Raw genomic sequence first — 56,598 nt, 5'->3', positions numbered from 1 at the left:
GCGCGACGTACGCTCGCGTCGTCCCCCACCCGAACGCGCTCACTCGAAGAGGAGGCCCCGCATGGCCATCGCGACGATCAATCCCTTCACAGGGCAGACCGAGCAGGAGTTCGAGGCGCACAGCGAGGAGGAGGTCGACCGCCGCATCGCCTCGGCGCATGAGGCCTTCCACACCCTGCGCGCGACATCGTTCGCGCAGCGTGCCGAGTGGATGCGCGCGGCTGCCCAGCTCCTCGAGGACGACGTCGAGGAGCTCGCCCGCCTCATCACGATCGAGATGGGCCGGCCGATCAAGGGGGCGCGCGCCGAGGTGCTCAAGTGCGCGAAGGGTCTGCGCTACTACGCCGACAACGCCGAGAGCCTGCTCGCCCCGGAGCAGCTCGCGGATCCGTCGGTCGTCGGCGCGAGCGCCGCGGGCACCCGCTACGCCCCGATCGGCGTCGTGCTCGCCGTCATGCCGTGGAACTACCCGCTCTGGCAGGTGCTGCGCTTCGCGGGCCCCGCCCTCATGGCCGGCAACACGGGCCTGCTCAAGCACGCCTCCAACGTGCCCCAGGCCGCGCTCTACCTCGACACGCTGTTCGAGCGCGCGGGCTTCCCCGAGGGCGCGTTCCACACCCTGCTGATCCCGGCATCCCGTGTCGAGGCCGTCCTGCGCGACCCGCGCGTCAAAGCCGCGACCCTCACGGGCTCCGAGCCCGCGGGCCGCTCGCTCGCGGCGATCGCGGGCTCCGAGGTCAAGCACGTCGTGCTCGAACTCGGCGGCTCCGACCCGTTCGTCGTGATGTCCAGCGCCGACGTCGACAAGGCTGCGACGGTCGCCGTGACGGCGCGCAACCAGAACAACGGTCAGTCGTGCATCGCCGCCAAGCGCTTCATCGTGCACACCGACGTCTACGACGAGTTCACGCGCCTGTTCGCGGAGCGCGTCGCGGCGCTCAAGGTCGGCGACCCGCTCGACGAGTCGACCGATGTCGGGCCGCTCGCCACGGAGTCCGGTCGCGACGAGCTCGAGGGGCAGGTGGCGGATGCCGTCGCCAAGGGCGCGCACGCGCTGACGGGCGGCTACGTGCCCGACCGCGAGGGCTGGTTCTATGAGCCCACCGTCCTCGGCGGTGTGACCCCCGAGATGCGGCTGCACCTCGAGGAGGCGTTCGGTCCCGTCGCGACCGTGTACCGCGTCGCCGACCGCGAGGAGGCCGTGCGCGTCGCCAACGGCACGACGTTCGGCCTCAGCTCGGCGGTGTGGACGACCGACCCCGAGGAGGAGGACTGGTTCGTCCGCAACCTCGACGCGGGTGCGGTCTTCATCAACGGCATGACGGCGTCCTACCCGGAGCTGCCTTTCGGCGGCGTGAAGGACTCGGGCGTGGGCCGCGAGCTGGCGGCAGCCGGCATCCGCGAGTTCTGCAACCTGCAGACGGTCTGGAAGGGCTGACCGGCCCGGGCCATCGCCGAACCAGGGGATTCTCGGCGAACCGCAGGGCGATGCCGTCGGGTTCGACGAGAATCCCCTGGTTCGCCGAAAGGTGACGGCGCGTCAGGGGGACGGCGCGTCAGGGGGACGGCGCGTCAGGGGGACGGCGCGTCAGGGGGACGGCGCGTCAGGGCAGGACGACGATCTTGCCGGGAGGGTGCGGGGACTCGAGGGCGGTGAACGCCGCGACGACGTCGTCGAGCGGGAAGGTCGCCGCGACGGGCAGCACGAGGGAGCCCGCCGCGATGCGGTCGGCGAGCCCCGCGAGGTTCTCGGCCGTGCGGGCCTCGCGCTCGACGTTGTGCACGCCCAGCTCGGCGAGCGCCGCGTAGGCGGCGATCGCGACCATCCGGTCCACGGGCACGCCGAGCTCCACACCGGCGTCGAGCGCGTCGCGGCCGTGGCAGTCCATGACGGCCGTGACGGCACCGAGCGCGCGCACGCGGTCGGCGAGGCCGGGCCCGTAGGCGACCGGCTCGATGCCGAGCGACCGCAGCAGCTCGTGGTTGCGCTCGCCGGCCGTGCCGATCACCCGGGCGCCCGCCTCGGCTGCGAGCTGGGCCGCGACGATCCCGACGCCTCCCGCCGCGCCTCCGACCAGGACGGTGTCGTCCTCGCCGACGGGCACCGTCGCGAGGCACGACACCGCCGTGAGGCCGGCGACCCACAGGCCGCCCGCCACCTCGACGGGCACCGCCTCGGGCCGCCGGGCCAGCTCGGCGTCGGACGCGAGGACGCGCTCCGCGACCGCGCCGGCGGCTCGCCCGAGCACTTCGTCGCCGACGACGACGGGAGTGCCGTCCCAGTACGCGGCGCCCTCGCCGACCGCTTCGACGGTGCCGGCGAGATCGGCGCCGACGCTGCGCGGGAACGGCGGCCCCGACGGGATGAAGCCCGAGCGGAGCTTGCCGTCGAAGGGGTTCAGCGCCGCAGCATGCACGCGCACGGCGACCTGACCCCGCCCGGGCGCCACGTCCTCGACGTCGGCGACGTAGAGGACGTCCGGCGCTCCTGTGCGGTCGTACCGGACTGCGCGGCTCATGCGCTCTCCTCGATCAGGGTCACTCGTGGGTGCGGAGGATCTGCTCGGGCTCGAGCTGCACGGCCCAGCCCTCGATCGTGCCGGCGTTCTCGTACTCCTCGATCTGGAGGATCTGCCGGCCGCGTTCGACCGTCGCCTCCATGGGCGAGGTCACGAAGGCGCTCACCTTGAGCCACGCCGATTCCTCGTACGAGATGCCGTCGATGACGAGGACGTTCGCGTCGACGACGGCGCGTGCGTGTGCCGCGCCGCGCGGCGAATCGCTCGTGATGGCCCGCGCACCGTTGACCTTGTTGGCCGCGACGGCGCCCGCCTGGGCCTCGTCGACGACGAGCACTCCGAAGGCGTCGATCGCGGCATCCTGGTCCTCGACGACCGACCTGGCGACCCGGATCGCGAAGACGGGATAGTCGTCGCCCGGATCGAGCTCGTCGGCGCCGTGCCAGACGACGTCGAAGCCTGCGGCGGTCGCACGGGTCTGCAGTGCCCGGCCCAGCTCGTAGCCGCCGTGGTCGGCGGCGAAGTGGATGCGTGTCATGCTCCTGACCTCTCTGTCGCGGATCCTGGTTCTCGTGGTCCGGTCACACCGGGGGCGCGACGAACAGGCCCTTGTCGATGTCGTTGAACGACTCGCGGGCGACGAGCTCGCTCATCTCCTGCGCGGTGCCCCACTGATCCTGCGTCGACAGCTGGCTGATGTCGTGCTTGTGGGCGACCCACGTGTCGTCGTCGACCATCGACAGCTCGGTCGTGTACTCGATCGTGTTGCCGGCCGGGTCGAGGAAGTAGGCGAACGTGTTGTCGCCGGCGTTGTGCCGCCCGGGGCCCCAGATCATGCGGGCGCCCGAGCGCAGGATCTTGCCGGCGCCGCGCATCCACTCCTCGATGCCCCGCATCTCGAACGAGAGGTGGTGCAGCGAATGGTGCGGGCCCATCGCGACCGCGATCGAGTGGTGGTTCGGGTTGCACCGCAGGAAGTGCATCATGTCGGTGCCGTCGGGGCGCACGAGCGAGTCCGAGATCGTGAAGTCGAGGTGGTCGACGTACCACTTCGCGGTCTGGTTGAGGTTCTGCGAGTTGAAGACCATGTGCGAGAGCTTCGCCGGGATCGGCTCGCGCTCGCGGATCTTGCGCGCCTCGCGCGTGGAGTAGCCCGTCGAGAACTCGAGCGCTCGGCCGTCGCCGTCGAACACGCGGAAGCCGTAGCCGCCGCTGAAGCCCGTGAGCTCCTGCGGCTCGTGGATGAACTGCACGCCCTCGGCGTGCAGCTTGGCGGCGAGCGCGTCGACGTCGGCGCGGCTGCGGACCGCGAAGCCGGCGAGGTCGATGCGCTTGTCGTCCTTGCGCAGGCGGAGGATGAAGGGCTCGGTCGACCCCTCGGCCGCGAGGTAGCTGACGCCGTCCTCGGCGTGGACCTCCGTGAGTCCCCAGTGCTTGACGAAGAAGTCCCGCTCCTGCTCGAAGTTCGGTACCGCGAGCGCGGCGTAGCGCAGGTGGGAGACGAGCCGCTCAGTCATCGTCGACCTTTCGTGAGGATCAAGAGGGCGCACACGGGTGACGCCATCCCGAGGGTAGGGCGATCATCCACGCAGTCGCCATGGCCTGGACGGATACCATGCATCTGTGGCGAGCGGCGACACCGATCTGAATCTGCTCGTCGCGCTGCGGGCGCTCCTCGAGGAGGCCAACGTGACCCGCGCCGGCGAGCGGATCGGCGTCGGCCAGTCGACGATGTCGGCGTCGTTCGCGCGGCTGCGCGCGGTCTTCCAGGACGAGCTCCTCGTGCGCGTCGGCCGGGACTACGAGCTGACGCCGCTCGCACGGCAGATCCTGCCCCAGGTGCAGCGGACGCTGCCGCTGGTCGCGCAGGCGCTCGGCCAGGAGGAGCCCTTCGACCCCGCGACGACGCGCCGTACCTTCGGCATCCAGCTCTCGGACTACGCCGCCATCGAGCTGCGACCTCTCTTCGCGCAGGCCGAGTCCCTCGCCCCGGGCCTCCGGATCGACTTCCTCCGCCTTCCCGTCGCGCCGACGGATGCCGAGCACGACCTGCTCGCGCACGATTTCGTCGTCACGGCGCCGGGGATCGGCATCCAGGTCGAGAGCATGGAGCTGTTCCGCGACGAATACGTGGTCATCGCCGATCGCGCCAACCCCGTCGTCGCGGGCGGCACGATCTCGATCGACGACTTCCTCGAGAGCCCCTTCATCCGGTGCGACTTCGGGCGCGCTCATCTGACGCCCGTGGAGCGGCGGCTGCACGAGCTCGACCTGCGGCCGCGCGTGCGGGTGACGACCTCGACGCTCCTGTCGATCCCCCTCATCGTCGGCGGCACGCGGCTGATCGGCCTCGTCCCGCGGCGTCTCGTCGAGCGCAATGCCGAGGTGACCGGGACGGTCGCGGTGCCGACGCCGTTCCCCGTCGTCGAGCTGATCCAGCGCCTCTGGTGGCATCCCGCGCATGAGCACGATGCGGGGCACGCGTGGCTGCGCGATCTGGCCGCCGGATGGGTCGCGGGCGGCGCTCTTCCCGCCTGATGTCGCGATAGCAGGCATCGCCGAGGGCGACTGGTGAGGGATCCCGCGCCCGCCTAACGTCGGACGAGGACGACGACGCGTCCCCACCTCCGACGCGTCCGGGAAGCAGGAGACAACGATGTCCGTTCGGAATGCACTCATCGTCGGCGGTGGGTTCACCGGCCTGACGACGGCGATCGCGCTCGCGCAGCGTGGCGTCGAGGTCACCCTCGTCGACAAGGCGCCCGCATGGGCCCGTGTCGGCCACGGCCTCACGATCCAGGGCAATGCCCTGCGCGTGTTCAAGGAGATCGGCGTCATCGACGACGTGCTCGCGGTCGGCCAGGCCGAGAACGCCGTCACCCTGTACTTCGCCGACGGCCGCGTCATGGCGGAGATGCCGACGCCTCGCACGGGCGGCGACGACCTGCCCGCCACGATCGGCGCGCTGCGTCCCGACCTGCACGAGATCCTCGTGAAGAAGGCGGAGGATCTCGGGGTGGAGATCCGGCTCGGCCTGGAGCTCACGTCGTTCGAGAACAACGGCGACACGGCGACGTCGGTGCTTTCGGACGGCACGACCGAGAGCTGGGACGTCATCGTCGTGGCGGAGGGCATCAAGTCGCAGACGCGCCCCAAGCTCGGCATCACGGAGGACCGCGCTCCGAGCGGCCTCGGCATCTGGCGTGCCGTCACCTCGCGCCTGCCGGAGATGACGGGCGGCATCGCCTACCCGTTCGAAGACGATGGCGGCGCATACAAGGTCGGCTACACCCCCGTGAGCGACACCCAGTGCTACATCTTCGTGCTGTGCCGCCCGCAGCGCCCCGACAACGGGCTCGAGGGCTGGCAGGAGGCCAAGCGGCTGATGGAGAACTTCCACGGCCCCTTCGACTACCTGCGCGACTCGATCGACGAGAACACGTTCCTGAACTTCCAGGAGATCGAGTGGATCTTCGTCGAGGGCCCGTGGCATCATGGTCGCGTCGTGGCGCTCGGCGAGGCGGTGCACGCCGTGCCGCCGCTCATCGCGCAGGGTGCGGCGCAGTGCGTCGAGGACGCGCTGCTCTTCGCCGAGCACGTGACGCAGGACGGCGACCTCGAGGCCCAGCTCGCCGAGTTCTACGCCCGCCGCCTCCCCCGCATCAAGGGAGTGGTGGATGCCTCCCTCCTGCTGGCGAAGTGGGAGCAGAACCCGGGATCTCCGGATGCCGATCCCGGCCGCGTCATGGGCGGTGCGCTCATGGCGCTGGTGCCCGCAGCATGACGGTCCCCGAGCCTGTCGAGGGGTTCCGCGTCCCGCGCCGCATCGTCACCGGCCACGACGCCGTCGGGACGTCGGTCGTCGTGAGCGACGGACCCGTGCCCGTCACCCGCGAACTGCCCGACGACGGCGTCGCGTTCCACGAGGTCTGGGTCACGTCCTCCGCCCCCGCCGTGATCGGCGCGGGCGTCGAGGATCCCACGGCGGGCTCGATCACCGTCCCGCCGCCGACGCGCGGCACGCGCATCCGCATCAACGAGTTCCTCCCCGGCCACCTCGACGGCCGCGGCCTGCAGTCTCCCGTCCACCGCACGGAGTCCATCGACTACGGCATCGTGCTCGAGGGCGAGATCACGCTCATCCTCGACGACAGCGAAGTGACCGCCCGCGCGGGCGACATCGTGGTCCAGCGCGGCACCGACCACGCGTGGGCGAACCGCGGCGACGCGATCGCCCGGGTCGCCTTCGTGCTGGTCGGGGGCGAGTTCGGCGCCGACGTGCTCGACGTGCTCCCCGAGGACGTGCGCGACGGGCTCATGACGCACGGGCCGCGCGACGGCGCAGCCGCCCGCGAGGCATCATGACCGCCCTCGACCACGTCGGGCTCTCGGTCGCCGACCTCGACGCGCAGGCCGAGTGGTACGGGGCCGCGCTGGGGCTCGAACAGCTCGAGCCCGGCGGCATCCCGGCGGTCGGCCTGCGGGTCGTGTTCCTCGTCGACCCCGAGCACAAGTGGGCGCTCGAGCTGCTGAACCGCCCCGGCTCGCAGCATGGACCGCTCGCGACGAGCGCGCCCGCGCACGTGCTGACGCAGGGCTACGGGCACATCTGCCTGCGCGTCGACGACGTCGACGCCCTCTACGAGCGGCTCCTCGCAGCGGGTGCGTCGTCGATCATGCCGCCCGGCGAATCGCCGGTCTCGGGCGTCCGGATGGCGTTCGTCGCCGACCCCGAGGGCAACTTCATCGAGATGCTCGACCGCCCGGGTCCGCCCGGAACCCCGGTGACGCCGTGAACATCCCGGGCGGCGAGCTGACCCTTCCGGGCGTCGCGGGGAATCTCTTCGTCGTGACGGGTGCCGCGGGCGGGCAGGGCGCGCAGGAGGCGCTGCTGCTCGCGCGGCAGGGCGCCGACGTCGTCGCCGCCGACGTGCACGAGGACGCGCCGGAGCTGCGGGATGCCGCCGCCGGCCTCGCGGGATCTGTGACCTACCGCCGCCTCGACGTGACCCAGGAGGCCGACTGGGAGTCGCTCGTCGCGTCGCTCGCCAGCCGCGCCGTGAAGGGCCTCGTCAACAACGCCGGCGTCACGCACCGCGTGCGGATCGGCGCCGTCGACCGCGCCGAGTGGGACCGCGTCCTCGCGATCAACGTGACGGGTGCGATGCTCGGCATCCAGGCGCTCCTCCCCCTCATGGGCGCGGGGTCGTCGATCGTCAACATCGGCTCGGCGGCCGGGCTGACCGGTCACTACACGGCCGCGTACACCACGAGCAAGTGGGCGCTGCGCGGACTCACCCACACGTGCGTCACCGAACTCGGGCCCCGCGGCATCCGGGTCAACATCGTCCACCCCGGCTACATCCGCACCGAGATGACCGCGAGTGCGCCCGCCGCCTTCCAGGGCGCCAACCTCGCCGTCGCGCCCCTGCATCGCGGGGGCGAGCCCGAGGAGGTCGCGAACCTCGTCGCGTTCCTGCTCTCCGACGCCGCCTCCTACATCACCGGCGCCGAGGTCGGCGTCGACGGCGGCCAGTTCCTCTCCGGCGTCGCGACGTTCCTGTCCGACGCCGTCCGTCCTCAGACCTCCTAGGAGATCCCCGTGTACATGTACTTCCCCACCAACTACGTCTGGAGCATGGCGGTCGTCGCCTCGCTCAACAACGGCGGCTACATCGACGACGTCGACAAGGCCTCGCGGCCCGTGCTCGAGGCATCCCGCAACGGAGACGACGTCGGAACCGAGCTGCTCTACGGCTCGTGGCAGGCCGTCGCCGACCGCATCCTCGCGGAGGCGGAGGCCGACGAGGCGCGCGGGTGGCGACGCGGCGCCGCGGAGAAGTACTACCGCGCGGCGCTGTACACATCGCAGGCCGAGCGCCTGCAGTCGCCCAAGTGGGAGGGCCGCAAGGCCGCGTACCAGAAGTCGATCGACCTGCTCCTCACGCACGTCGAGCTGGCCGGTGTGCCGCTCACGACCGTCGACGTGCCGTATGCCGGCGACGACGCGCCTGCGGGCTCGGCTCTCCCGGGCTACTTCTTCCGCGCCGAGGGCGACGGGCCGCGTCCGCTCGTCGTGATGTGGAACGGCCTCGACTCGACGAAGGAGATGATGTACACCTCCGGGTTCCCCCAGCTTCTGGCCGAGTACGGCATCTCGGCGCTCATGATCGACAACCCCGGGTCGGGCGAGGCGCTGCGCATGCGCGACCTGCGCGCCCGCCACGACACCGAGGTGTGGGCCGCGTCGATCATCGACTGGGTCGAGGCGAACGCCGCCGACCTGAACGTCGATGTGAACAAGATCGGCCTCGTCGGCTGGTCGCTCGGCGGCTACTACGTTCCACGCGCGACGGCGTACGAGAAGCGCATCGCCCTGGCCGTCGCGTGGGGCGCGAACTACGACTGGGCCGCCGTGCAGGAGGCCCGCCGCCGCCGCGAGGGCGAGAACCCCGTCCCGCATTACTGGGACCACGTGCACTGGGTGTTCGGCGCGAGCGACATGGACGACTTCATCGAGAAGACCAAGGACATGCGCCTCGAGGGCGTCGTCGAGAACATCACGGTGCCGTTCCTCGTGACGCACGGCATCGGCGACCGGCAGATCCCGGTCGAGTACGCGCACAAGGAGTACGAGGCCGCCACGGCCTCGCCCAAGCGCGAGCTGCGCATCTTCACGCAGGAGGAGGGCGGCGCCGAGCACATCGGCATCGACAACATGCCGTACGTCGCGCAGTGGACGGCCGACTGGGTCGCGGAGACGTTCGCCGAGCTCGGCTGATCGGGCCCGGCATCCCGGATCCGGATGACCGGATCCGGGATGCCGCGGCTCAGCCCGCGTCCGAGAACACCACGACGCGTTCCCCGTCGAGCACGAACTGCAGCGCGGTTCCGGCGGGGAACCGATCGCGGATGCCCTCGGGCTGATCGTGTGTGACGAGCAGCTCGACCGTCGCGGGGAAGGCACCGGCGCTGCAGCCGACGAAGATCGGGCCGTTGTAGATGTCGGCCTCGGTGTCGATGCTGGCCGTGGGAACCACGACGAGGCAGGTGTCATCGGCGCCGGCGCCCATGACCCCGCCCTCGGCCGTCATGGCGGTCAGGCCGTCGAAGTCCTGGAAGCCCACGCGGTCCGCAACCGGGCTCCCGAACACCGCCGGGGCGTCGAAGGCCTCGTCCACGGTGAGCACGGCCACCTGAGCGATCGCGGCGTCGCGCTGCAGAGGCGCGAACCACACGATCGCCGTCGCGAACGTCCAGGCCGCCGCGAGCACGCCGACGGTGACGAGCGAGGCGAGCCAGAGCCACGGCATCCACCTGCGGAATCCTCGCGACGGCTCTGCGGGCTCCGCGTGCTCCTCGAGCGCCGGCCCGGGCTCCGGCTCGGACGGCGGCGCGTCGGACACCGGAGCCTCGTCGGCCGGCACCGACGCGACCTGCCGGTTGCGGGCCTCGAGCTCCTCGAGTCGGCGAAGCGCCGCGGGGTCGCCGTGGATGTCGGGCGCGGGCCCGTACGCCCGTGCCCGCAGGCGGCGGAGCTCGGCGAGAGCGTCTTCGTTCATCCAGAGCATCGTGACACGCGGAGACGCCTTGCGGGATCGATCCATCCATAGCCCGTGCTCTGATCGAGCGCCCGTGTTTCGTGCAGGTCAGAACGTGGGCGTTCGGCGAGAGCACGGGCTATGGACAGCAGCGACGCGGGCGCGGGCGCGGGGTCGGGTCGGGCGGGGGTCGGGCTCGGGCGCGGAGTCGCGTGTCAGCGTAGGGCGACGGTCAGCGCACGGCCTCCCCGACCGGTGCGGACGAGAGCTCCTCGACGACTCGGCGCGCACCGCGCACGGCGATCGCGACGCTCATGAGCGTCGGGTTCATCGTGTTCGCCGTGGGGATGAGTGCATTGCCTCCGACGAGGAGGTTGTCGAAGCCCCACACGTGCGACCACGGGTCGGCGACCGACGTGCCGTCGTCGGCGGCGCCCATCCGCATTGTGCCCATGTAGTGCAGGCTCGACCCGTTCGGCATGAGCCGCGGCTCGGCCACGAACGTGCCGAGGGCCTCGCCCGCGCGGCGCACGCGCACGTGGGCCTCGTCGAGCTCGGGCTGCTCGGCATCCGTCAGCGCGTAGTCGATCGTCATGTTCGGGAAGCCGCGGTAGTCGAGCTCGTCGTCGTCGAACGCGACGCCGTCTTCGACGCGCGGGTGCTTGCGCACGCCGTAGCCCATGTTGACGTATCCCCAGCGGTTGCCGGCGGCGGGGTGCGACGGGTCGAGCGCGAACGGGGGGTTCTCGGCGTACATGACCTGGAGCGAGAACGGGTGGTCGGGCTCCGAGAAGGGGATGCGGTTGACCGCCGCGACAGGGTCGGCGGCGTTCTGCGCGCGCCGCGCGAGCTCGCCCTCGAACTCGTCGTCGGAGACGAGCGGGCGCATGCGCTGCTCGTCGAGGGCGACCGTCGTGATGACGACGTGGTGCTCCGTGAGGTAGCGACCGAGGGCGCGGGGACGGATGCCGGAGGCCCAGAGCAGCTGCGGAGAGCGGAAGGCGTCGGCGGCCACGACGACCGCGTCGGCGGGGAAGAACGAGAGCTCCTTCGTGCGCAGGTCTTCGATCGTGACACCGGTCGCGTGACCGTCCTCGGTCTCGACGCGTCGGACGAGGGTGAGGTCGCGCAGCTCGAACCGCGCCGACTCGGGCGTGCCCGCCTCGATGAGCGGCCCCAGGACGGTGTTCGCGCCGGCCCACACCATCGAGCCGTCGGGCTGCGGGTCGCCCGCGACGGGCAGGGTGCCCACGCCGTAGCCGGCGGGCAGCTCGGCGCCGAACTCGTCGTTCAGCAGCGAGCGGATCGCGGTGCCGATCGGCGAGTCGGAGAACGCCGCGCTCTGCTGGTGCAGGAGTCCCTCCGCCGTCGAGACGAGGTCCTCCCACTCGGCGTCGTCGATGAAGTCGACCTTCTCGCTGAAGGCCGGGCGCGGGATCGCGCACGTCCAGTGCGCGCCCTGCCCGCCGACGTTCGTCGCGGCCGCCGCGGCGGGGAAGGTCGGCGCGTGCGCCGAGCCCTCACCGCCGAAGTCGAGGAGGTGCGTGCCCTGCCGCGCCGTGAACATGCCCTCGACGACGACACTGGAGGGGATGCCGAGGCTCTCGCGGAAGGCGCCGGCCTGCGGGCCCTGCGACATCTCTCGCGCGCGGGCCTTCTCGCCGGGGTCGGCGATGTTGCGCACGCTCTCGCCGGGGATGGCGGTGAGCTGCGGACCGGCCTCGAACATGACGACGCGGACGTCCGGGTCGGACTGCAGGATGACCCGGGCGTAGGCGGAGCCGATCGGCCCGGAGCCGACGATGGCGACGGTGGGGGTGTGCGACATGGAAGTACCTCTTCTGGTCACGCGGTGACGGGTTGGGAGCTGGGGACGGGCTCGTGCTCGTCTGAGAGGCGTCCCGCGGGGAGCAGGACGGCCGCGACGATGCCGAGGGCGTAGACGACGGCGAGCGCCAGGAAGACGGGTGCGAAGACCTGCGAGTAGATGGCCGCGACCTGGGACTGCACCTCGGGGGATGCCGCGTGCACGAGCTGCGGCGTGAGGGTCGAGGCATCCAGCGATCCGGGCAGCAGCGCCGCGACCCCGAAGCCGATGACTCCGCCGATCACGGCTGTCGCGACGGTCGAGCCGATCTGGCGGACGAGGTTGACTCCCGCCGTCATCGATCCCATGTCGCGGCGAGGCACGGCGCTCTGCACGACGGCGACGACGAGGCTCATGAAGCCTCCCGTGCCGATGCCGACGACGGCCATGAGGATCATCGGCACCCACAGCGGCGCGCCGACGGGCAGGAGCGACATCGCGAGGAGCCCCGCGGCGCCGAGCGCCGTGCCGGCGATCGGGTACACGCGGTAGTGGCCGGTGCGGCTCACGAGCCACCCGGAGAGGAGGTTCGACACCAGCATCCCGAACACCGTCGCGATGGGGATGAGGCCCGACACCGTCGCGCTCGTGCGGTAGGCCATCTGCACATACGTCGGCAGGTACGCCGTGATCGCGAAGAGGCCGATGCCGATGATCGCCGACAGGGCGGTGCCGGCCGCGACGGTGCGGTTCGCGAAGAGGCGCAACGGCACGAGGGGCTCGGTCGCCCGCAGCTCGACGAGGAAGAACGCGGTGAACGCGATCGCCGCGATGGCGAACAGGACGATGGATGCCACGGCCAGATCAGCGTCGCCCACCCACGTCACGGCGAGCACGAGCGCGACCATCGCGATCGTGAAGAGGATCGTGCCCGCCACATCGAACCGCTGGCGCCCGAAGCCGGGCAGGGCGGGGATCGCGACCATCGCGAGCGCGAGGGCGACGACGCCGAAGGGCAGGTTGATCCAGAACACCCACTGCCAGCCCCAGTAATCGGTGATGAGGCCGCCGAGGACCGGCCCGACGAGGATCGCGATCGGGAAGGCGGCGCCGATGATCGCCATGAATCGCGGGCGCTCGCGCGGCGTCGTGACCTCGGCGACGATGGTCTGCGACATCAGCTGGATGCCCGCCGAGCTCATGCCCTGCACGACGCGGCCCGCGATGAGCTGCGGCATGTCCTGTGCGAACCCGCACGCGAGCGACGCGACGAGGAACAGGACGAGCGAGGCGAGGAAGACGCGGCGCGGACCGATGGCGTCCCCGAGCTTGCCGATGACGGGGAGGAGCACGGTGCTCGCCAGCGTGTAGCCGACGACGACCCAGCTCATGTGCTCGAGGGCACCGAGCTCGCCCGCGACCGTCGCGAGCGACGTCGAGACGATCGTGTGGTCGAGCGCTCCGAGGATCGAGACCGTCAGCAGCGAGATGATGAGAAGACGGAGTCTCCAGGGCGACATGCTCATACGTGGAATGACCCGTACGACCGGGTGATCGACGCGACGGGGTGTGCCCCTGGGCGGCCGCGCCGCAGGGAACGGGTGCCTTCACGGCACCCCGACATCACCGTCGATTCTACGCCATCTTTGGTCATAAATCAACCAAAGCGTGCCGGGGTCCTCAGATGTCGAGCGCGATCCCCGTCTCGCGCTCCGAGAACTCCCAGAGCCTCGCGATGGCGCGCCGTCGCCCCGGCCGGAGGACGGCCAGGGCCACCGGACGCCCGTTGTTGACGAAGCGGGGCCCGTAGAGCTCGCCGCCCTTCGCGGCGGGATCGGTCGCGGCGCGTATCTGCGGCATGGCGCCGTCCGCGGGCGGCATGCCCGTCGACGAGGCGGCGCGCGCGAAGAACGGTGCGAGCGGGCCGCCCCCGCCCTCGCGCACGGTGCGCAGCTGGAGGTCGCTGTGCGAGAGGCCGGGATGGGCGATGAGGCTTTGAGCCCGCGAGCCCGCCGTGCGGAGCCGATCGTGCAGACCGAGCCCGAAGTGGTAGTTCGCGAGTTTCGCCGTGCCGTAGGCGATCCACGCCTGGTACCGGCCGGGCGGGTAGGGCTTGCGCGGGTCGATCGAGCGTCCGAAGTGGTGCGCCGTGGAGGTCACGGTGACGACACGAGCCGCGGGCGCGGAGAGCAGGGACGGGAGAAGGAGTGCCGTGAACGTCCAGTGCCCCAGGTGGTCGATTCCCATCTGCGTCTCGAAGCCGTCGATCGTGCGCCCCTCCGGCGAGGCCATGACGCCCGCATTGTTCACGAGGATGTCGATCGATGGATGCCGCGCCGCGATGTCGCGCGCCGCGCGTTTCGTGGATGCCTGCGAGCCGAGGTCGAGCTCGACGAGCTCGAGGGACGCATCCGGCGCTGTCGCGCGGATGCGCCCGACCGCCGCTGCGGCTTTGTCCTGGTCGCGGACGGCCATCACGACGTGTGCGCCCTTCGCCGCAAGCGCCTCGGCCGTCTCGAGACCGAGTCCGCCGTTGGCTCCGGTCACCACGGCGACGCGGCCGCTCAGGTCGGGGATCGAATCCCGCGTGTAGGCCATGTTCCTCCTCCGTCGGGAGAAAGCCTCCCGCACGGAGGCGCCTGCGGGAAGTCAGCGCTGCCGGGCGCGGGTGCGCGGTCGCGCGGGAGGGATGGGCGGCGCCTCGACGCTGGGGCCGACTGTGCCGACGAGCTCGCCGATGCCCTCGACCGTCATGCGAACCTCGTCGCCTTCGCGCAGGGCGGGGATCGTCGACCCTCGTCCCCACAGCTCGCCGAGGCATCCCCCGTTGCCGACCGTGCCGCTGCCGAGCACGTCACCGGGCACGACCTTGGCATTGCGCGAGGCGTACGCGACGAGTTCGGGGAACGGCCAGCCCATGTTCGACACGAGGTCCTCACCCACGAGCTCCCCGTTGACGAGCACCTCGGCCCGGATCGCGAGGAATCCGTCGGCGTCGAGGTACTGTTCGAGCTCGTCGGCCGTGACGATCCACGGGCCGAGGCTCGTGCCGAAGTCCTTGCCCTTGGCGGGCCCCAGGCGCACCTTCATCTCGCGGGCCTGCAGATCGCGCGCCGACCAGTCGTTCATGATCGTGTAGCCGAAGATCCGGGATGCCGCCTCCTCGGCGGTCAGGCTGGTGCCGGGGTCGCCGCCCAGGACGACCGCGATCTCGAGCTCGAAGTCGAGCCGCTGCGTGACGGGCGGGCTCACCGCGTCGCCCGGACCGAGGATCGTGTGCGGGTTCGTGAAGTAGAAGGTCGGCGCCTGGTACCACTCGGCTGCGACATGGCTCTTGCCCTCGACGCCCGCGCTGACGCCCTCGACGTGCTCTTCGAACGCCACGAAGTCGCGGACGGTCGCCGGCACGACGGGCGCGAGCAGGCGCACCTCGGCGAGCGGAGTGCCTTCGTCATCCCGCACGCGGGCGAAAGCCGCGTGCGCGGCATCCAGGCCCCCCGCGAGGATGTCGGCGACGGTCTTGCCGTCGGGGAACGGGACGACCCGGTCATCGACGAGGAACCCCTCGACAGGCTCGGGGACCGCCACCTCGACAGGCTCGGGGACCGCCACCTCGACAGGCTCGGGGACCGCCACCTCGGCAAGCTTGCTCCCCGCGCTCCAGCGTGCGAGCCTCACGGCTTGTGCGCCATCTGCTGGGCGATGCCGAAGATGAGGCCTCCGGCGTCGGCATCCCGATCACCGTCGATCTGCCACTGCCCGAGCTGGACGGACGCCTCGACGACGGCCTTGGCGCGGGGGATGCGGCGCGCGTGGAAGATGTCCCAGAGATCCTTGTCGAGCGACTCGAACTCGACCAGCAGCTCGGTGAGCACGAGGGCGTCCTCGAGGCCCTGTGCTGCGCCCTGCGCGATCGTGGGAGGGCAGCTGTGCGCGGCGTCGCCGATGATCACGACGCGGCCCCGGTTCCACGGCGCCTCCACGAGGTGCTTCGTGAACCACGTGTAGTTGGCGTGCGCTCCCCCCTCGAGGTCGGCACGGATCGCGTTCCACGGCCCGTCATAGGCGCGCGACTCCTCGAGCATGATGCGCGTGGCCTCCTCGTCGGAGATGCCGACGCGGTCCTGCGCCTTCTCCACGAGGAACGCGTACATCGTGTCGTCGCCCGTCGGGGTGTAGCCGGCGATGTAGACGGGGCCGCCGTAGTAGAGCTCGCTGCGCACGACCTCCACCGGACGTGACACGAACGAGCGCCAGATGCCCATGCCGGTCGGCTCGGGCCTGGTCTCGATGCCGATCAGCTCGCGCACCGTCGAGTTGAGCCCGTCGGCGCCGATGAGGAGGTCGTAGACGCCTTCGGACTTCCCATCGATGAACACCTCGACGGTGTCGCCGCTGTCGACGAGCGCCGTCAGCTTCGTGCCGAAGCGCACGTTCGCCCCGGCACTCTGCGCGTGCGCGAGCAGGATGCGGGCGAGCTCGGGACGCGGCATTCCCATCGCGGCGGGGTAGTCGGGTCCGCCGGTCTTGACGTCGGGGAGCTCGGCGACGACGGGGGCGCCCGGTCCGGGCGCGCGCAGGTTGAGCCCCTCGAACGGGTAGCCGGCGGCGCGGATGTCGTCCCACGCGCCGAGGGCGTCGAACACGCGCAGGGCGTTGCCCTGCAGCGAGATGCCCGAGCCGAGGGCGCTGAGCTCGGGCTTGGCCTCGAACACGTCGACGGCGACGCCGGCCTTCGCGAGCTGGATGGCGGCGGCCAGTCCCGCGACGCCGCTTCCGGCGATCGCGACCTTGCTCACTGCGGTCATGTCAGAACCTCTCCGTTCTGGGTTCGGGTGTCGGGGAACGCGGTGCGAAGGCGAGGCGCTCGCACAGGGCCCCGCCTTCGGTCTATCAGCCCTGGCCGTGCTTCGCGTAGGGGTTGAGCAAGGCGGCCTTGATCTCGTCGGGAACGCCCTCCTCCGTCGCCGACGGTCCGTCGGCGGGCGGGAACGACTCCGTCATCGACATCGGCATCGCCCCGTTGCGGTAGAAGTTGTTCGACCCGAGCGACGGCTTCCACGTGTTCGGCTCCCAGTCCGGAACGTAGTTGCGGTAGCCGCCGGTGTTCAGCTCGATGCGCAGCGTCGAGGGCTCGCGGTAGTAGAGGAAGTTCTGCTCGCCGATGCCGTGGATCGAGGGGCCGTACTCGATCGGGATGCCGTTCTCCATGAGAACGTCGGCCGCGATGAGCAGCTCCTCGCGGGTGTCGACCCAGAAGGCGTAGTGATTGATGCGACCGGCGCGGGTCGAGCCGTCGAGGACGACGCCGAGGTCGTGGGACTTCTCGTTGGTCGTGAGGACCGAGAAGACCGAGATGGGCGCCTCGTCGAGGAGCGTCTTGGCCATGATGCGGAATCCGAGGACCTCGTTGTACCAGGCGGCGAACGCGTCGACGTCGCTCGTGGCGATCGTGACGTGGTCGAGCTGACGCGGAGCGCCGGCGATCTTCGACCGCTTCTCCGGACGGTCGGGGTAGATCGACGCCGTGTGGCCGGGGGCGTCGTGACGCGTCACGTCCCAGTGCAGGGTCAGCGTGTGGCCCCACGGGCCCGTGAAGCGGTACGCGCGGCCGATCTTGTGCACGTCGACCCACTCGCCCTGGATGCCGGCGGCCTCGACGCGCTTCGCGGCCTCTTCGAGTGCCTCGGGGCTCGACGTGCGCCAGGCCGCGGTGTCCAGCGACGGCTCGTCGCCGGGCACGACGACGACGCTGTACGCGTAGTAGTCGCCCCAGCAGCGCAGGTACACGGCGCCGTCGACCCGATCGACGACCGTCAGGCCGACCTGCTCCTCGTAGAACTTCACGGACCCCTCGACGTCGGGCGACGTGATCGCCACGTAGGAGAGGTGGGAGAGCAGCTTGATCATCTTCGATCCCTTCGGTGGAGGAAGTCGGCGGGAGTGTCCCCGCACCTACTTTCGCTGGAGTCGGGCATATCAGGGAACGGCACATCGCCTATCCCGCGGATAGTCGATGTTTATGCGCCTCGACTCGCCGCCAGGGCACGCGCGAGGGTCGCGTCGTGGATGAGATCGGCCAGATCGGCGGGCTCGCCGCCGTCGTCGAGCGCGGCGATGGCGCGGCGCAGAGCCAGCCGCGACGCGCTCTCGAACCGCGACGGCTGGATCAGCACGCCGGCGCCGTCGGCGAGCGAGACGACGATCCGCGTACGGCTCGCCTCCACCTCGACGCGCCTCTCGGCGACCGCCGTGACCCGCATCAGATCGGGCATCCCGGGACCCTCGACGCTCGTCAGCGCCGCGAGCGGGCCGTCGCCGTCCGCCGGCTCGAGGAGCGCCGGATCGCCTGGCCGTCGCGACCCCCCGACGCGCAGCGGGCCGCCCGCGAGCACCCGCAGCCATCCGACCGCATCGCGCAGGGCGTGCGTGCATGCGGGCGCCTGCGACAGGGCCGACAGCACGCGCGGAACCACCGCCGCACGCCGCACGTCGGCGACGACGTCTTCCCTCAGCCGAGCGCGATCCACGATGACGGGGACCCTCCGGAGGGCTTCGAGCACCTCGACGGGCGGCGCGACGGGTTCGGTCGCGACGATCGCGACCGCCCCGTCCTCGATGGCGGCGGTCGCGGCATCCCACCATCCGGCACGGCCCTCGAGGACGACGACGGCTCCGGCGGCACGGTCTGCGGTGCGCGTCGCGAGGGGCAGCTCGGCGACGGCGACGCGGTAGGCGGGCGATGACGCGAAGACGGGGATGGTCATGACGCGTCCTTCACGAGCTCGGCGGCGGCATCGGCGAGCGCGAGGCCGTAACGGGCGTCGGCGAGCACCTCGTCGTACTCGACGACGGCGCGCCCGTCGAGCAGCGCCGCGAAGGCGCGCCACTCGGCGAGGTAGCCGTCCTCCGCGACGAGCGGATACGTCGTGGTTCGGCCGTCGCCGCGACGGACCGTGACCATCGCGCTCCCGGCGTGCACGAAGGCGGGCGGGAAGGCCACGTCGAGCCGGGCGTCGTCGGTCGCGATCTCGATGCGCCAGAGCGCGTCGGCGCCGTCGGGCAGCATGACCGTCGTGAGGTGGATCGGGATGCCACTGGCCACGTAGCCGACCGCGTAGCCGATCGGCGCGACGGGCCGCGCGAACACTGCACGTTCGAAGTCGGGCGCGAGGTCGCGCAGGATCGGCAGGTCGTGCACCGCGAGCCCCACGACCAGCTGACGGACGACGGACGCCGCGACCTCGGGATCGGCGAGGTCGGGTCTGGCCCGTCCCGGCATCGTGGCAGCCTCTGCGAGCTGCGTCACGACGTCGTGATAGCGGCCGTTGGGCGGAAGGGCGAGGGTCACGGTCGCCGCCCGCACGACCGCGCCGTGCGCGATCACGTGGTGCGTCGCCCTCCCCCACGCGGGGTCGAAGTGGTGATTCGTGCCGACGAGCAGCGCGACACCGTGCGCGCGGCAGAGCTCGACGACCTCTTCGGCCTCCTCGACCGTCGTGGCAAGCGGCTTCTCGCAGAAGATCGCACCGACGCCGGCCGCGACGGCGGCATGCATGTGCGCCGCGTGGGTCGCCGGCGGCCCGCACAGCGCGACCACCTCGACGGCGGGGTCGGCCAGGAGCGCGTCGATGCCGGACGACGACGCCGCCCCCGAGCGCGCCGCGAGCTCGGCGGCGCGGCCGCTGCCCGCATCGGAGACGTGCACGACGCGGAAGTGCTCGGGCAGCCGCGCCAGGGTGGGCAGATGCAGGGCGGCCACGCCCGGTCCCGCCCCCACGATGCCGACTCCTCGGGTCATGGCATCCCCCCTTCTCTTATGTGGAAATATAACCTAAGTAGGCACTCGAGAAACGATAGGTGGTGCAAAGAGGGCGATCTGTGCACCGAGTTGTGCAAGAATCGACCATGGCCAGGGAGTCCACACTGCGCTTCGGCGCACAGACCGACGAGATGACGAGCCTGCTGCGCATCGTCAACATGGTCCGCACGGGAGAGGCGATGACGCGTCCCGAGATCGGACGCGTGACCGGCCTCGGCCGCGGCGTCGTGACGCAGCGCATCGACCACGCGATCGAGATGGGCTACCTCGCCGACGGCGAGTTCGGACCTTCCTCGGGCGGTCGCGCGCCGCGCACGCTGCGGTTCCGCGGCGACGCGGGACGCATCGTCGTGTGCGCCCTCGGGGCTCTGCACATCCACGTCGGGGTCGCACTGCTCGACGGCGACGTGATCGACCAGGAGCACACGGCGTGGGACATCTCGCGCGGTCCCGCCGAGACCCTCGACAAGGCGCTGTCGATGATCGACGACGTGCTCGCCCGTACACCGGACCACCCCGTCTGGGGCATCGGCGTCGGCGTCCCGGGACCCGTCGACTTCGAGTCGGGGCGCCCCGTCGCGCCCCCCATCATGCCGGGCTGGAACGGGTTCGACGTGCGCCGCCCGTTCGAGCGTCGGTACGCGGCGCCGGTCTGGGTCGACAACGACGTGAACCTGCTCACCTTCGGCGAACGCGCCCGCCGCGGCGAAGACCACCTCGATCTCATCTACTGCAAGATGGGCTCCGGCATCGGAGCCGGACTGCTCTCGAACGGCCGCATCCATCGGGGCGCGAACGGCGCCGCGGGCGACATCGGGCACGTGCGGGTGCGCGACTCCGAGCTGCCGTGCCGCTGCGGCAAGGTGGGATGCCTCGAAGCCGTCGCCGGCGGCTGGGCGCTGATCCGCGATGCCGAGGCGGAGATCGCCGCCGGCGCGACCGGGTCGCTCGCCGACGCCATCGCCGAGGGGAAGGAGCTCACCCCCGAACGCATCGCTGTCGCCTCCGAGAACGGCGACGCGCTCGCCATCCGGCTCGTCCAGCGGTCTGCGCGGATCGTCGGCGAGTCGATCGCGGCGCTCGTCAACATGTTCAACCCCTCGGTCATCGTGATCGGGGGTGCGATGGCCGGAGCGGGCGAACTGCTCCTCGCCGAGGTGCGCCAGCGCGTCTACGAGCTCTCGCTTCCGCTCGCGACCCGCGACCTGAAGATCGCGCAGTCGGTCAACGACATCCGCGAGCCGCTGCGCGGCGGCATCGAGATGGTGCGCGAGCAGCTGTTCGAAGTGACCTTCCCGCGGTGGTTCGCCGACGGGCGCCCCACCGTGGAGCGTGCGCTGATCGAGGCATCCTGATACTTCTTACGAAAAGCTACATAAGTGTGTATCTTGTGATCTGAAGTCCGGATCACAAGGAAGCAGGTCGCGATGGCGCTGCCCGTATTGCTCGATGACGCCCTCCGTTCGACGGAGTCAGGATTCTCGCTCGCGCTGAGCCTGCCGTGGATCCGGTCTCTGCCGGTCGCGAGCCTCGTCGACGTCTCGGTCGCGATCGACGGCGAGCCTGCGCCGGTGCGCCCCGCGCGCGACAGCGGCTGGTGGTTCCTGCAGGACCGCCTCGAGGTTCTGGGCGAGGGGATGCTCCGCCCCGGCGTGCACGATGTCTCGGTCTCGTTCCGGCTCGTCGTGCCGTACCTGCAGGCGGGGCCCGACGCGCCGCTGACGCTGCCGTTCCGGGCCGATGCCGCCCTCACGCTCGATGCCTCCCCTTCTCGGGCGATTCCGCCGGATTCGGATTCCACAGCCGCCACGGTCCGAACTCGCGAGAACGATCCGATTCCGGTCATGTCAGGGGATGGCTGGGATCTCGGCGCGAGCGCCTTCAACTGGACGCCCGACATCATCCGGGCCGAGCGGGCGGCGGACGACATCGTCGTCGGCATCGTCGCGGACGGGGTCTCCTCGATCGAGATCGAGCCGGGTCAGCTCTGGCGCTCCTTCCCCACCCTCGCGGATGACGAGGTGGACGCGTTCCGCTCGCGGCTGGCCGCCGCCGGTGGTGCCGTCACGGTCGTCGGCGGAAGCCTCGACGACTGGGAGCTGCCCGCGCGCCGCCGCACGACCGAGGAGCGCGTCGCCTTCCTCCAGCCGCAGCTGCGGGCCGCGGCTCGCGTCGGCGCCCGCGGCGTGCGCGTGCCGTTCGGCCAGGCCGGCCCTGAGCTGCTGCGCCGGCTGCAGCCTCTGCTCGACGACCTCGACGTCGTGCTCTACGAGGAGATCCAGGGTCAGCAGACCCTCGATGTGCCCGCCGTCGCCGAGAACCTCGCGCTGCTCGAGGAGCTCGACGATCCGCACGTCCGCGTGCTCATCGACATCAGCATGCTCATGCCATCGCTGCCGCCGAGCTATCTCGACGAGCTTCGGCGCGGGGGCGTCGACGCCGCGCTGCTCGAACGGCTCGAGCACGACTGGCGCTCCCCCGAGACGCACGCCGCCGTCATCGCAGCACTGCGCGGCGGCACCGTGCCGCCCGCCGTGCACACGCTCTTCATGAACCTGCTCATCCGGTTCGGACGCTCCTCGGTGGACGATCTGGAGCCGCTCCTCGCGGTGACGGGCGGAGTGCATCTCAAGTTCTGGGACCTCGACGACACGGGCGGTCGCGTGTCGCAGCCCATCGCCGACATCGGGGCGGCGCTTCGCCGCACGGGCTTCTCGGGGAGCCTCACGAGCGAGTGGGGCGGCCACGAGTGGCTCGAGAACGACCCCACCGCGATGACGCTCGCCCACCTGAACCTCGCCCGCACCGCGCTCGCGCAGCGCGTTACCGTCTGAAACGAAGGAGACCCATGCCGTACACCCTGGGAGACCTCAGCGAGCCGTTCACGCTGCCCCGCGCCGGCGGCGGCGACGTGACCGTCGAGACGGCCGGCGCGCCCGCGACCGTCGTGATCTGGACGTGCAACCACTGCCCCTACGCGCTGGCCTGGCACGAGCGGCTGCAGCAGGTCGTGCACGACTACGCGGGTCGCGGCGTCGTGTTCGTGCAGGTCAACGCCAACGACGAGGTGAAGTATCCGGCCGACTCGTTCGCCGAGATGGAGCGCAGGGTGCAGGAGGGCGACTTCGCGTCGGACTTCCTGCAGGATGCCGAGCAGTCGCTCTCGAAGCAGTGGGGTGCGCGCGTGACGCCCGACGTGTTCGTGCTCGACCCCGAGGGCCGCATCGTCTACAAGGGGGCGCCCGACGCCGATCACGACGACCCGGCGCAGAACGCGCAGCACCTGCGCGACGTGCTCGACGACGTGCTCGCGGGACGGCCGGCCCGGCTGAGCGGCACGCGCGCCGCCGGCTGCAAGATCAAGTGGACCGTCGACGACCAGCCCAACCCGTATGTCTGACAGCCTCATCGTGTGGGGGTGGTCGGGATGCCCGTCCACTCTCATCGTCGACGACTGGGTGGCCGAGGTGTGCGCCGAAGCCGGCATCCCGGCACCCGCACTCGAGCTCGAGTACATCGAGACGGATGAGGATGCCACGGCGCGCGGCTTCATCGGATCGCCGACGTTCCTCCGCGACGGCGTCGACCTGTTCCCCGAGCCCGGTGCGGCGCCCGGCCTGACGTGCCGGCTCTACCGCCGCCGCGACGGCCGTCCTTCGCCGCTTCCCGACCCCGCCGATTTCGTGGCTGCCTTGCGCGGCTGAGCCCGCTCAGCGTGGGAGCATCCCCGCGGCACGGTAGATGTCGTCGACAGTGCGCATCGTGCCCACGCCACGGGCGGCGTCGAGGATGCTGGGCGAGCCGTCGCCCAGCACCGCGACGAGGTGCTCCAACTGGCGGGCGTAGCTGTTCTCGCCGTCGGCGGCCTTCTCGTCGATGAGGACCTCGTCGCCCGCGGTGACCCGCAGCGTCGCTCCCCACTGCGGCACGATGACGCTCGTCGCCTCGAGATGGGCCGCCGATCCGGCGATCCGCAGCGACATGGCGCCCTGGTCGTCGCCGATGAACGACGCGCGGAGGTTTACCGGCACACCTGACGGCAGCCGCAGCACGGCGTCGGTCTGCAGGTCGATCCGCGGGTCAGCGTCGTACAGCACCGCCGTCGCGGACTCGACCACCGGCTCGCCCCACGCAGCGCGGATGAGGTCGACCGCATAGCATCCGACGTCCATGACGGCACCGCCGCCCAGGTCTCCGTCAAGGCGGATGTTGCCGGGCTTCACGACGAAGTGAGGGATGCTGAAGTCGAAGTCCACGCGATCGATGTCGCCGAGCACCCCTGACGAGATGACCTCGAGCAGACGCCGCGTGAAGCTGTGCAGCCGGTAGTGGAAGCCGACGAAGGCGCGCCTGCCCGTCGCGGCAGCCGCCGCGGCGATCGCCGCGGCGGTGGTCCCGTTCACCGACAGCGGCTTCTCGCACAGCACATGCTTGCCCGCCCGCAGCGCGCGCACACCCCACTCGGCGTGCACGATCGGCGGGAGCGCGAGATACACGAGGTCGATGTCGGGGTCGGTCAGGATCGCCTCGTAGTCACCGTGCTTCGGCAGATCCAGGCGCTCGGCGAACGCCTGTGCGCGTTCCGGGTCGCGGGCGCCGATGGCGACGACGCGCGCGCCGTCGACGTCGCGCGACGGCTCCACCATCGCGCGCTCCGCGATGCCGCCGGCACCCAGGATGCCGATCCGCAGCTCCGATGACATCGCTCAGCCCTCCTTGTTGTAGTACGGCCACGGGAGGAACCGCCGTTCACCCCGGCGATCCGGACCCTCGAGCGTGATGTCTCCGGTCGCGGCCCATTCGACGCCGCGCGGGAACATGCGGATGAACTCGATACGCCGGAACGTGTCGATGTCGTGGCCGATCGTGATGGTGAACGATCGGCCCTTGCCGTACTCGTTGATCCACGCGATGGGCTGGTCGGTGTTCATCCCGGGGAGCCCGGCGATGCCCACCTCGGGGATCGCGACGGGGTAGTGCGACATGGGCCAGATCGGCGCCCTCTCGTACGCCTCGAGATCGTCGAAGGTCGTGAGCAGCACCTGTGCGCCGTCTGAGATCTCGACGCCGACGAGGATGTCGTCGCCCGTCACGGTCCAGCGCGGGCTGATGCCGTCGGTGATCGCGTGCCGCGGCTCGACGGTGTCGAGCTGGGCCTCGCCCCACGGACGCGGCCGCAGCCCACCCGCGACCGTCAGGCGCGAGCCGCGCATGACGTTGTACTCGTCGGGGTAGCCCCAGTCGTCCTCCTGCGCGGCGGAGCCGTGGAACCACACGATGCCCTTGCCGTCGTCGTGGACGAACCTCAAGAGCGCGGCATCCGTCTCGGCGCCGAAGCCGACGGCCTTCTCGTGGTAGCCGTCACGCCCCTCGAACACGACGATCACGACGTCGTACTTGTCGATGATCTCGGCGCCGAGCCCGCGCGGGTCCTCCACGACGCGCACGCGGAAGCGCCCGGTGTCTTCCAGCAGGGTCGTGAGCCACTGGTTGTGCTGGCGGAAGCTGCGGAACTCGTTGTCGTGCTCGCGGGTCATGTGACCCGACAGGATGAGCACGTTCAGCACGTCGGGCATGCGGTCTCCTTGTTTCGGGGCGTGCGCGGGCACGCAGAACGGCGGCACCGAGGCGTCGGTGCCGGTCGAACGGGTGAGGCTATTCGGTCTTGGTGGAGAAGGCGGCGTCGAAGGCCGCGGCGGGCGGGGTGATGGCGTTGAGCTTTCGGACGAACGCGATGGCCTCGGGGGCGCCCTGCAGGCGGTCCATACCCGCGTCCTCCCACTCCACGCTCGTCGGGCCGTCGTACCCGATCGCGTTCAGCGCGCGGAACAGCGGCTCCCACGGCACCTGACCGTGCGCGGTCGACACGAACGTCCACCCGCGGCGCGGGTTGGCCCACGGCAGGTGCGAGCCGAGCACGCCGTTGCGGCCGTCCAGGTTGGTGATCGACTCCTTCACGTGCACGTGGAAGATGCTCTCGGCGAAGTCGAGCACGAACGCCACCGGGTCCAGCTGCTGCCACATGAAATGGCTCGGGTCGAAGTTGATCCCGAAGCTCTTCCGGTGCCCGATCGCCTCCAGCGTCGCCTTCGCGGTCCAGTAGTCGTAGGCGATCTCGGACGGGTGCACCTCGAGCGCGAACCGCACACCCACCTCCTCGAACACGTCCAGGATCGGGTGGAACCGGTCGGCGAAGTCCTGGTACCCCGCGGCGATCCACTCGTCCGAGGCCGGCGGGAACATCGCCACCGCCTTCCAGATCGACGAGCCGGTGAACCCGGTCACCGTCGCAACGCCCAGCTTCGCGGCGAACCGGGCGGTGTCCTTCAGCTCCTCCGCGGCACGCTGCCGCACACCCTCGGGGTCGCCGTCGCCCCACACCCGGTCGTTGAGGATGTCGCGGTGCCGCTCGTCGATCGGGTCGTCGCACACCGCCTGCCCCGCGAGGTGGTTGGAGATCGTCCACACCTTCAGGCCGTTGCGCTCGAGGATGTCCTTCCGCGACTGGACGTACTCGGCGTCATCCCAGCGGGACACATCGATGTGGTCGCCCCAGCACGCGATCTCGAGGCCGTCGTAGCCCCACTCGCCCGCGAGGCGCGCCACCTCCTCGAACGGCAGATCGGCCCACTGACCCGTGAACAGGGTGATCGGACGAGGCATTGCTATCCCTTCACAGCGACGTCGGTGTTGACATTGACCCAGGCGGAGTCGTGGGCCGCACTGCCCTCGACAGCGGCGAGCACGCGCTGCACCGAGAGCCCCTCCTCGAAGGACGGGTGCGGGTCGGTGCCCTCGGCGATCGCCGTGACCAAGTCGACGACCTGGTGAACGAAGCCGTGCTCGTAGCCGAGCATGTGGCCCGCGGGCCACCACGCCGCGACGTACGGGTGCGACGCCTCGGTCACGAGGATCTTGGTGAAGCCCTGGCGGCCCTCGGGTGCGGTGCGGTCGTAGAACTGGAGGCTGTTGAGGTCTTCCAGGTCGAACGCGAGCGCGCCCTTGTCGCCGGAGACCTCGAGGGTGAGCGCGTTCTTGCGGCCCGTCGCGAACCGGGTCGCCTCGAACGACACCAGGGCGCCGCCCTCGAGGCGGCCCGTGAACAGTGCCAGGTCGTCGACCGTGACCTCGCCGTAGCCCTCGGCGGCGGTGCCCGACAGGCCCGAGCCCGAGCCCAGGAGGGGGCGCTGCTTCACGATCGTCTCGACCGTGCCGGACACCGCCGTGACCTCCTGGCCGGTGACGAACTGCGTCATGTCGATGATGTGCGCGCCGATGTCGCCGAGCGCGCCCGACCCGGCGTGCTCCTTCTGCAGGCGCCACGCGAGCGGCATCCCGGGGTCGACGAGCCAGTCCTGCCGGTACGCCGCGCGCACCTGCTGCACCGTGCCCACGACGCCCTCGGCGATGAGGTCGCGCAGGAACGTGACCGCCGGAACGCGGCGATACGTGAAGCCCACCATCGACCGGATGCCGCGCTCGGCGGCGCGGGCCGCGGCATCCCTCATCGCCTCGGCCTGCGCCGTCGTGTTCGCGAGCGGCTTCTCGCACAGCACGTGCTTGCCCGCCTCGAGCGCGGCGATCGCGATCTCGGCGTGGGAGTCGCCCGGTGTGACGATGTCGACGATGTCGATGTCATCACGCGCGATCACCTCGCGCCAGTCGGTCGCCGACTCCTGCCAGCCCCACTGCGCGGCCGCCTGCGCGACGGCGTCGGCATTGCGACCCACGACCACGGCCATCTCGGCCTGGTCGGGCAGCGCGAAGACGTGCGGCGCCTGCCGCCAGCCGACGGAGTGGGCAGCGCCCATGAATCCGTAGCCGATCATCGCGACACGAAGTGGCCTGCCCTGTGGTTCGACAGGCTCACCAACCGGCATAGCGGTCATGTCAGCACTACCTCTCGTTCGACGGGTACCCGGTTCGTAACGTACCGGCCGGGCCCGCCATCCGTCCCGGGCATGATCTGCATGTAGAGGAGTCGCATCGTGAGCACGACTTCGATCGAGAGTTTCTCGCCCGGCTCGACGTCGCGTCCGAGGTCGATCACGACGTCCGGGCGGTCGGCGACGAACCAGAGCGTCTCGGACTGCTCCGGAAGCTCGTCGATGGCGTAGGACCGTCCGCCGAGCTCGAAGCGCAGACGCTCGCGGGGGATCGCGACGCCGTTGACCGAAGCGTCGACGCCGTCGACGGCAGACAGCCAGAGGCTGCGGTACCAGGGCAGCTGCACCGAGACGGCGACGCCTCCGCCTGTGCGACGGACGTCCTTCTCGGAGAACAGGGAGTTGTGGGTGGCCATGGCGCTTCCTTACGCGAAGGTGTCGGTGAAGGTCTCGTGCGGCACGGGCGGCACGGGCTCGAGCTTCTGCACGGTCTCGGGGCTGTAGGGGTGGTTCTCGCTCGGCACGGGCTCGTCGGCCGGAGGCATGAAGACGGGCTTGCCGTCGTCGCCGAAGTACATGAGGTCGAGGTCGAACGCGCCCTGGTTCTTCAGGCCGAAGCTCACCCAGTTCTCCTCGAACGGCGCCCGGGCCAGCTCGTAGCAGCGGAACTTCCAGAACTTCCACTCGCCGTCCTGCTTGAGGAAGTCGATGGCGTACTTGCACCACACCCAGTGGGCCCAGACCTTCTTGCCGAGCACCTCCTCCGGCGAGTACATGTCGGGGAACGCCTTGGCGACCTCCCGGTCGGTGAGCCCCGACTCGGTGCCGGCCATGAGCCAGACGCCCTTGGCGGTCTTGCCGTCGGCGGCGACCTCGATGACCGGGGTCGTCGTCGCGTGCAGGATGAGCTTGCCGACCGGGGTGGGGCGATCGCGGTGGTAGCGCGTCACGCTCTCCCACGTCGTGTACTGACCCGCGTTCGTGTAGCGGGCGCGGATGCCCTCAGTGCCCTCCTTCACCCAGAGCGGGATGATCTGCTCGTCCTGGAACGCGTTGTGCAGGTGCATGTAGCGGTTGAAGAGGTTCTCGACCTGGCCACGGTCCTCGGCCCGCTGGGCGAGGGCCGTCGCAGCGGCGACCTGCTCGCGCAGCTGAGCGATCTCGGCGACCAGCTCGGCGACGGAGATGTCGGTGACGGTGTCAGACATTCGCGTCCTCCTTGACCGTCTCCTCGATCGCGCGCTTCATGAGCGCGTGCTGCTTCTTCACGAGGTCGATGGGATCGGCTTCGCCGAGGTCCTGGAAGGCGTGGCCCTCCCACTCGCTCGAGAGATAGCCCTCGTAGCCGCCCTCCACGAACTGGCGCACGATGCGCGGGATGTCCATGGCCGGCTCGTCGCCGTTCTCGTCGATGTCGTAGAACTTCGCGTGCACGTGGAAGATCTGCGGCATGATGTCGAGCCACTCCTCCGGCGGCACGAGCCCGTGCATGTTGAACGCCAGTCGCGTGAACGGCCCGAACGTGAGCGGGTCCACGCCCTCGCCGGAGAGGTAGTCCTCGAACTTCTGGTTGCGCACGTGCATGGGCGCCGGCTCGTGCCAGATCTCGTCCATGACCGAGAAGTGCTTCTCGTCCATGCCCATCTTGTTCAGCTGCGCGAGCAGCGTCGGCGAGAGGCTGTGCATCGTCGAGGAGAAGTCGGCCGTGAAACCCAGCCGCTCGCTCTCGAGCTGGGCGTACACCTCGCGGATCTCGACGACCTTGGGGTCGTTCGGCCCCTGCGGCGCGTGGATCTCGTAGCCGAGGTACTGGTCGTACTGCTCCGCGAGCGGCAGCAGACGGCGCAGCAGCTCCTTCCCGGCGGAACGGATCACGACCTTCTTGAACCCCAGCGTGTGCGCCGTCTTCAGCTGCCGCGCGAAGAAGTCGTGCTCCTCGTCGGGCGTCATGTCGCGGTCCTTGCGCCGACCCATGTCGAGGTTCGTCCCGACCGCGCTCGCTTCGAGGCCGTACTTCTCGAGCGAGTCGAACCACAGCTTCACGAACTCGGCGTCGACGTCGGGGTACGTGCGCAGCAGCTGCGCGATGTTGAACTCGACGCCCGGGCCGATGCCGTTCTCGGCGACGGCGGCGATGAGCGTCTCGGGCGTGTAAAGGCCCGCCGCGAACTCGCTCGTCATCGAATACAGGGTCGTCCCCAGCTTGATGCCGGTGCCGGCGATGCCCTCGGCGGTCATGCGTTCGCTCCGGTCGTGCTGGGCAGCCATGCCGCGAGCTGCGTGCGCGCGGCCGCGGCATCCGTCGTCATGCGCGAGCCGGCCGTCTCGGCAGCCGAGCGCTGCACGGCCTGCTCGTCGCGGATGATCTCGAAGGGGCTCTGCCAGTGGTTCCAGTGCCAGCCCTCGTACTCGCTCGAGATCGCTCCGTTGTAGCCGTTCTCGACGAGCAGCTTCACGAGGTCGCGCACCGGGACCGAGGGCTCCTCGTGCTGCTCGTCGATGCCGAAGAACTTGCCGTGCACGTGCTTGATCCACGGGAAGATCTCGAGCCAGTCGTCGACACGCGCGGGACCGAACAGGCCCGTGCCGTTGATGCCGAAGTCGATGCCGAGGTCGGGCCTGCCGTGCTGCGCCGCGAGGCCGATGAAGCGGCCGAACCGCTGACCGTGATCGGCCTGATCGGCGGGCGGCCCCTGCTGGTAGAACTCGTCCCAGAGGCCCGTGACGGCGGCCAGCAGCTCCTCGGATGCACCGCGCCGGCGGTACGCCTCGATGAGCGACGGAGCGAAGCCCGAGACGGTCGCGCCCCAGTCCATCGTGAAGCCGAGGAACGGCGAGCCGACCTTCTCGTAGCGGTCGCGGAGCGCGAGGATGCGCGGGTGCGACGCGTACTGGTCCGCGTGCACCTCGAGTGCGAGCGTCACGCCGTACTCCTCGGCGATCGGCGCGAGGGCCTCCATCGAGTCGGGCGTGATCGAGATCTGCACGCGCGCGATCGGGAAGCCGAGCTTCGCTGCGGCCGCGATCTGGCGGCGCATGTACTCGAGCAGCTCGTCCTGCGTCAGGAGCCGATCGCGGTGGATGCCGATGTCGGCGTTCACGGCGAGCGAGGTCGTGACGAGCCCGGTCTCGGCGATCAGGTCGCGGAACCAGCCGGCGAACCGGTCGTCGATCTCGGGGAAGCCGCGGAAGCTCGAGAAGCCGATGATCTCGAGGCCGGGACCGTATCCCTCGGCGGCCACCTTGCGGATGAGCCCTTCGAGGTCGTACTCGCGACCGTGGAAGGCGCGCGTGAAGCTGTAGAGCGTGACGCCCTGGATGGGCGAGCCTAGGTTTGTCATGCGTTGACCGCCTTCCGGGCCGTCATCGTCTTCGCGTCGCGCTCCTCGATGTGGAGCACCTCGTCGGCGCCGATGACGATGTAGGGGATGTACAGGACGAGGCTCACCTCGACCTTGTGGTCGGCGCCGTCTTCGGCGACCGCCAGGTCGCCGGACAGCACGGCGGAGTCGGTGGGGAACCACCACTCCTCGGTGTTCGGCACGAGTTCGGCGAAGGTGAACGTGCGGCCGTTCATCTCCCACCGGAGCGATTCGGCCGGGGCCTCGACGCCGTCGACGCTGAGCGTCGCACCGGCGATGCACGACGCGGGAAGCGCGCGGTACCAGGGCAGGCGCACCTCGACGGCAGCGCGGGCGCCATCGATCGTGAGCGTTCCCTGCTCGATGATGCGATCGGGGATCACTGAGTCCTCCTTGACTTACTTCTTGTTCCTACACTCTAATGTCGATTTCCGACATAAGCAAGCATTTCCCGTGAGCCTCCACCTGAATGCCGAGAACGTGGGTGCCACCCGCGCTCTCGGCAGTCCGGTGGAGTCTCAGCGTCAGCGCGAGGGGCCGAGGGCGAGGTCGGCCGCGATGCGACGGGCCCCGCGCACCGCGAGGGCGACGGACGTGAGGGTCGGGTTGCACGCCGTCGCCGTCGGAATCACGTTGTTGCCCGCCACGAAGACACCGGGCGCGCCCCACACCTCGCTGTCGGGGCCGCACACGCTCGCGCCGTCGTCGGTCTCGCCCATTCGCGTCGTGCCCTGGTAGTGCAACGATGCGCCGAGCGGCATGGTGAACGGCGCATCGCCGATCGGCTCGCCGACCGCCTTCGCGAGCTCGACGATCTGCGCGCGGGCACGGTCGAGCACGTCGTGGTCCGCATCCGTCAGCCGGTAGTGGATGCGCATCGCGGGCATCCCGTACCAGTCCTGCTCGTCGTCCGAGAACTCGACGCGGTCGTCCCACTGCAGGTCCTTCGCCGTGAAGAGGCCGAGGCCCACGATCGAGCCCGGCACGACGGGGTCGTCGTCGGCGAGCGGGATCGGTGACGCGTCGAGCTGCATGATCTGGCCGTGGAAGGGCTCCGCATCGGTGAAGGGAACCCAGCTGACGCCGCTCTGCTCGCTGAGCGCCCCGCCGACCACGGCGTGCTCGTCGGCGACGCCTTCCGTCGCCGACGCAGCGGCGGGTGCGGCATCCCGGATTCGGGTCGCGTACACGACCTGCGACTGGTCGTTGAGCATGCGGCCGAGCGCCGCGGGACGGATGCCGGAGGCGAAGAGCACCTGCGGAGTGCGAAGAGCGTCCGCTGCGACGACCACGAACCGAGCCCGCACGGTGTGCAGCTCACCCGTGCGCCGGTCGCGCACCTCCACCCCTGCGGCGCGGCCGTCCGAAAGCAGCACGCGCGTCACGAGCGACTCGTCGTGGATCGCGAAGTTCGCGTTGGCGCGCGACACGTCACCGAGCACGATGTCGGACGACGACCACACGAGGGCCCCGTCCTCGCGCCGGTGCACCGCGAGCGGCATGCGCTGCACACGCGCGGCGGGCTCACGGTGGTCGTCGACCGCCGCGGCGAGCCGCTCGCGCACGAGCGCCGTGAAGGGCGCACCGTCGAACGCGTCGGTGGTCACGCCGAGCAGCCGATCCCCCTCGGCGAGGAGCTCGTCGAGATCGGGAAGGAAGCCGATGCGCTCGCTCCCGCCCGGCCGTGGGCACGCCGCCGTCCAGTGGGCGCCCATGCCGCCGACGTTGCTCGAGAAGGCCGCGACGGGCAGGCCGTCCTCGCCCTCGAACCGGAAGCCGTCGTCGAGCAAGTACGTTCCGGGGCGCGCCATGCGGCCGCCGGCGCGCACGGCGCCCGGGCCGCTCACCGTCTCGGCCGACGCGCCCGGCCCCTGCGACGCGAGCTGGGCGGCGGCGCGCTGCGCGGCATCCGGAATGTTCTTCACATGCGATCCGGGCGGGTCCGACACCGTCGGCCCGACCTCGAACATCGCGATCGTCGCCTCGGGGGCCTGTTCGCTGAGGATGCGCGCGTAGGCGGCGCCCGTCGGACCGCTCCCGACGATCACGACGTCGACGGACTCGGGGTACCTGACCACTTCGACTCGCTCCGCTCGCTCAAGGCGAGTCATGCGTTCACCGCGAGTTCGCGGATGTAGGCGACGGATGCCGCGGACTCGGTCGTGGGGTAGTACTCGAGTCCGATCGGCCCGTCGTAGCCGGCGCCCCGCAGGGTCGCGAGCGCCGCGGGCCAGTCGATCGAGCCGGTGCCGGGCTCGCCGCGGCCCGGGGCGTCGGCGATCTGCACGTAGGCGACGAGGTCGCCGGCATTCTCGAGCTCGACGGCGGGGTTCTCGCTCTCGACCGTCGAGTGGTACAGGTCGTACAGGATGCCGAAGAAGGGTGAGTCGACGCCGCGCGCGATGTAGACCGCCTCGCTCGTGCGGTCCAGGAGCGAGCCGGGGTGGTCGACGCGCACGTTGACCGGCTCGAGCGCCAGCGTGATGCCCGAGCCGTCGATCTGCGCGATGGCCTTCTGGTAGATCTCGATGAGCTTGTCGAGCTGCACCTGGCGCTTCCAGCCGCCGAAGCCCGTGCCGCTGCCGACGACGATGCGCGGGCAGCCGAGGTCCTGGGCGATCGCGACGCCCTCGTCGAGCTTGCGGTAGAACTCCGAGTGGTCCCACGGCGGGATCATGAACTGGGTGCGGGGCTCGGCGAGCTGCGCCGTGAGCTGCGTGCCGGTCTCCTCGAGCGCAGCCTTGAGCGCCGGGAGGTCCTTGGGCGTGGCGGGGGCGTCGACTCCCGTCGGCCCCCACATCTCGACGGCCGTGAAGCCGGCCGCGGCGGCAGCCCGGACGCGGTCGTGGTAGTCGCCGGCCTCGGTGAAGAGGAGTTCGATGTTGGGTGCGAGCTGGTACACGGTGTGCTCCTTCAGAACATGGGGTGGTCGTGGACGGCATGCACGGGGACCTGTTGCAGCACGTCCCAGTGCTCGACGATCCGGCCGTCCTCGAATCGGTAGATGTCCGCGACGGCGGCGTCCGCAGCGCCGGGTCGGGAAGCCTTGACGTGCACCATCGCTAGGTCGCCGTCGACGAGGATGCGCTGGATCTCGAAGGTCGCGTCGGGCGAGCCGTCGAACTTCGGGGTGAGCATCTCGATCGCGGCGTCGGGGCCGTCGACGATGGTGGGGTTGTGCTGCGTGTAGTCGTCCGAGACGAGCAAGGCGAAGGCATCCGCCACCCGCTTCTGCGTGTAGAAGAGGTCGCAGAACCGCTCGAAGGCGGCGCGGTTGTCGGTCATGGTGTCCTCCTGGTGTGCGAGCATGTCAGTACTCGCCCAGATCGTGGGCCGCGGCGACGGGGATGCCGCCTGCCGCGGCTCTCGTCGAACGCACGAGCTTCTGGGTGCCGTCGCCGGGCTGGACCGGAACGAAGTGCGTGAGCAGCACGCTCCTCACTCCGGCGGCGGCCGCGACGCGGCCGATCTCCTTGGGCGCGAGATGGTTGTGGCGCATGTTGAACTCGACGCGCTCGACGACGGCGGGAGCGCTCGCGAATCGCAGGCGCAGATCGTCGACGATGTGCGGCACGTCGACGACTTCGGAGACGAACAGGTCGGCATCGCGCGCGAGGTCTTCGAGCGCCGCCGTCGCACCGGTGTCGCCCGTGTACGCGATGACGCGGTCGGCAGTCGTGATGCGCAGGCCGATGGCGTGCGGCTGCTCGGCTGCGGCCGACCCGTCGGGCGAGCGGAAGTGCGCGACCTCGATCGCCTCGAGAAGGATCGCGTCGTCGCGGTACAGCTCGACGAGGGCCGCGGCATCCGTCGACTCGCGCACCGTCACGCGATCCGCGATGCCGGGCTTCTCGGGCGCCTCGGTCTGCTCGGTGAAGCGGTAGGCGGCCGCGAGTCCGTCGACGAGATGGGCCGTGCCCCGCGGGCCGCCGATCACGATGCGATCCGCGCCGGGCTTCAGCCAGTGCGTGAGCAGGATGAGCCCGAGGTCGGCGATGTGATCGGGGTGGTGATGCGTCACGAACACGCCCTTGATGCGACCCAGGTCGATGCCTGCCTCGGTCAGTCGGCGCAGGACTCCGTTGCCGGCGTCGAAGAGGTAGACGTCATCGCCGACGACGAGCGCGTTGGAGATCTGGAACGCCTCGGGGCGCTGGAACGGCCCGCCGCACGTGCCGAGCGTGATCCATCGCGCGCTCATGACGTCACCTCGACGACCGGCGCGAGGGTGACGGGTCCGAGGAGTCCCGCAGGGTCCTGCTGCGCGAAGGCCGAGAAGAAGTCGGGCTGCGCCTTGACGAGCGTGTTCGTGACCTCGACCTCGAGCGTGGCGTCGCCCGTCAGCACCCCGGCAGGCACATCGAAGACGTAGGGCGGCGCGATGCGGGTTCCGAGGTCGACGCCGTTGACCCGGACGCGCGCGATCTCATGCACGGAGCCGAGGTCGAGGCGGGCGGCCACTCCGGCGAGGCCGGTGAAGGATGCCGCGTACCGCGCCGTGCCGCTGAACCGCGGCAGCAGGTCGGGCCGGTCGAGCGGCACGAGCTCGTCGAGGTCGCGCCACGCCGTGAAGTCGGGGTACTCCGTCGCCGTCGCGGTCGCGACGGTCCAGGAGAGGGGCGCCAGCCGCCGCGGCTCCCCCACCGCGGCGGCCGGCACGATCGGAATCCCGTCCCACGCGGCGGGATCGCCGACGAGGAGGACGAGCGCTTCGCCCGGTGCGAGGTCGATGTCGACCTGCGTCGCGGCGCCTTCGCCCGTGCCCGCAACACTGGCCGCCGCCAGAACCGGAGCTTCGGCGTGGGCCGGAGCATCCGGCCACGATCGTCCTGCGTAGGCGAGAACAGGAGATTCCGCGGGGGCGACAGGGGCGGACACCACCGCGGTCAGCCTCCCGGTGAACGCGTCCAACGCCACCGCCCCACCCGCGCGCGGGACTGTGACGACGCCCGCGACGCGATCGCGCACGGACTCGTTCACGAGCATCACGACGTCGGCGGCACCGTGGTCGATGCGCAGCACGCGCAGCGACGGTGCCTCGACCGACACCCGCACGGCGCGGTCGGTCAGGCCTGACGCGGCCTCGACGAGCTCGGTCTGGGGCAGGGCGCGGAACCTCGCGCGCAGCGCGTCGGGCTCGCCGCCGACGACCTCGGGCACGGCATCCACGAAGACGACCGGCACGCCCAGGTCGTCGAGCCGGAGCAGTTCCTCCGCGACGTGCGAAGGAAGGAACGCGGAGCCCGGCACGATGAGCGCGTCGTAGGTCTCCTGAACGAGCACGAGGGACAGTCCCGAGACGGATGCCGCGCGCAGCGCATCAGCGGGAACGATGTCGGCGTCGAACTGCGCCTCCGCGAGCAGTCGCACCGGCCGTTCGGAAGGCATGGCGGCACCGAGCCACTCGGCATCCGCGTGGTACAGCACGGCGAACGGCGCGATGTGGGCTCCACCCTGCAGCAGGTGGCTGAGCCGGTTCGTGTACGCGCTCAGCAGATGGTGGTGCCGGTACTGCGGGTTCTCGCCGCGGGCGTAGAAGTGCGGCGGGCAGTCGAGGTCGGGGAACGGCGCAGGCGAGAACGCGTGCGGCACGATGTGCGTGACGCCCCTCACGAGCAGGTGGTTGGTGAGCCAGGTGAACAGGCGGAGCCCTGCGTACCAGCCATACGCGCCGATCGTCTCGCACATCGAGCGCCCGTGCTTGAGCGGGTCGAGGTGCGCGGCCGACGACGCGAGCTTCGCGAGGCCGAAGTGGAAGAACTCGCCGTCGGCGTGCCCGGGCATGTTGGCGAACGGGCCGCGGGAGAAGCCGGGGATGACCTGGCCGCCGATGATGTCGATGCCCGCCATGTCCTGGCCCGCCATCGCGCGGAAGTAGTGTCCGGCGCCCGGCCCGAGGTGGGCGTGCGCGCCGTTGTCCTCGATGACGTGCCCGATGTACTCGACGTCGTGCGCGCGGCACCAGTCGCCGAGCCGGCGGCCGAAGTTCTCGGAGTAGAGCCGCGAGACGGCGTCCATGAACGCGTACCGCACCGCACGCTCCCGACCGTCGGCGGCCGGAGTCCACAGCAGCGGAAGCAGGGGCGCGGCATCCGTTCCCAGCGCCTGCGAGAGGAGGGGCAGGATGCCGTGGTTCCACGGCAGCGGCACCGGCTTGCCGAGCTGCGAGCCGAAGTCGAACGTGTCGGGGTCGTTGTACAGGCCCGGCTCGTCGCTGAAGAACCCCGCGATCGTGCCGCCGAATTCGGCGGCGTACCGGGCGTGGATGCGCTCGTAGACGTTGTCGATGAGCAGCTGGGTGGAGTCGGCGTTGAGGTAGTCGATGTGGTTCGCGTGCCGCGCGCTGCCGCCGTCGGCCGTGGCGGTGAGGAAGAAGACGCGCCAGCACCCGTCGGGGATGTCCCAGCGGAGGATGCCGTCGACGATGCGCCCGGTCAGGTCGACGGGCTCGCCGATCAGCTCGTGCGAGTCCTCGGCCCGCTCGTAGGCGAAGACGTGCAGGAGAGTGCCGGGGTCGAGGGAGGCCGCGGGCCCCCAGAACTGGCGTCGCTCGACGATGAGCGACGCGCCGACGGCCGGTCCCACCACGTCGGTGTGCCGCTCGGTCAGGAAGTGCCGGCGGAGCTCGGGCGCGGCATCCTGAACCGCTCCGCCCGCGTGCCCCGTCGGAAAGGTGTCGTCGTCGAAGAACCACACCTTCATGCCGCGCCGGCGCGCGATCTCGAGCACGGCGTCGACGTCGCGCCACCAGCCGTCCTCGAGGAACTCGGGGTGCGGGCGCGCCTCGAGGATGACGGCGCCGATGCCGGCATCCGCGATCTTCTCCATCTCCTCGCGCACGACATCGACCGGGCCGCCCTTCTGCCAGAAGAGCGGCATGATCGCGTTGGGAACCTGGCCCGCGACGGCGTCGCGCAGACGGTCGAGGGTCATGACTCCTCCCGCGCGCGATACGCGAACCGGCGGAAGCGCACCTCGCCGTCGCCCGCGGAGAACAGCGCCGGGCGCAGGCTCTTGAGGTCGTTCATGGTCGCCGAGTGATAGCCCTCGGTGTCGTAGCGCACGGCGTGACGCGTCCATTCCTCGCCGGGGCGACGGTGGTAGCCGGTCACGATGTGGCGGTCGTTCGCGAGCTTGAGCTGGATCACGGCGCCCGGCTGGGCGGGCTCTCGCCAGTGCGTGCGCACGCCGCCCGCATAGCTCGCCATGCCCTCGCCGTCCCAGCCCATGCCGCAGAAGAGCCGGCTGTTGAAGTAGAGCAGCAGACCGCCCGTCGCGCCGCCCGAGACCTCGAGTTCGACCTCGATCTCATAGGCGCGGTCCATCGCCCAGGTCGTCAGCGGGGACGAGTCGGCGGGGCCGGTGCCCTTGGCGCGCAGCACGAGTCCGTCTTCGCCGAAGGCGGCTCGGGATGCCTCGTCCCCCGCCGGATTGTCGAAGACCCAGCGCTCGCCCCAGGCCGGGGCCGCGAATTCGTCGGAGGGCGCGGGCACGGCGACCGGCTCCGCGACGCCGCCGGGAGGCTTCGCCAGCGGAGCCCCGAGGTCGGTCGCGGGCGAGATCGGCCAGCCGTCGTCGGTCCACTCGATCGGCTCGAGCAGGGCCTGGCGGCCGAGCGTCCGGTAGCGCTGCTCGTAGCCGTGCGACACCATCCACCACGAGCCGTCCGAGGCTTCGAGGATCGTCGCGTGACCGCGCGACCACCACGCCTCGTCGGCCGACCACGTGCGGGCGACGGGGTTGTGCGGCGAGTTCTCCCACGGGCCGAGCACCGACCGCGAGCGGGCGACGATCACCATGTGGCCCGTCGCCGGTCCGCCGGTGCCGCCGACGGCGCTCACGAGGTAGAACCACTCGCCGCGGCGGAAGAACTTCGGACCCTCGAGGGCATACGACTCGGTGATCCACTCGTCGGGGTAGCGCCAGCCATCGTACGCGGGCTCCAACTCGGTGACGGCGCGCAGCCCGTCCGCGGAGAGCCGGGCACGGCGGATGCCGTTGACGAACAGGTAGCGCTCGCCGTCCTCGCCCACCACGTGGCCGGGGTCGATCGCGCGGGTGATCCCGGTGAAGACCGGCTCGCTCCACGGCCCTTCGGGCCGGTCGGCCGTGATGACCCAGATCTGCGGCTCGGTCATGACGTCAGACCACGCGCTCGGGATGAACGGGATGTAGATGTAGAACCGACCCTCGTGCTCGATCAGGTCGGGCGCGAAGACCGTCGTCAGAGGCTGCGCGAGGGCATTCGTCACGAACATCCAGTTCACGAGATCGGGCGATCGCCAGATCGTCAGCCCGGGCGCCGCGTCGAACGACGAGGACGTCAGGTAGTACTCGTCGCCGACGCGCAGCACGCTCGGGTCGGGGCGGTCTCCGGGCAGGACGGGGTTGCGGTACGTCCCGTCGCCCTGGTCTGCCGGGAATCGTCCGCTGCGCAGCCGCATCCGATCACCCCTTGAGGCCGCCGGCGAAGCCCTGGATGAAGCGCTTCTGGGCGAAGAGGTAGAACGCGAGGATCGGGATCATGGAGATGATGACGATCGCGAAGATCGAGTTCCACTTCGACACGAGCGAGCCGATGAAGAAGTACATCGACACGGGCAGCGTCTGGTTCGTGGAACCGCCCAGGAAGATGAGGGCCGTGAAGAAGTCGTTCCACACGATCAGGCCGGCGAGGATCGCGACGGTGCCGGTGGCGGGTGCCATGAGGGGGAACACGATGCGGAAGAAGATCTGCGTGCGGCTGGCGCCGTCGATCGCGGCGGCCTCTTCGTACTCGGTGCCCAGGCCGCGGAAGAACCCGGCGTAGAGGAAGATCGACAGCGGCAGCAGCATCCCGGTGTAGAGGATGATCATGCCCCACAGCGTTCCCGTCAGGCCGATCGCGCGAGCCCCGATGTAGAGGGGCACCGCCCCGAGCTGGGTGGGCAGGATGATCGCGATGAGGAACAGGAAGTAGGCTGCGCGGCTCCACCGGCGGGTGGAGCGGGAGAGGACATATCCGGTGAGTGCGCCCAGCAGCACGAGACCGAAGATCGAGCCGGCGGTGAGGATCACGCTGTTGATCAGACCCTGGACGATGTTCGAGGTCCCCTGAGCGGCGAACAGCGCACCGAAGTTGGAGAGCGTCGGCGAGGTCGGCCACGAGACGGACGACGTCGTGTAGATCTCGCTGTCGGGCTTCAGCGCGGTCGACACCAGGAAGTAGAACGGGAGCAGGAAGATCGCGGCGAGAACCCACAGACCGATCTCACGCAGCAGGGTGAGCTTGGTGTACCGGAACATGTCAGGACTCCTGGGGGTTGGCCGCGGTGACGCGCTGCTGGACGATCGCGAACACGGCGATGATGAGGGTGAGGATCAGCGCGAGTGCCGCGCCGTAGCTGAAGTTGCCGAGGCTGAACGCCTGCTTGTACACCTGCGTCGCGAGCGTCTCGGTCGCTCCCGCGGGGCCACCCGAAGTCAGCGCCATGATCTGGTCGAAGATCCGCAGGCCGTTGACGATGCCCAGCGTTGTCGCGATCGCGACGGCGGGTCGGATGGCCGGCAGCACCACGTGCCAGAACCGCTGCCAGAGGCTCGCGCCGTCGATCGCGGCGGCCTCCTCGATCTCGACCGGGACGGCGGCCAGGCCCGCCATATAGATGACCATCGCGAACCCGGTCTGCTGCCAGACGATCACCACGAGGATGCACCAGATCGCCAGGGTCGGGTCGGCCAGCCAGGGCTTGACCCAGGACTCGAGGCCGACCGCGGTGAGGACGGTGTTGATCGGGCCGTTGAAGTCGAAGATGAACTTCCAGATGTATGAGACGGCCAGAGGGCTCAGAACCACGGGCATGAAGAACAGCACCCGCAGCGCGTAGCGCGTCTTCACGAGCCGGTTCAGGGCCAGCGCGAGGCCGAGGCCGATCACGTTGACCAGGATCACCGAGGTGATCGCCAGGAACAGGGTGTTGACCAGCGCCCCGACCATGAGCGGGTTCTGGAAGATCTTGACGAAGTTCTCGAACCCGATCCACTGGAAGTCGCCGATACCGGTCCAGTCGGTGAACGCGAACGCGGCACCGACTGCCGTGGCGACGTAATGGATGCCGATGACCAGGAGAATCCCCGGCAGCGCCCACCACCAATACCCGAACTTCAGCACACCCGGGCGGCGCGGGGCCGAATCGCTGCGCCGGCCCCGCTTGTTGCGCTTCGGGACGATGAGCGCCTCGGTCTCGGAGTACATCGTGGCAGTCATGGGTTCCTCAGATTCGTACGTCATTGTGCGGAGTGTGCGCCGCCCGGGGACTCATCGCCCCCGGGCGGCGCTCGGACTCACTGGTCCCAGGCGGCGTCCATCGCCTTGAGGACATCCTCGACAGTCTTCTGACCGGTCAGAAGGCCCTGGACGCCCGAACCGAGCGCGTCGTAGACGGCCGAGTTCGGCCAGCTCGAGTTCGGCAGCGGCACGAAGTCGCCGTTGTTCACGATGTCGGCGACGGGTGCGAAGATCGTGCTCGACAGGTCGGTGCCCAGCGGCAGCGAACCGGCGGCGTCGGCCCACACCTGCTGACCGGCATCGGACGCGGCCCAATTGATGAACTTCGTGGCGGCGTCGGCGTTCTTCGACTTGGCGTCGAGCGACAGCGCGTAGTCGGCGCCTGCAAGACCGAACGGCTTGCCGCCGGATGCCGGCGGGACCGACTCGATCAAGAAGTCCTGGTCGGGGGCGTTCTGCTTGAGGTCGGCAGCAGCGCCGCTGGGGACGAACGCCGCAACCGAGGTGCCCTGCAGGATGCCGTTGGTGATGCCGTCGAAGCCGGCGCCCTCAACGCCCTTCTGGAAGCAGCCGGCCTTGTTCATGTCGATCACGGCCTGCAGGGTGTCCTGCCAGCCCTCGGAGTCGGCGAAGGTGACCTTGTCGTCAGCGCGGTCCTGGTTCCAGTTCGGGTTGTCCGCGTAAACGCGCGTCGCCGACAGGATCATCGCCATGAGGCCGGTGTTGGGCGGCATGCTGCCCGCGAGCACGTACAGCGACTTGCCCTGCGAGGCCAGGTCACCGCAGTCCGAGATCAGCGTGTCCCAGTCGGTCGGGTACTCGAACTTGAGGCTGTCCGCCGTGGTGCTGTTGAGGATTCCGCCGACGTAGGTGAGGCCGAGGGCCACGCCGTACGTCTTGCCGTCCACCTGGAACTGCGACTCCGAGCCGGACGGGATCGCCTTGGCGACGGAGTCGTCGAGCGGGGCGATGAGCTTCGCATCCGCGAGCGTCACGATGCTCGATCCCTGGCCGCTGCCGGGCGCGGTTTGGAAGACGTCCGAGGCGTTGCCCGCCTGGAGCTGCGTCGTGAGGGTCTGCGCGTACGAGTCGCCGGGGACCTCGTTGAGCGTGATCTTGACGTTCGGGTTCTCCTGCATGTACTTCTCGGCGAGCGCCTTATAGGGCGTCGTGGTGGCGCTGTTGGTGACGCCGTAGGACAGCGAGAAGGTCTCGGATGAGCCCCCGGTGGAGCCGCTGTCGCCGCCGGAGCTCGAGCATCCGGCGAGGATGAGGGCGCCCGCTGCCGCGGCGGCGAAGATGCCGTTGCGGACGACGCGGGAGCGACGGTGCTGTGCCATGTCCAGCCTTTCTGACTTCGTTGTCGGCGGCTCGTGCGTCGAGACACCGTGCTGTATGTCTCAGTATGCGAGCGTTATGCCGGAAACGCACATAACTGTTTTGGATACGAGGCATAAGCTCCAGCCGGGCAGCGGCGAAACCGCGGATCGGGATGCCCATCGCCCTGAGCGATGAGGCATGTCGACGACATAGATTCGATTGATAGAGTCGGCCCACCGGCATCCGTACCCGAAGGATCACACCGTCGTGACCGACCACGCTCAGCTCTCACGGCTCGACCTGAACCTGCTCGTCGCGCTCGACGCGCTGCTCACCGAGCGCAGTGTGACGCGTGCCGCCGAGCGGCTGCACCTCAGCCAGCCGGCGCTCAGCGCCTCGCTCGCGCGCCTGCGCACGCACTTCGGCGACCCGATCCTGGCCCGCCGGGGGAACACCTACGAACTCACGCCGTTCGCGCTGCGGCTCGCCGAGCACACGACGACGGCGCTCGAAGCGGCCCGCCGCGTCTTCGAGAGCCAGGCGACCTGGGCGCCGACCGAGTCCACTCGGGAGTTCGCGATCTACGGCTCGGACTACGGCTTCGCCACGATCGGCACGGTCGTCTCGCGCCTCGCCGCCGAGCGCGCGGCGGGCGTGAAGTTCCGGTTCATGCTCCACACGCCTGCGGTGGTCGACGACGCCGCGAACCGGCTGCGTTCGGCCGACGGCATGATCATCCCCCACGGATTCCTCACGGAGCTCTCGTACGTCGACCTGTGGCACGACCAGTGGGTCGCCGTCGTCGCGGAGTCGAACGAGACCGTCGGCGCAGAGCTCACGATGGACGACCTCGCGCGGCTCCCGTTCGTCATGACCTATCAGTCGCGGTCGGCCTTCACGTCGGCAGGCCGGCAGATCCAGCAGCTCGGCATCGAGCCGCGCGTGGAGGTCGTCGCCGAGAGCTTCCTCTCGATCCCGCATTTCATCGCCGGCACCGACCGGATCGCGCTCATGCAGCGCGCCCTCGCCCCGGCGGCGCAGCGCCTCGCCGACGTGCGCATCGTGGCGCTGCCGTTCGACGCGACACCGATCACCAACGCCCTGTGGTGGCATCCCGTGCACGGCCGCGATCCCGAGCACACGTGGATGCGGCAGCTGTTCGTCGAGGCGGGGCGCATCGTCGAGGCCGGCGAGCACGCCGACCTCGCCGTCTGACTCAGTCCGCCGTGTCTGCCGCGTGCCGCTGCACGCGCGCGAAGAAGTCGGCGAACAGCAGCCGCACGTCGACCGTTTCGACGAGGGTGAGCGGACGGGGATCGGGATGCCGCGCATACCCGCCGTCGTCGTCGATCCAGGGCGTGTCGACCTCGCGCAGCACGCTCGACTCGGTCGTGAGCGCCGTGAGCAGCACGGGCGGGCTGTCTCCCATCGGCCAGTTGCCGGCGATCCGCACGAAGTCGGGCGGAGAGGTGAAGCAGTCGTAAAGCCAGGCGCCGAACGCGCCGGCGGCCCGTAGCCCCATCTCGAGTTCGACGATCGACATGGCGCACTGCCGGTACGTGTGCTGGGGAACCTGTGTGACCCCGATGCGCGACTCGTTGAACACCAACTGCGCCGCCGGCACGTCGACCGCGAGGTTGTACTCCCACGCACCGTCGGGGTACCCGCCGCCCCCGATCCACACGAGGTCCGCGCGGTCGGCGAGAGTGGGGTCCTCGCGGAGGGCCGACGCGATGTTGGTGAGCGGGCCGCCGCACACGAGCGTCAGCGGAAGCGGGTCGTCGCGGCCCGCCTCGTCGAGGATCAGTCGCGCCCCGTCGGTCGGGCCGTCGAGCTCGTCGAAGCGCATCTGCACGTCGGCCGAGACGGGTGGCGGGTCGGTGACGCCGAGACGCTGGACGAGCTCGCGGGCGATCTCCCGGGCGGGGTTGCCCGCCGCGTACGGGAGGCCCTCCATCGCGATCGACGTCGATGTGACCGCGCGGACGACCGCGGCGTCGGCGAGGAAGTGGTGCGCGAGCGCGACGAGCCCGTCGGGGTCGCCGGCCCAGTCGTTGTCGACCACGAGGCGGCGCTGTGGCGTGACGGGGATGCGGCGGTGGCCGCTCATCGGGCCCGCACCCAATCGGCGATCGCCTCGATCGTCGGCAGCACCGTCGGATCGGAGGGCTCGTTGATGTGCGCGTGGTCGGCGCCGGGCTCGACGTGAAGCGTGACGTCGACGCCGGCATCCGCGAGTGTCGCTGCGAACGCCTCTCCCGACGGGCGCAGCGCGTCCTTCTCGCACACGACGACGATCGTGGGCGGGAAGCCCTCCCCCGTGCCCAGCCCCGCGAAGACGTGCGGATCGGCGAGCGCCTCTGCCGAGCCGGCGTAGTTGAGTGCGATCTGCGTCGTCGGCGAGGTGGGATCGGGGATCTCGCCCGGACATCCGCCGTCCGGGTGGGCGGCCGGATACACGCTGACGAGCCCCGCGGGCACCGGCTCGCCGGCATCCCGGAGCCGCGCGATCGCGCCACCCGTGAGCGTGCCACCTGCGCTCGCGCCCCCGAGCAGCAGCGCGTCGGCATCCATGCCGAGCAGCTCGTCGGCGTGGGCACGGGCGTACCGCCACGCGGCCAGCACGTCGTCGGACGGCACCGGGAAGTGCACGTCGCCGAGGCATTTCGTGTAGTCGACGGCGAGCACGGGGATGCCGCGTGCGGCGAGCTCGAGCGCGACCCAGTTGGACTCGGGCATGTCGAGGTATCCCCCGATGAACGCTCCGCCGTGCACCCACACGAGGGCGTGACCGGACGCCTCAGCCGCCGGGTCTCGATAGACCCGAGCGGGCTGACGTCCGTGCGGCGTCTCGACGGTGAGATCGCGGGTCTCGACGCCGGCGAGGCGCGGGAACCGGCTCTTCAGCGACGCCGTGTCGACGTCCGTCCGCGGGTCGGCCGGCTCGCCGTTCTCGCGCAGCCACCGCAGCGCTTCGGGGAACGGCAGCGATCGGATGTCGACGTCGGTGTCGGTCATGCTTCCTCCTAGGCCGGCTGGAGCGAGCGCATCGTGGAGCGGATGAGGTCGTGCTGCCTGCGCACGAGCACGAGCGGGTCGACCTCGCCGAGCTCGGCGAACGCGTGACCCTCCCACTCGCTCGACCAGTAGCCGCGATAGCCGCCCTCGACGAACACCTTGACGAGCTCGGGGTAGTCGATCGCGGGCTCCTGGCCGTGCTCGTCGATGTCGTAGAACTTCGCGTGCACGTGCTTGATCTGCGGCATGATGTCGCCCCACTCGTGCGGGTCGACGTGGCCGTGCATGTTGAACGCGAGGTGCGCGAACGAGCCGAGCCGGCCCGGGTCGAAGTCGCGGCTGCGGAGGTAGGCGATGAACTCCTCCTGACGCTCGCGCATCGTGGCATCCGTCGCCCAGATCTCCTGGAGCTTCGTGGTGGCCGCATCGTCAAGCCCCGCGCGCTGGACCGCGCGCAGCAGCGTCGGCGACATCGAGTGCATCGTCGCGGAGAAGTCGGCGACGAAGCCGAGCAACGGCGAGTCGAGCTCGGCGTACGTCTCGCGCACCTTCAGGATCGGCTCGGCGTTCGGGCCCATGGGCGCGTGGATCTCGTACGCGAGCTGGAGCTCGAGCTTCTCGGCGACGGGCAGCAGACGGCGCAGCAGATCGGGCTTGGCCGACTGGATGCGCACGAGCGGGAAGCCGAGCTTCTTGGCGCCCTGGAACATGAGCTCGCTGAACTCGAACTCCTCGTCGGGCGTCATGTCGCGGTCGCGACGGCGGCCCATGTCCAGGTTCGCGCCGAACGAGCTCTCGTCGAACCCGTGCTTGTCGAAGGCGGCACGCCACTGCGCGACGAACTCGTCCGACACGACGGGGTACGTCGGCAGCACCTGCGACGCGACGATCTCGATGCCGGGACCGATGCCGAGCTCGGCGACGCGGTCGAGGAGCCCATCGAAGTCGAACCAGCCGGCGCGGAACTCCGCCGACGCCGAGTAGAGCGTGAGACCGAGCTTGAACGGGTCTTCGTCGGTCGCGGGAGGCGGAGGGGCGACATCCGTCACCTGTGCGGGCGCGGGCGCGTCGTGGTCGGTCGCCGTCAGCGTGAAGGCCTGGTGCACGACGTTCGGCACATAGAGGCCGGGCCCGCCGTCCTGACCGGGCGCGATCTGCATGTACGGCAGGCGCAGCTCGCCGTGGATCACGACGTCGTGCGTCTCGCCGAGCGCGACGGGGGCGTCGCGGCGCACGACGAGGAGCGGGTGCGCCTGCAGGAACCACAGGGTGTCGCTCTGCTCGGGCAGCTCGTCGAGGGCGTAGCGGCGGCCGCCGAGCTCGAGGCTCAGGTCGGCCTGCGGCACGGCCTCGCCGTCGACCGTCACGCTCAGGGTCGAGACGGACGACAGCCAGAGGCTGCGGTACCAGGGGATCGTGAGCTGCAGGGCGAGGCCCTCCGGATGGGTGCGGAGGCTGTCAGCGGCGATGAGTCCGTTGGGCATGATTCTTCTCCTTCTCAGTCCAGGTCCGACGCGATCTCGCGCATGATCGAGTGCTGGCGGCGCACCTGCTCGAGCGACCGCCACGGCTCGCGCACGCCCTCGTATTCGCTCGAGAGATGGCCGGTGTAGCCGGCATCCTTGAGTCCCTGCAGCACGGGGCGCCACGGGATCTGCTGATCTTCGCGCTTCTCGTCGATGTCGTGGAACTTCGCCTGCACGAACACGACGTACTCGCCGATCGGTTTGAGGTCGACGGGGTCGACGCCGATGCCGTCGAGGAACGCCGGCCGTGTCTCGCGCGTCTCGCCGGGGCGGAGCGGGATGGGGCGGTCCTGGAAGATGCCGGTGTCGATGAGCAGGCCGAAGTGCTTCGTGCCCGTGCGCTGGATGAGATCGATGTAGTCGTCGACGACGGGGTGCTGGATGGGCGTCGGCGAGTGGATCTCGGGCGCGATGATCACGTCGAGCTCGGCAGCGAGGTCGAGGCTGCGCTCGACCGACTCGGTCCAGATCGGGTGCGGCACGAGGTCGCTCGTGACGACGCCGATCTTGGGGCGAACGAAGCGGAAGCCGAGCTGCTTCGCGAGACGGATGTCGCGCTGCAGCGCCGCCGCACCTTCGTCGGCAGTCATGTCGCGCCCGTTCGCGCCGCTCGAGTGCAGGCGCGTGTCGATCCACGAGCCCATGTTGGTGGGCTCCAGGCCGTAGACGTCGAGCAGGCGGAACCACTCGTCGACCCAGGCGCTCGAGGGGTTCGGATAGCCGGGCACGTGTCCCTCGCCGAGGATCTCGACGCCGGTGGCGCCGAGGTCCGCAATGGCGGCGAGCGCCGTGTCGAGGCCGAGCACCGTGTTGAAGTCGTCGGTGTAGCTGTAGAGGCTCACGCCGTACTTGAACGGCCCGCCGTCGTGCTCGGACGTGAGCGTGACCCAGCGCGACGCCCGCGATCGGCTCGGCTGGTGCTCGATCGGCACGTACGAGGCGCGCAGCAGGATCTCGACCGACACCTCGTGCGTGCCGTCGGGCAGGCCGCCTGGGAACGGCACCGTGACGACGGCGGCCTCTTCGAGCGGCCAGCGCACGTCGTCTGCGTCCCACAGCTGCTGAAGCGTGTAGGTCGTGCCACCGAAAGTCCACAGCGGCACGTCGTGCGGCACGTCGACGAGATCGCCGACGCGCACCGAGATGCCGTCGATGAGCGACGCGTAGAGCCCGCGATAGTTGGGGATGCGCACCCGCAGCTGGAACCCCGTGACCTCACCGCCCTCGCGGACGTTGCGGAACCCGGTGGACTGGATGAGGTCTCTTTCGAGAAGCATCGATGCTCGCTCTCTGTGTGCCCCGGCCGATCGAGTTCGGGGGGCGCGGTCCGCGCGACGTCGGCGCGAGGCCTCGACAGGCCCGAAGTCAGGTTAGCAGGTTTCTGTCTCTTTTCAACATAAGTGTGTAGCATGAGGACAGAACTGGGGCGAGGGAGCCGCATGACGCACGAGCAGGGTCCGGATCTGCGGCACGTCGACGGTGCGGAGCCGCGCGGCTACGAGGGCTTCCAGGGCGTCGTCGCCCCCGTCTCGTCGCAGTCGGAGCCGTGGTGGCCGCCGCAGGCGACGGCGCGACCGGACGCCCCGAACGTCGTCGTCGTGCTCGTCGACGATCTCGGGTTCAGCGACGTCGAGCCGTTCGGCAGCGAGATCCCGACGCCCGCCCTGCAGGCCCTCGCCGACAAGGGCTATCGCTTGACGAACTTCCGGGTCACGCCCCTGTGCACGCCGTCGCGCGCCGCGCTGCTCACCGGTGTCAACCCGCACCGCGCGGGCTTCGGCTTCGTGTCGCACGTCGATCCGGGCTTCCCGGGCCTCAGCATGCGCCTCCCCGCCGAGCTGCCGACACTCGCCGAGTCGTTCCGCGCGGGGGGCTACGCGACCTTCATGGTCGGCAAGTGGCACCTCACGATCGAGTCCGAGATGCACGACGGCGCCGACAGGTCGTCGTGGCCCGTGCAGCGTGGCTTCGACCGCTACTTCGGGTCGATGGACGGGTTCACGACGCTCTTCCACCCGCACCGCGTCGTACGCGACAACTCCCCCGTGACCGAGCCCTTCCGCGACGACGACTACCTGACCGACCGGCTCACGGACGAGGCGCTCGACATGATCGACGCCGTGCATTCGGGTGGCGCGCGCCGGCCCTTCTTCCTCTATTTCGCCCACCACGCCGTGCACGGCCCCGTGCAGGCCAAGGCCGCCGACATCGCGGCGCACCGGGGGAGGTACGACGAGGGGTGGGATGCCGTGGGGCGGGCCCGCTTCGAGCGACAGCTCGCCGACGGCATCCTTCCCTCCGGCACACGGGCGTCGCCGTCGGACCCCGCCGAGACCGACGGCGTGCCCGACTGGGACGAGATCGACGCGGCGGACCGGGAGCTGTTCGCACGCCACATGGAGGTGTACGCGGCCGCCGTCACCGCCGTCGACGACAGCCTCGCGCGACTGGTCGCGCGCCTGCGCGAACTCGGCGAGTACGACAACACGATCTTCGTCTTCACGAGCGACAACGGCGGCTCGGGCGAGGGCGGCGTGCGCGGCACCCGCAGCTACTTCAGCCAGTTCACGATGGCGGCCGGCCTTCCCGCCGACTGGGTCGCCGACGTGCCGCGCCGGCTCGACGAGCTCGGCGGCCCGCGCGTGCACGGCCATTATCCGCGCGGCTGGGCGCGGACCTCGAACACCCCGTTCCCGCTCTACAAGGGGTCGGTCGCCGAGGGCGGGGTGCACAGCCCGCTCGTCGTGACGTGGCCGGCCGGGCTTCCGCGCACCGGGACGGACGACGGCATCCGCTCTGCGTTCGCGTACGTCACCGATCTCGCCCCGACGCTGCTCGACCTCGCGGGGGTAGAACGGCCCGCTCGCCTGCACGGCCGCCCGACACTCGAGGCCGACGGGCAGAGCTTCGCGGGCATCCTGCGGAATGCGGATGCCGCGCCCTCTCGCACGGCTCAGCATCAGGCGCTGCTGCATCAGCGCGCCTTCTACCGCGACCGCTTCAAGCTCAGCGCGGCGGGTCCCGGCGCCTGGCGCCTCTACGACCTCGAGCGCGATCCGACCGAGCTGCACGACCTCGCCGCAGCCGAGCCCGCCCTCGTCGCGGAGCTTGCCGAGGAGTGGCGCCAGGCGGCATGGCACAACACGGTCTTCCCGCTTCCCGACGAGCCGACCTTCCTCGCCAAGCGCCCCTCGACCGAACTGCACCTCGCCCAGCCCGTGCGCCTGCGCCCGGGCACCCCGACGCTGGAACGCTTCCGCTCGTCGCGGCTGACGGCGCAGCGGTCGTTCGCCGTCGAATCGATCTTCGATGGGCGTCTCGGATCAGGGGTCGTCGTCTCGCACGGCGATCAGGGCGGCGGCTACATCCTGTCGGCCGACGACGGCGTCGTGACGCTCGCCTACAACGCGTACGGCACGATGCACCGGGCCGCCGCGGCGGTCGGCCCGCGTGGAGCGGATCGTGACGCGCTTCGCAGCGCTGCCCGACTTCGCCTGGAGCATCGCCGTCGAGGTCGACGACGAGACCGTCGCACGCCTCGAGCGCGTGCCGATGCTCATCGGCATGGCGCCGTTCACGGGCATCAGCGTCGGCTTCGACGGCGGCGGCCCGGTCGACTGGGAGCTGCACGAGCGCTGCGGCGCCTTCCCGCACACCGGGTCGCTGCGCGACGTGCGCTACGTGCCGGGGCCCAAGGCGCCGTACAGTCGCGAGATCATCGTCGCCGTCGACGAGGCGAGCGCGCGACTCATGGACTGACCCCATCCCTCGACCGAAGGAGCACCATGCCCGCTGCGCAACGCATCCTCATCGTGGGCGGCGGCCCCGCGGGGCTCACCGCCGCCCTCGCGCTCACCCGCGCCGGACACGACGTCGAGATCGCCGAGCTCGAGGACCGCCTCGCTCCCGCCGGCGTCGGCGTACTGCTGCAGAACTCGCCGCTGCGGGCGCTGCACTCGCTGGGCCTGGCCGAGGAGATCCTCGCGAACGGCTGGCCGCACGGCCCCATCCACATGGCGACCGCGCAAGGACAGGAGTTCGACACGGCGAATCCGCCGTCGCTCATTCCAGGCCTCCCGCCCACCGTCGCGATCTCCCGGCGCGTGCTCGCCGACATCCTCGGTCGCGCGGTGGGCGAAACGGCCGTGCGCCTGCGGTTCTCGACGACGGTCGACTCGCTCCAGCAGGATGCCGACGGCGTCGACGTCGCCTTCCGCACGGGCGAACGAGGCCGCTTCGACCTCGTGGTGGGCGCGGACGGCATCAACTCGCACGTGCGGCACCTCGTCTTCCGCGAAGTCGGCGAACCGGAGTACGCCGGTCAGTCGATCTGGCGCGCACGCGCGCCGCGGCCGCGCGACCTGACGGAGTACTTCATGTACCACGGCCGCGGCAGCAAGGTCGGGCTCGTCGCGATCAGCGACGAACACCTCTACGCCTACGTCGTCGTGGACGCGCCCGAGGAGCCCGCACACCGGACAGGCGACCTCACCGAGGACATGCGCGTCGCGATGGCCGGCTACGGCGGGTGGGTGCCCGAGATCGCGGCGACCCTCGAGCCCGGTGCCGAGCTGCGCGCACTCAAGGCGCTGCTCGTCGACGATCCGTGGTCACGGGGCCGCGTGCTGCTGATCGGGGATGCCGCGCACGCGACGACCCCGCACATCTCCTACGGCCTCGGCATCGCGGTCGAGGACGGCATCGTGCTCGCCGACGAGCTCTCTCGCGCGTCGGACCTCGACTCGGCGCTCGAAGCCTTCATGGCACGACGGTTCGAGCGCGCCCGGATGGTCGTCGACAACTCGCTGCAGCTGTCGCGGTGGGAGCAGCATCCGCCCGAGGACATGTCGGTCTACGGGGCGCTCGTCGGGCGCACCCTCGGAGCGCTCGCGCAGCCGATCTAGACGAGCCGGAGCTCGGCGTCGATCGCCCGGGCGGCCTCCAGGAGCGGCGGTACGTACGCCTCGATCAAGTGCTCGACGGAGTCGCGTGTCGCGCTCGTCGACACGTTGAGCGCGGCGACGACGGCGCCCGTGCGCGAGTGCAGCGGGGCCGCGACCGAGCGGAGGCCCTGCTCGAGCTCGCCGTCGACGAGCGACCAGCCCTGCTCCCGCACGCGGGCGAGTTCGTCCGTAATCGCGGCGGGGTCGGTCACGGTGCGCTCGGTGAGCCTGGTCAGGGTGGATGCCTCGACCGCGGCATCCCGCTCCGATTCGGGCAGTCCCGCGAGCAGCACCCGCCCCATGCTCGTCGCGTAGGCGGGGAATCGCGTGCCGATCGTGATGCGCACGCTCATGATCCGCCGCGTCGGCACGCGCGCGATGTAGACGATGTCGGGCCCGTCGAGCACGGCGGCCGACACGGATTCGTCGACGTCGCGCGACAGCCGCTCGAGGTGGGGCTGCACGATCTCGGGCAGCGACAGGGCGGAGAGGTAGCTGAAGCCGAGCTCGAGCACGCGGGGGGTGAGGCGGAAGACCCGGCCGTCGCTCGACACGTAGCCGAGCGTCTCGAGCGTGCGGAGGAACCGCCGTGCCGCCGCGCGCGGCATGTCGGCGCGCCGGGCGACGTCGCTGAGGCTCAGCTCGGGGTTCTCGGCATCGAACGCGCGGATCACGGCGAGTCCCCGCGCGAGCGACTGCACGAAGTCGGCGGATGCCTCGGTCTCAGTCATTCGGCCGCCAGGTTCCTCGTCGGTTCGGCCTCGACCCCTCGACAAGCTCGGGGACCGGGTTCCGGTCCTGGCCTGAATTCGGTCGCTGAGCTTGTCGAAGCGTCGAAGTCCCAGCCGGCGAGGGACACCTCCCCCGAATTCGTCACGTCAGCGCTCCAGGACGACCGCGAGGCCCTGGCCCACGCCGATGCAGATCGCGGCGACCGCGACCCCGCCGCCGCGGCGCTTGAGCTCGTGCGCGGCGTGGCCGATGATCCGCCCGCCGGACGCGCCGAGGGGGTGGCCGATCGCGATCGCGCCGCCGTGGATGTTGACCTTGTCAGGGTCGAGGTCGGGCCACAGCTGCACGCACGCAAGGCTCTGCGATGCGAAGGCCTCGTTGAGCTCGACGAGGTCGACGTCGGCCCACGTGCGGCCCGCCCTGGCGAGTGCGCGGTTCGCGGCCTCCACCGGCGCGACGCCGAACACGTCGGGGTCGTTGCCGAAGACGCCCCGACCCGTGATGCGGGCGAGGGGCTCGGCATCCACCGCCCCCTCCCTGCCCAGGAGCACGGCCGACGCGCCGTCGTTGATCGAGGAGGAGTTGCCTGCCGTGACCGTGCCGTCCTTCGCGAACAGGGCGCGCAGGCCGCCGAGCTTGGCGAGGGTCGTGTCGTCGCGGATGCCTTCGTCGCGCGTGAGCTCGGCGCCGGGGACCTGCACGATCTCGTCGTCGTACGCTCCCGCGGCCCATGCCTCGCCGGCGAGGCGGTGGCTGCGGAGGGCGAACTCGTCCTGCGCGTCGCGCGAGATGCCGTAGATCTCCGCGAGCTTCTCGGCGGATTCGCCGTTGGAGATCGTCCAGGGCTTGGGGAACGCCGGGTTGACCATGCGCCACCCGATCGAGGTGTTCCACATCGTCTGGTTGCCTACGGCGGGGAAGGGCTTCGCCGACTTCTCGACGACGAACGGCGCGCGGCTCATCGACTCGACGCCGCCCGCGAGGATGAGGTCGGCATCGCCCGCCTCGATGGCGCGCGAACCCTGGATGACGGCCTCGACGGCCGATCCGCAGAGGCGATTGACGGTGACGCCGGGCACTGAGGACGGGAAGCCGGCGAGCAGCGCGCCGAAGCGCGCGACGTTGCGGTTGTCCTCCCCCGCCTGGTTCGCGTCGCCGAAGATGACGTCCTCGATGCGGGCGGGGTCGATGCCCGTGCGCTCGACGGCGGCCTTCATGACGACGGCGGCCAGGTCGTCGGGGCGCACGCCGGAGAGTGCTCCGCCGGCGCGGCCGAACGGAGTGCGGACGGCGTCGTAGATGTGGGTCGTGGTCATCGTTCATTCTCCCTTGGCCCCTGTGCTTCGACACGCTCAGCAACCGGTCGAAGGGTCAGTCCGGTCAGTTCGGCGAGGGAGTCGACGGTGTTGTCGCCGAACGCCTCGCGCACCGAGAATCCGTCGGACGTGACGTCGAACACGGCGTGGTCGGTGTAGACGCGCGTCACGCAGCCGACGCCCGTGAGGGGGTACGTGCACGCGGCGACCAGCTTGGACTCGCCGGTCTTGGTGAGCAGGTCGGTCATGACGTAGACGGCCTTCGCGCCGATCGCGAGGTCCATCGCACCTCCCACCGCGGGGATCGCGCCCGGTGCGCCCGTCGACCAGTTCGCGAGGTCGCCGGCCTGGGACACCTGGAACGCGCCGAGCACGCACACGTCGAGGTGTCCGCCGCGCATCATGCCGAACGAGTCGGCGTGGTGGAAGAACGCGGCGCCGTCGAGGGCCGTGACGGCCTGCTTGCCGGCGTTGATGAGGTCGGGATCGACGTGCTCGGCGTCGGGCGCGGGCCCCATGCCGAGCAGGCCGTTCTCGGTGTGCAGGATGATCTCCTGGTCGGCCGGGAGGTAGTTGGCGACCAGCGTGGGCGCGCCGATGCCGAGGTTGACGTACGAGCCTTCGGCGATGTCCTGGGCGATGCGGGCCGCGAGCTCCTCTCGGGTGATGCGCGTGCTCACTGGTCGACCTCCGTCTCGGCCGCGGGAACGGCTGACCTGCCCTCGAGGTCCACTCCCCCGACGAACTCCCCGCCCTCGAGCCAGCGCCGCTCGCCGACGGCGATGACGCGGTCGACGAAGATGCCCGGCGTCACGACGTTCTCGGGGTCGAGCGAGCCGAGCGGCACGACTTCGTCGACCTGCACGATTGTCGTCGTGGCGGCCGAGGCCATGATCGGTCCGAAGTTGCGAGCCGTCTTGCGGTAGACGAGGTTGCCCCAGCGGTCGCCCTTCAGGGCACTGACGAGGGCGAAGTCGGCCTTGATGGGGTACTCCAGCACGAACTGCCGGCCGTCGATCTCGCGGGCCTCCTTGCCCTCGGCAAGCTGCGTGCCGACGCCCGTCGGCGAGAAGAAGGCGCCGATGCCCGCACCTGCGGCGCGGATGCGCTCGGCGAGATTGCCCTGCGGCACGAGTTCGAGCTCGATCTTCCCGTCCCGGTAGAGGCCGTCGAAGACCCAGGAGTCGTGCTGCCGCGGGAACGAGCAGACGATCTTGCGCACCCGCCCCGCAGCCAGGAGCGCGGCGAGTCCGGTATCGCCGTTGCCGGCGTTGTTGCCCACGATCGTGAGGTCCGAGGCGCCCTGCTCGATGAGGGCGTCGATGAGCTCGACGGGCTGCCCCGCCCGGCCGAACCCGCCGATCATGACGGTCGAGCCGTCGGGGATGCCGGCGACTGCGGTCGCGGCATCCGGCACGGTCTTGTCGATCACTCGTGCTCCTGTTCGCTGTGCGAACGTACGTTCGCAGGATGGTACGAGTGACGGTACTCGGGATGCCGCGACCCGGCGAGCCACTCTCCCGCTGGGCGGGAGTGCGGGTCAGGGCTCGAGGGTGAGCGACGCGGGGATGGGGACGATGTCCTCGCGGAGGCGGATGATCTCGCGCGCGTGCTCGTGCAGCCGGACATCGGCGGGGGTTGAGGGATGCCACTGCGGCACGGGTCCCGCCACCCCGTCGTCGCCCGGCACGACGAAGACGCTCATGCACTGCGTCGTGAGGGTCAGGTCGTGCGGTGTTCGCGGATCGGCCGTCGAGACCGCGACGCTCAGGTGCATGCTGTGCGCGCTCGTGTAGATGATGCGCGCATCGACCTCGACGAGGTCGCCGATGCGCACGGGAGCGAAGAAGTGGATGCCGCCCGAGTACACCGCGACCGCGCCGCTCGCCGCGTCGCCGTCGCGCGCCCACGAGGCCGCGGCGGCGTACGCGGCTTCGTCGATCCACCGCATGACAGTGCCGCCGTGCGCCTTGCCGCCCCAGTTGACGACCCCCGGCGGCACGAGGAACCGCAGCGTCACGCGAGGCGTCTCGGTCGTCGGCGCGGCGTAGTCCTCGGCGAGCATCAGCCGCTTGATCTCGGTGCGGGAGTCCATGCGCTCGACGGCGGCGGCGGCGAGCTTGTGGTCGGAGCGCGAGACGGGCTCCCACGCGGGCACTTCGGCCGGCCGGCCGTCGGCGCCCTTCGCGACGAAGATCAGGATGCAGGTCGTCGCGGGTGTGTAGGCGCGCGTCTCGACCTCGGCCGAGGACACCGTCACGACGACGTGCATGCTCGTGCGCCCCGTGTAGACGAGCCGCGCCTGCACCTCGATGAGGCTCCCCGGCGGGATGGGACGGCGATGCTTGACGTTGCCGACATACGCCGTGACGCAGTAGGCACCCGACCAGCCGACGGCGCACGCGTACCCCGCCTTGTCGATCCACTCCATGACGCTGCCGGCGGCGACCGAGCGGCCGCCGGCCGCCGTGTCGGCTGGAGTGGTCATGAATCGCAGGGTGATGCGGTCGTCGCGCCCCACGGTGCGAGCGGAGAGGAG

General features: G+C 70.4%; 52 protein-coding genes (1 of these 52 only partly in view). 13 read left to right on the top strand and 39 right to left on the bottom strand.

Annotation, left to right across the window (positions count from 1 at the left end; all coding sequences use genetic code 11):
- Positions 1-61: 61 nt before the first annotated feature.
- Positions 62-1,438 (top strand): NADP-dependent succinic semialdehyde dehydrogenase, encoded by a 1,377-nt coding sequence (locus tag ACH3VR_RS12640; RefSeq protein WP_397556664.1) that lies wholly within the window; start codon positions 62-64, stop codon positions 1,436-1,438.
- Between the two features lie 166 nt (positions 1,439-1,604).
- Here ACH3VR_RS12640 and ACH3VR_RS12635 read toward each other — a convergent pair whose 3' ends face one another.
- The 3 genes from ACH3VR_RS12635 to ACH3VR_RS12625 are packed head-to-tail and all read right to left on the bottom strand — an operon-like array spanning position 1,605 to position 4,036.
- Positions 1,605-2,519, bottom strand: coding sequence for an NADP-dependent oxidoreductase (locus tag ACH3VR_RS12635; RefSeq protein ID WP_397556663.1), 915 nt, complete (start codon positions 2,517-2,519; stop codon positions 1,605-1,607).
- Positions 2,520-2,538: 19 nt separating this feature from the next.
- Entirely contained in the window at positions 2,539-3,057 is a 519-nt protein-coding gene (locus tag ACH3VR_RS12630) for an RpiB/LacA/LacB family sugar-phosphate isomerase (protein ID WP_397556662.1), read from the bottom strand.
- Positions 3,058-3,100: 43 nt separating this feature from the next.
- On the bottom strand, positions 3,101-4,036 hold the full coding sequence (locus ACH3VR_RS12625; RefSeq protein ID WP_397556661.1) for a VOC family protein: 936 nt from the start codon (positions 4,034-4,036) through the stop codon (positions 3,101-3,103).
- 106 nt (positions 4,037-4,142) lie between these two features.
- On the opposite strand from ACH3VR_RS12625, the gene ACH3VR_RS12620 reads away from it, so the two are divergent.
- The 6 genes from ACH3VR_RS12620 to ACH3VR_RS12595 are packed head-to-tail and all read left to right on the top strand — an operon-like array spanning position 4,143 to position 9,300.
- Positions 4,143-5,057: a LysR family transcriptional regulator gene (locus ACH3VR_RS12620; RefSeq protein WP_397556660.1), complete on the top strand. Its 915-nt coding sequence runs from the start codon at positions 4,143-4,145 to the stop codon at positions 5,055-5,057.
- Positions 5,058-5,097: 40 nt separating this feature from the next.
- Entirely contained in the window at positions 5,098-6,303 is a 1,206-nt protein-coding gene (locus ACH3VR_RS12615; RefSeq protein ID WP_397556981.1) for an FAD-dependent oxidoreductase, read from the top strand.
- A complete protein-coding gene (locus ACH3VR_RS12610; RefSeq protein ID WP_397556659.1) occupies positions 6,300-6,884 on the top strand; it encodes a cupin domain-containing protein in 585 nt (194 codons plus the stop codon). Before ACH3VR_RS12615 ends, ACH3VR_RS12610 begins: the two co-directional genes overlap by 4 nt.
- Positions 6,881-7,315, top strand: coding sequence for a VOC family protein (locus ACH3VR_RS12605; protein WP_397556658.1), 435 nt, complete (start codon positions 6,881-6,883; stop codon positions 7,313-7,315). The genes ACH3VR_RS12610 and ACH3VR_RS12605 overlap by 4 nt, the downstream gene beginning before the upstream one ends.
- A complete protein-coding gene (locus ACH3VR_RS12600) occupies positions 7,312-8,112 on the top strand; it encodes an SDR family NAD(P)-dependent oxidoreductase (RefSeq protein WP_397556657.1) in 801 nt (266 codons plus the stop codon). The genes ACH3VR_RS12605 and ACH3VR_RS12600 overlap by 4 nt, the downstream gene beginning before the upstream one ends.
- A gap of 15 nt (positions 8,113-8,127) precedes the next feature.
- Positions 8,128-9,300, top strand: a complete 1,173-nt coding sequence (locus ACH3VR_RS12595; RefSeq protein ID WP_397556980.1) for an alpha/beta hydrolase family protein — start codon at positions 8,128-8,130, stop codon at positions 9,298-9,300.
- Between the two features lie 49 nt (positions 9,301-9,349).
- Here the strand turns inward: ACH3VR_RS12595 and ACH3VR_RS12590 are convergent, their stop codons facing one another.
- The 9 genes from ACH3VR_RS12590 to ACH3VR_RS12550 all read right to left on the bottom strand — a co-directional run bounded on the left by ACH3VR_RS12590 (position 9,350) and on the right by ACH3VR_RS12550 (position 19,668).
- The gene (locus tag ACH3VR_RS12590; RefSeq protein ID WP_397556656.1) at positions 9,350-10,081 is read right to left on the bottom strand and encodes a hypothetical protein; all 732 of its coding nucleotides are present in this window, start codon (positions 10,079-10,081) and stop codon (positions 9,350-9,352) included.
- Between the two features lie 211 nt (positions 10,082-10,292).
- A complete protein-coding gene (locus tag ACH3VR_RS12585; protein ID WP_397556655.1) occupies positions 10,293-11,888 on the bottom strand; it encodes a GMC oxidoreductase in 1,596 nt (531 codons plus the stop codon).
- A 17-nt stretch (positions 11,889-11,905) separates the two neighbouring features.
- Positions 11,906-13,387, bottom strand: coding sequence for an MDR family MFS transporter (locus ACH3VR_RS12580; RefSeq protein WP_397556654.1), 1,482 nt, complete (start codon positions 13,385-13,387; stop codon positions 11,906-11,908).
- Between the two features lie 160 nt (positions 13,388-13,547).
- Positions 13,548-14,465: an oxidoreductase gene (locus tag ACH3VR_RS12575; RefSeq protein ID WP_397556653.1), complete on the bottom strand. Its 918-nt coding sequence runs from the start codon at positions 14,463-14,465 to the stop codon at positions 13,548-13,550.
- A gap of 51 nt (positions 14,466-14,516) precedes the next feature.
- On the bottom strand, positions 14,517-15,455 hold the full coding sequence (locus ACH3VR_RS12570) for a fumarylacetoacetate hydrolase family protein (protein WP_397556979.1): 939 nt from the start codon (positions 15,453-15,455) through the stop codon (positions 14,517-14,519).
- Between the two features lie 86 nt (positions 15,456-15,541).
- Positions 15,542-16,675: an FAD-dependent monooxygenase gene (locus tag ACH3VR_RS12565; protein WP_397556652.1), complete on the bottom strand. Its 1,134-nt coding sequence runs from the start codon at positions 16,673-16,675 to the stop codon at positions 15,542-15,544.
- 85 nt (positions 16,676-16,760) lie between these two features.
- Positions 16,761-17,777, bottom strand: a complete 1,017-nt coding sequence (locus ACH3VR_RS12560; protein ID WP_397556651.1) for a VOC family protein — start codon at positions 17,775-17,777, stop codon at positions 16,761-16,763.
- A 110-nt stretch (positions 17,778-17,887) separates the two neighbouring features.
- A complete protein-coding gene (locus ACH3VR_RS12555; RefSeq protein WP_397556650.1) occupies positions 17,888-18,634 on the bottom strand; it encodes a hypothetical protein in 747 nt (248 codons plus the stop codon).
- Entirely contained in the window at positions 18,631-19,668 is a 1,038-nt protein-coding gene (locus tag ACH3VR_RS12550; RefSeq protein WP_397556649.1) for a Gfo/Idh/MocA family oxidoreductase, read from the bottom strand. The genes ACH3VR_RS12555 and ACH3VR_RS12550 overlap by 4 nt, the downstream gene beginning before the upstream one ends.
- 107 nt (positions 19,669-19,775) lie before the next feature.
- Between ACH3VR_RS12550 and ACH3VR_RS12545 the strand changes: the two genes are divergently transcribed.
- The 4 genes from ACH3VR_RS12545 (at position 19,776) to ACH3VR_RS12530 (ending at position 23,393) form a co-directional block, all read left to right on the top strand.
- Positions 19,776-21,044 (top strand): ROK family protein, encoded by a 1,269-nt coding sequence (locus tag ACH3VR_RS12545; RefSeq protein ID WP_397556648.1) that lies wholly within the window; start codon positions 19,776-19,778, stop codon positions 21,042-21,044.
- Between the two features lie 72 nt (positions 21,045-21,116).
- Entirely contained in the window at positions 21,117-22,523 is a 1,407-nt protein-coding gene (locus tag ACH3VR_RS12540) for a TIM barrel protein (protein ID WP_397556647.1), read from the top strand.
- Between the two features lie 14 nt (positions 22,524-22,537).
- Positions 22,538-23,089: a redoxin family protein gene (locus ACH3VR_RS12535; RefSeq protein ID WP_397556646.1), complete on the top strand. Its 552-nt coding sequence runs from the start codon at positions 22,538-22,540 to the stop codon at positions 23,087-23,089.
- Entirely contained in the window at positions 23,082-23,393 is a 312-nt protein-coding gene (locus ACH3VR_RS12530; RefSeq protein WP_397556645.1) for a thioredoxin domain-containing protein, read from the top strand. The genes ACH3VR_RS12535 and ACH3VR_RS12530 overlap by 8 nt, the downstream gene beginning before the upstream one ends.
- A 6-nt stretch (positions 23,394-23,399) precedes the next feature.
- On the opposite strand, the gene ACH3VR_RS12525 is transcribed toward ACH3VR_RS12530, so the two are convergent.
- The 18 genes from ACH3VR_RS12525 to ACH3VR_RS12440 form a co-directional block, all read right to left on the bottom strand.
- Positions 23,400-24,392, bottom strand: a complete 993-nt coding sequence (locus ACH3VR_RS12525) for a Gfo/Idh/MocA family protein (protein ID WP_397556644.1) — start codon at positions 24,390-24,392, stop codon at positions 23,400-23,402.
- A gap of 3 nt (positions 24,393-24,395) precedes the next feature.
- A complete protein-coding gene (locus ACH3VR_RS12520) occupies positions 24,396-25,265 on the bottom strand; it encodes a ThuA domain-containing protein (RefSeq protein WP_397556643.1) in 870 nt (289 codons plus the stop codon).
- Positions 25,266-25,344: 79 nt separating this feature from the next.
- Entirely contained in the window at positions 25,345-26,352 is a 1,008-nt protein-coding gene (locus ACH3VR_RS12515) for a sugar phosphate isomerase/epimerase family protein (RefSeq protein ID WP_397556642.1), read from the bottom strand.
- A gap of 2 nt (positions 26,353-26,354) precedes the next feature.
- Entirely contained in the window at positions 26,355-27,518 is a 1,164-nt protein-coding gene (locus tag ACH3VR_RS12510) for a Gfo/Idh/MocA family protein (protein WP_397556978.1), read from the bottom strand.
- A gap of 56 nt (positions 27,519-27,574) precedes the next feature.
- Positions 27,575-27,991, bottom strand: coding sequence for a C-glycoside deglycosidase beta subunit domain-containing protein (locus ACH3VR_RS12505; protein WP_397556641.1), 417 nt, complete (start codon positions 27,989-27,991; stop codon positions 27,575-27,577).
- A 9-nt stretch (positions 27,992-28,000) separates the two neighbouring features.
- Positions 28,001-28,783 (bottom strand): nuclear transport factor 2 family protein, encoded by a 783-nt coding sequence (locus ACH3VR_RS12500; RefSeq protein WP_397556640.1) that lies wholly within the window; start codon positions 28,781-28,783, stop codon positions 28,001-28,003.
- Complete coding sequence (locus tag ACH3VR_RS12495; protein ID WP_397556639.1) at positions 28,776-29,813, bottom strand: sugar phosphate isomerase/epimerase family protein; 1,038 nt, start codon at positions 29,811-29,813, stop codon at positions 28,776-28,778. Before ACH3VR_RS12495 ends, ACH3VR_RS12500 begins: the two co-directional genes overlap by 8 nt.
- On the bottom strand, positions 29,810-30,916 hold the full coding sequence (locus tag ACH3VR_RS12490; RefSeq protein ID WP_397556638.1) for a sugar phosphate isomerase/epimerase family protein: 1,107 nt from the start codon (positions 30,914-30,916) through the stop codon (positions 29,810-29,812). Before ACH3VR_RS12490 ends, ACH3VR_RS12495 begins: the two co-directional genes overlap by 4 nt.
- Positions 30,913-31,320: a C-glycoside deglycosidase beta subunit domain-containing protein gene (locus tag ACH3VR_RS12485; RefSeq protein ID WP_397556637.1), complete on the bottom strand. Its 408-nt coding sequence runs from the start codon at positions 31,318-31,320 to the stop codon at positions 30,913-30,915. The genes ACH3VR_RS12490 and ACH3VR_RS12485 overlap by 4 nt, the downstream gene beginning before the upstream one ends.
- 141 nt (positions 31,321-31,461) lie before the next feature.
- Complete coding sequence (locus tag ACH3VR_RS12480; protein ID WP_397556636.1) at positions 31,462-33,015, bottom strand: GMC oxidoreductase; 1,554 nt, start codon at positions 33,013-33,015, stop codon at positions 31,462-31,464.
- Between the two features lie 29 nt (positions 33,016-33,044).
- A complete protein-coding gene (locus tag ACH3VR_RS12475) occupies positions 33,045-33,839 on the bottom strand; it encodes a TIM barrel protein (RefSeq protein WP_397556635.1) in 795 nt (264 codons plus the stop codon).
- Positions 33,840-33,850: 11 nt separating this feature from the next.
- Entirely contained in the window at positions 33,851-34,222 is a 372-nt protein-coding gene (locus ACH3VR_RS12470) for a nuclear transport factor 2 family protein (protein ID WP_397556634.1), read from the bottom strand.
- Positions 34,223-34,247: 25 nt separating this feature from the next.
- The gene (locus tag ACH3VR_RS12465; RefSeq protein WP_397556633.1) at positions 34,248-35,138 is read right to left on the bottom strand and encodes an MBL fold metallo-hydrolase; all 891 of its coding nucleotides are present in this window, start codon (positions 35,136-35,138) and stop codon (positions 34,248-34,250) included.
- The gene (locus ACH3VR_RS12460) at positions 35,135-37,870 is read right to left on the bottom strand and encodes a hypothetical protein (protein ID WP_397556632.1); all 2,736 of its coding nucleotides are present in this window, start codon (positions 37,868-37,870) and stop codon (positions 35,135-35,137) included. The genes ACH3VR_RS12465 and ACH3VR_RS12460 overlap by 4 nt, the downstream gene beginning before the upstream one ends.
- Entirely contained in the window at positions 37,867-39,381 is a 1,515-nt protein-coding gene (locus ACH3VR_RS12455) for a family 43 glycosylhydrolase (RefSeq protein ID WP_397556631.1), read from the bottom strand. The genes ACH3VR_RS12460 and ACH3VR_RS12455 overlap by 4 nt, the downstream gene beginning before the upstream one ends.
- A 4-nt stretch (positions 39,382-39,385) precedes the next feature.
- Positions 39,386-40,222, bottom strand: coding sequence for a carbohydrate ABC transporter permease (locus tag ACH3VR_RS12450; protein ID WP_397556630.1), 837 nt, complete (start codon positions 40,220-40,222; stop codon positions 39,386-39,388).
- Position 40,223: 1 nt separating this feature from the next.
- Complete coding sequence (locus tag ACH3VR_RS12445; protein ID WP_397556629.1) at positions 40,224-41,207, bottom strand: carbohydrate ABC transporter permease; 984 nt, start codon at positions 41,205-41,207, stop codon at positions 40,224-40,226.
- 53 nt (positions 41,208-41,260) lie between these two features.
- A complete protein-coding gene (locus ACH3VR_RS12440; protein ID WP_397556628.1) occupies positions 41,261-42,544 on the bottom strand; it encodes an ABC transporter substrate-binding protein in 1,284 nt (427 codons plus the stop codon).
- A 247-nt stretch (positions 42,545-42,791) separates the two neighbouring features.
- Here ACH3VR_RS12440 and ACH3VR_RS12435 point away from each other — a divergent pair, with 247 nt between their 5' ends.
- A complete protein-coding gene (locus ACH3VR_RS12435; protein ID WP_397556627.1) occupies positions 42,792-43,739 on the top strand; it encodes a LysR family transcriptional regulator in 948 nt (315 codons plus the stop codon).
- Position 43,740: 1 nt separating this feature from the next.
- Here the strand turns inward: ACH3VR_RS12435 and ACH3VR_RS12430 are convergent, their stop codons facing one another.
- Genes ACH3VR_RS12430 through ACH3VR_RS12415 form a run of 4 tightly spaced genes read right to left on the bottom strand, consistent with a single transcriptional unit; the run spans position 43,741 to position 48,345 of the window.
- Entirely contained in the window at positions 43,741-44,634 is an 894-nt protein-coding gene (locus tag ACH3VR_RS12430) for a nucleoside hydrolase (protein WP_397556626.1), read from the bottom strand.
- Positions 44,631-45,542, bottom strand: a complete 912-nt coding sequence (locus ACH3VR_RS12425) for an alpha/beta hydrolase (RefSeq protein ID WP_397556625.1) — start codon at positions 45,540-45,542, stop codon at positions 44,631-44,633. Before ACH3VR_RS12425 ends, ACH3VR_RS12430 begins: the two co-directional genes overlap by 4 nt.
- Before the next feature lie 8 nt (positions 45,543-45,550).
- A complete protein-coding gene (locus ACH3VR_RS12420) occupies positions 45,551-47,026 on the bottom strand; it encodes a C-glycoside deglycosidase beta subunit domain-containing protein (protein WP_397556624.1) in 1,476 nt (491 codons plus the stop codon).
- A gap of 14 nt (positions 47,027-47,040) precedes the next feature.
- Positions 47,041-48,345, bottom strand: a complete 1,305-nt coding sequence (locus tag ACH3VR_RS12415; RefSeq protein ID WP_397556623.1) for a C-glycoside deglycosidase beta subunit domain-containing protein — start codon at positions 48,343-48,345, stop codon at positions 47,041-47,043.
- 162 nt (positions 48,346-48,507) lie between these two features.
- Between ACH3VR_RS12415 and ACH3VR_RS12410 the strand changes: the two genes are divergently transcribed.
- Entirely contained in the window at positions 48,508-51,972 is a 3,465-nt protein-coding gene (locus ACH3VR_RS12410) for a sulfatase-like hydrolase/transferase (protein WP_397556622.1), read from the top strand.
- On the opposite strand, the gene ACH3VR_RS12405 is transcribed toward ACH3VR_RS12410, so the two are convergent.
- The 5 genes from ACH3VR_RS12405 to ACH3VR_RS12385 all read right to left on the bottom strand — a co-directional run.
- A complete protein-coding gene (locus ACH3VR_RS12405) occupies positions 51,969-52,742 on the bottom strand; it encodes an IclR family transcriptional regulator domain-containing protein (protein WP_397556621.1) in 774 nt (257 codons plus the stop codon). The genes ACH3VR_RS12410 and ACH3VR_RS12405 overlap by 4 nt on opposite strands.
- Positions 52,743-52,889: 147 nt before the next feature.
- On the bottom strand, positions 52,890-54,059 hold the full coding sequence (locus ACH3VR_RS12400) for a thiolase family protein (RefSeq protein WP_397556620.1): 1,170 nt from the start codon (positions 54,057-54,059) through the stop codon (positions 52,890-52,892).
- On the bottom strand, positions 54,056-54,739 hold the full coding sequence (locus ACH3VR_RS12395) for a 3-oxoacid CoA-transferase subunit B (protein ID WP_397556619.1): 684 nt from the start codon (positions 54,737-54,739) through the stop codon (positions 54,056-54,058). The genes ACH3VR_RS12400 and ACH3VR_RS12395 overlap by 4 nt, the downstream gene beginning before the upstream one ends.
- Positions 54,736-55,491, bottom strand: coding sequence for a 3-oxoacid CoA-transferase subunit A (locus ACH3VR_RS12390; RefSeq protein ID WP_397556618.1), 756 nt, complete (start codon positions 55,489-55,491; stop codon positions 54,736-54,738). Before ACH3VR_RS12390 ends, ACH3VR_RS12395 begins: the two co-directional genes overlap by 4 nt.
- Before the next feature lie 108 nt (positions 55,492-55,599).
- Positions 55,600-56,598: the 3' portion of an acyl-CoA thioesterase gene (locus tag ACH3VR_RS12385; protein WP_397556617.1), read on the bottom strand. It continues 9 nt past the right edge of the window; the window shows 999 of its 1,008 coding nt (coding positions 10-1,008); its start codon lies beyond the right edge, outside the window; it ends in the stop codon at positions 55,600-55,602.

Source organism: Microbacterium alkaliflavum (assembly GCF_044325405.1).
In the GTDB taxonomy this organism is placed as follows: domain Bacteria; phylum Actinomycetota; class Actinomycetes; order Actinomycetales; family Microbacteriaceae; genus Microbacterium; species Microbacterium alkaliflavum.
Note: the sequence above shows the minus strand (reverse complement) of the source record. Positions and strands in the feature narration are given on the sequence as shown.

Coding starts and splice junctions, on each gene's coding strand:
- ACH3VR_RS12510 (WP_397556978.1), bottom strand. CDS start 27,518: ATGATCGGCTACGGATTCATGGGCGCTGCCCACTCCGTCGGCTGGCGG.
- ACH3VR_RS12465 (WP_397556633.1), bottom strand. CDS start 35,138: ATGAGCGCGCGATGGATCACGCTCGGCACGTGCGGCGGGCCGTTCCAG.
- ACH3VR_RS12405 (WP_397556621.1), bottom strand. CDS start 52,742: ATGACTGAGACCGAGGCATCCGCCGACTTCGTGCAGTCGCTCGCGCGG.
- ACH3VR_RS12425 (WP_397556625.1), bottom strand. CDS start 45,542: ATGACCGACACCGACGTCGACATCCGATCGCTGCCGTTCCCCGAAGCG.
- ACH3VR_RS12545 (WP_397556648.1), top strand. CDS start 19,776: ATGGCCAGGGAGTCCACACTGCGCTTCGGCGCACAGACCGACGAGATG.
- ACH3VR_RS12455 (WP_397556631.1), bottom strand. CDS start 39,381: ATGCGGCTGCGCAGCGGACGATTCCCGGCAGACCAGGGCGACGGGACG.
- ACH3VR_RS12505 (WP_397556641.1), bottom strand. CDS start 27,991: ATGGCCACCCACAACTCCCTGTTCTCCGAGAAGGACGTCCGTCGCACA.
- ACH3VR_RS12490 (WP_397556638.1), bottom strand. CDS start 30,916: ATGACAAACCTAGGCTCGCCCATCCAGGGCGTCACGCTCTACAGCTTC.
- ACH3VR_RS12575 (WP_397556653.1), bottom strand. CDS start 14,465: ATGGCCTACACGCGGGATTCGATCCCCGACCTGAGCGGCCGCGTCGCC.
- ACH3VR_RS12560 (WP_397556651.1), bottom strand. CDS start 17,777: ATGATCAAGCTGCTCTCCCACCTCTCCTACGTGGCGATCACGTCGCCC.
- ACH3VR_RS12415 (WP_397556623.1), bottom strand. CDS start 48,345: ATGCTTCTCGAAAGAGACCTCATCCAGTCCACCGGGTTCCGCAACGTC.
- ACH3VR_RS12420 (WP_397556624.1), bottom strand. CDS start 47,026: ATGCCCAACGGACTCATCGCCGCTGACAGCCTCCGCACCCATCCGGAG.
- ACH3VR_RS12445 (WP_397556629.1), bottom strand. CDS start 41,207: ATGACGTACGAATCTGAGGAACCCATGACTGCCACGATGTACTCCGAG.
- ACH3VR_RS12540 (WP_397556647.1), top strand. CDS start 21,117: ATGGCGCTGCCCGTATTGCTCGATGACGCCCTCCGTTCGACGGAGTCA.
- ACH3VR_RS12550 (WP_397556649.1), bottom strand. CDS start 19,668: ATGACCCGAGGAGTCGGCATCGTGGGGGCGGGACCGGGCGTGGCCGCC.
- ACH3VR_RS12450 (WP_397556630.1), bottom strand. CDS start 40,222: ATGTTCCGGTACACCAAGCTCACCCTGCTGCGTGAGATCGGTCTGTGG.
- ACH3VR_RS12495 (WP_397556639.1), bottom strand. CDS start 29,813: ATGACCGCCGAGGGCATCGCCGGCACCGGCATCAAGCTGGGGACGACC.
- ACH3VR_RS12625 (WP_397556661.1), bottom strand. CDS start 4,036: ATGACTGAGCGGCTCGTCTCCCACCTGCGCTACGCCGCGCTCGCGGTA.
- ACH3VR_RS12635 (WP_397556663.1), bottom strand. CDS start 2,519: ATGAGCCGCGCAGTCCGGTACGACCGCACAGGAGCGCCGGACGTCCTC.
- ACH3VR_RS12595 (WP_397556980.1), top strand. CDS start 8,128: ATGTACTTCCCCACCAACTACGTCTGGAGCATGGCGGTCGTCGCCTCG.
- ACH3VR_RS12515 (WP_397556642.1), bottom strand. CDS start 26,352: ATGCCTCGTCCGATCACCCTGTTCACGGGTCAGTGGGCCGATCTGCCG.
- ACH3VR_RS12565 (WP_397556652.1), bottom strand. CDS start 16,675: ATGACCGCAGTGAGCAAGGTCGCGATCGCCGGAAGCGGCGTCGCGGGA.
- ACH3VR_RS12590 (WP_397556656.1), bottom strand. CDS start 10,081: ATGAACGAAGACGCTCTCGCCGAGCTCCGCCGCCTGCGGGCACGGGCG.
- ACH3VR_RS12640 (WP_397556664.1), top strand. CDS start 62: ATGGCCATCGCGACGATCAATCCCTTCACAGGGCAGACCGAGCAGGAG.
- ACH3VR_RS12555 (WP_397556650.1), bottom strand. CDS start 18,634: ATGACCATCCCCGTCTTCGCGTCATCGCCCGCCTACCGCGTCGCCGTC.
- ACH3VR_RS12440 (WP_397556628.1), bottom strand. CDS start 42,544: ATGGCACAGCACCGTCGCTCCCGCGTCGTCCGCAACGGCATCTTCGCC.
- ACH3VR_RS12585 (WP_397556655.1), bottom strand. CDS start 11,888: ATGTCGCACACCCCCACCGTCGCCATCGTCGGCTCCGGGCCGATCGGC.
- ACH3VR_RS12400 (WP_397556620.1), bottom strand. CDS start 54,059: ATGACCACGACCCACATCTACGACGCCGTCCGCACTCCGTTCGGCCGC.
- ACH3VR_RS12410 (WP_397556622.1), top strand. CDS start 48,508: ATGACGCACGAGCAGGGTCCGGATCTGCGGCACGTCGACGGTGCGGAG.
- ACH3VR_RS12430 (WP_397556626.1), bottom strand. CDS start 44,634: ATGAGCGGCCACCGCCGCATCCCCGTCACGCCACAGCGCCGCCTCGTG.
- ACH3VR_RS12630 (WP_397556662.1), bottom strand. CDS start 3,057: ATGACACGCATCCACTTCGCCGCCGACCACGGCGGCTACGAGCTGGGC.
- ACH3VR_RS12605 (WP_397556658.1), top strand. CDS start 6,881: ATGACCGCCCTCGACCACGTCGGGCTCTCGGTCGCCGACCTCGACGCG.
- ACH3VR_RS12535 (WP_397556646.1), top strand. CDS start 22,538: ATGCCGTACACCCTGGGAGACCTCAGCGAGCCGTTCACGCTGCCCCGC.
- ACH3VR_RS12580 (WP_397556654.1), bottom strand. CDS start 13,387: ATGTCGCCCTGGAGACTCCGTCTTCTCATCATCTCGCTGCTGACGGTC.
- ACH3VR_RS12460 (WP_397556632.1), bottom strand. CDS start 37,870: ATGACCCTCGACCGTCTGCGCGACGCCGTCGCGGGCCAGGTTCCCAAC.
- ACH3VR_RS12520 (WP_397556643.1), bottom strand. CDS start 25,265: ATGCCCGACGTGCTGAACGTGCTCATCCTGTCGGGTCACATGACCCGC.
- ACH3VR_RS12470 (WP_397556634.1), bottom strand. CDS start 34,222: ATGACCGACAACCGCGCCGCCTTCGAGCGGTTCTGCGACCTCTTCTAC.
- ACH3VR_RS12500 (WP_397556640.1), bottom strand. CDS start 28,783: ATGTCTGACACCGTCACCGACATCTCCGTCGCCGAGCTGGTCGCCGAG.
- ACH3VR_RS12525 (WP_397556644.1), bottom strand. CDS start 24,392: ATGTCATCGGAGCTGCGGATCGGCATCCTGGGTGCCGGCGGCATCGCG.
- ACH3VR_RS12610 (WP_397556659.1), top strand. CDS start 6,300: ATGACGGTCCCCGAGCCTGTCGAGGGGTTCCGCGTCCCGCGCCGCATC.
- ACH3VR_RS12530 (WP_397556645.1), top strand. CDS start 23,082: ATGTCTGACAGCCTCATCGTGTGGGGGTGGTCGGGATGCCCGTCCACT.